54 protein-coding genes, 1 tRNA gene and 1 pseudogene (1 of these 56 only partly in view) are annotated in these 55,578 nt (G+C 72.7%); 29 read left to right on the forward strand and 27 right to left on the reverse strand.

What is annotated here, in order from left to right:
- Positions 1-99: 99 nt before the first annotated feature.
- Both ACWGB8_RS11035 and ACWGB8_RS11040 read right to left on the reverse strand, forming a co-directional pair.
- The gene (locus ACWGB8_RS11035; RefSeq protein WP_452212402.1) at positions 100-681 is read right to left on the reverse strand and encodes a dihydrofolate reductase family protein; all 582 of its coding nucleotides are present in this window, start codon (positions 679-681) and stop codon (positions 100-102) included.
- A 391-nt stretch (positions 682-1,072) separates the two neighbouring features.
- Positions 1,073-1,681, reverse strand: a complete 609-nt coding sequence (locus tag ACWGB8_RS11040) for a TetR/AcrR family transcriptional regulator (RefSeq protein ID WP_452212404.1) — start codon at positions 1,679-1,681, stop codon at positions 1,073-1,075.
- 248 nt (positions 1,682-1,929) lie between these two features.
- Here ACWGB8_RS11040 and ACWGB8_RS11045 point away from each other — a divergent pair, with 248 nt between their 5' ends.
- Positions 1,930-3,063: an FAD-dependent oxidoreductase gene (locus ACWGB8_RS11045; protein ID WP_452212405.1), complete on the forward strand. Its 1,134-nt coding sequence runs from the start codon at positions 1,930-1,932 to the stop codon at positions 3,061-3,063.
- Between the two features lie 486 nt (positions 3,064-3,549).
- On the opposite strand, the gene ACWGB8_RS11050 is transcribed toward ACWGB8_RS11045, so the two are convergent.
- Together ACWGB8_RS11050 and ACWGB8_RS11055 are read right to left on the reverse strand one after the other, a co-directional pair.
- Positions 3,550-3,942, reverse strand: coding sequence for a DUF4267 domain-containing protein (locus ACWGB8_RS11050; protein ID WP_452212406.1), 393 nt, complete (start codon positions 3,940-3,942; stop codon positions 3,550-3,552).
- A gap of 55 nt (positions 3,943-3,997) precedes the next feature.
- Complete coding sequence (locus ACWGB8_RS11055) at positions 3,998-4,663, reverse strand: hemerythrin domain-containing protein (protein WP_452212408.1); 666 nt, start codon at positions 4,661-4,663, stop codon at positions 3,998-4,000.
- 81 nt (positions 4,664-4,744) lie between these two features.
- Here ACWGB8_RS11055 and ACWGB8_RS11060 point away from each other — a divergent pair, with 81 nt between their 5' ends.
- Together ACWGB8_RS11060 and ACWGB8_RS11065 are read left to right on the forward strand one after the other, a co-directional pair.
- Positions 4,745-8,119 (forward strand): BTAD domain-containing putative transcriptional regulator, encoded by a 3,375-nt coding sequence (locus tag ACWGB8_RS11060; RefSeq protein ID WP_452212504.1) that lies wholly within the window; start codon positions 4,745-4,747, stop codon positions 8,117-8,119.
- Positions 8,083-8,529 carry a hypothetical protein gene (locus tag ACWGB8_RS11065; protein ID WP_452212410.1) on the forward strand — a complete coding sequence of 149 codons (447 nt, stop codon included), beginning with the start codon at positions 8,083-8,085 and terminating at the stop codon, positions 8,527-8,529. Before ACWGB8_RS11060 ends, ACWGB8_RS11065 begins: the two co-directional genes overlap by 37 nt.
- Positions 8,530-9,612: 1,083 nt before the next feature.
- On the opposite strand, the gene ACWGB8_RS11070 is transcribed toward ACWGB8_RS11065, so the two are convergent.
- Positions 9,613-9,756: a hypothetical protein gene (locus tag ACWGB8_RS11070; RefSeq protein WP_452212411.1), complete on the reverse strand. Its 144-nt coding sequence runs from the start codon at positions 9,754-9,756 to the stop codon at positions 9,613-9,615.
- A 267-nt stretch (positions 9,757-10,023) separates the two neighbouring features.
- Positions 10,024-11,982, reverse strand: coding sequence for a serine hydrolase domain-containing protein (locus ACWGB8_RS11075; protein WP_452212413.1), 1,959 nt, complete (start codon positions 11,980-11,982; stop codon positions 10,024-10,026).
- 95 nt (positions 11,983-12,077) lie between these two features.
- On the opposite strand from ACWGB8_RS11075, the gene ACWGB8_RS11080 reads away from it, so the two are divergent.
- Positions 12,078-13,796, forward strand: coding sequence for a sensor histidine kinase (locus ACWGB8_RS11080; RefSeq protein ID WP_452212414.1), 1,719 nt, complete (start codon positions 12,078-12,080; stop codon positions 13,794-13,796).
- On the opposite strand, the gene ACWGB8_RS11085 is transcribed toward ACWGB8_RS11080, so the two are convergent.
- The 3 genes from ACWGB8_RS11085 to ACWGB8_RS11095 all read right to left on the reverse strand — a co-directional run bounded on the left by ACWGB8_RS11085 (position 13,737) and on the right by ACWGB8_RS11095 (position 16,042).
- Positions 13,737-14,345 (reverse strand): response regulator transcription factor, encoded by a 609-nt coding sequence (locus ACWGB8_RS11085; RefSeq protein WP_452212416.1) that lies wholly within the window; start codon positions 14,343-14,345, stop codon positions 13,737-13,739. The two genes, ACWGB8_RS11080 and ACWGB8_RS11085, sit on opposite strands and share 60 nt — an antisense overlap.
- A gap of 269 nt (positions 14,346-14,614) precedes the next feature.
- Complete coding sequence (locus ACWGB8_RS11090; RefSeq protein ID WP_452212418.1) at positions 14,615-15,247, reverse strand: class I SAM-dependent methyltransferase; 633 nt, start codon at positions 15,245-15,247, stop codon at positions 14,615-14,617.
- A 216-nt stretch (positions 15,248-15,463) separates the two neighbouring features.
- Positions 15,464-16,042: a TetR/AcrR family transcriptional regulator gene (locus tag ACWGB8_RS11095; protein WP_452212419.1), complete on the reverse strand. Its 579-nt coding sequence runs from the start codon at positions 16,040-16,042 to the stop codon at positions 15,464-15,466.
- A 137-nt stretch (positions 16,043-16,179) separates the two neighbouring features.
- Between ACWGB8_RS11095 and ACWGB8_RS11100 the strand changes: the two genes are divergently transcribed.
- The gene (locus ACWGB8_RS11100) at positions 16,180-17,001 is read left to right on the forward strand and encodes an SDR family NAD(P)-dependent oxidoreductase (protein WP_452212421.1); all 822 of its coding nucleotides are present in this window, start codon (positions 16,180-16,182) and stop codon (positions 16,999-17,001) included.
- Positions 17,002-17,255: 254 nt separating this feature from the next.
- On the opposite strand, the gene ACWGB8_RS11105 is transcribed toward ACWGB8_RS11100, so the two are convergent.
- A complete protein-coding gene (locus ACWGB8_RS11105) occupies positions 17,256-18,476 on the reverse strand; it encodes an MFS transporter (protein WP_452212422.1) in 1,221 nt (406 codons plus the stop codon).
- A 454-nt stretch (positions 18,477-18,930) separates the two neighbouring features.
- On the opposite strand from ACWGB8_RS11105, the gene ACWGB8_RS11110 reads away from it, so the two are divergent.
- Positions 18,931-19,000: transfer RNA gene (locus tag ACWGB8_RS11110), tRNA-OTHER, on the forward strand.
- Between the two features lie 109 nt (positions 19,001-19,109).
- On the forward strand, positions 19,110-20,795 hold the full coding sequence (locus ACWGB8_RS11115; protein WP_452212424.1) for a TROVE domain-containing protein: 1,686 nt from the start codon (positions 19,110-19,112) through the stop codon (positions 20,793-20,795).
- 178 nt (positions 20,796-20,973) lie between these two features.
- On the opposite strand, the gene ACWGB8_RS11120 is transcribed toward ACWGB8_RS11115, so the two are convergent.
- Entirely contained in the window at positions 20,974-21,324 is a 351-nt protein-coding gene (locus tag ACWGB8_RS11120) for a winged helix-turn-helix transcriptional regulator (RefSeq protein ID WP_452212425.1), read from the reverse strand.
- A 34-nt stretch (positions 21,325-21,358) separates the two neighbouring features.
- Between ACWGB8_RS11120 and ACWGB8_RS11125 the strand changes: the two genes are divergently transcribed.
- Positions 21,359-22,246 carry an NAD(P)-dependent oxidoreductase gene (locus ACWGB8_RS11125; RefSeq protein WP_452212426.1) on the forward strand — a complete coding sequence of 296 codons (888 nt, stop codon included), beginning with the start codon at positions 21,359-21,361 and terminating at the stop codon, positions 22,244-22,246.
- 177 nt (positions 22,247-22,423) lie between these two features.
- On the opposite strand, the gene ACWGB8_RS11130 is transcribed toward ACWGB8_RS11125, so the two are convergent.
- On the reverse strand, positions 22,424-22,978 hold the full coding sequence (locus ACWGB8_RS11130; RefSeq protein ID WP_452212428.1) for a hypothetical protein: 555 nt from the start codon (positions 22,976-22,978) through the stop codon (positions 22,424-22,426).
- Positions 22,979-23,614: 636 nt separating this feature from the next.
- Between ACWGB8_RS11130 and ACWGB8_RS11135 the strand changes: the two genes are divergently transcribed.
- Positions 23,615-24,982: an FHA domain-containing protein gene (locus tag ACWGB8_RS11135; protein ID WP_452212430.1), complete on the forward strand. Its 1,368-nt coding sequence runs from the start codon at positions 23,615-23,617 to the stop codon at positions 24,980-24,982.
- 31 nt (positions 24,983-25,013) lie between these two features.
- Entirely contained in the window at positions 25,014-25,406 is a 393-nt protein-coding gene (locus ACWGB8_RS11140; RefSeq protein ID WP_452212431.1) for a hypothetical protein, read from the forward strand.
- 91 nt (positions 25,407-25,497) lie between these two features.
- Here ACWGB8_RS11140 and ACWGB8_RS11145 read toward each other — a convergent pair whose 3' ends face one another.
- The 3 genes from ACWGB8_RS11145 to ACWGB8_RS11155 form a co-directional block, all read right to left on the reverse strand.
- A complete protein-coding gene (locus tag ACWGB8_RS11145; protein WP_452212433.1) occupies positions 25,498-26,226 on the reverse strand; it encodes a hypothetical protein in 729 nt (242 codons plus the stop codon).
- 25 nt (positions 26,227-26,251) lie between these two features.
- Positions 26,252-27,481 (reverse strand): hypothetical protein, encoded by a 1,230-nt coding sequence (locus ACWGB8_RS11150; RefSeq protein WP_452212435.1) that lies wholly within the window; start codon positions 27,479-27,481, stop codon positions 26,252-26,254.
- A gap of 104 nt (positions 27,482-27,585) precedes the next feature.
- Positions 27,586-28,425 carry a glutamate racemase gene (locus ACWGB8_RS11155; protein WP_452212437.1) on the reverse strand — a complete coding sequence of 280 codons (840 nt, stop codon included), beginning with the start codon at positions 28,423-28,425 and terminating at the stop codon, positions 27,586-27,588.
- Positions 28,426-28,762: 337 nt separating this feature from the next.
- Between ACWGB8_RS11155 and ACWGB8_RS11160 the strand changes: the two genes are divergently transcribed.
- Positions 28,763-29,173, forward strand: coding sequence for a GNAT family N-acetyltransferase (locus ACWGB8_RS11160; protein WP_452212439.1), 411 nt, complete (start codon positions 28,763-28,765; stop codon positions 29,171-29,173).
- Positions 29,174-29,383: 210 nt separating this feature from the next.
- Positions 29,384-29,506, forward strand: a pseudogene (locus tag ACWGB8_RS11165) (RICIN domain-containing protein); the annotation flags it as partial.
- A gap of 123 nt (positions 29,507-29,629) precedes the next feature.
- Here the strand turns inward: ACWGB8_RS11165 and ACWGB8_RS11170 are convergent.
- Positions 29,630-30,175 (reverse strand): hypothetical protein, encoded by a 546-nt coding sequence (locus ACWGB8_RS11170; protein ID WP_452212441.1) that lies wholly within the window; start codon positions 30,173-30,175, stop codon positions 29,630-29,632.
- A gap of 532 nt (positions 30,176-30,707) precedes the next feature.
- On the opposite strand from ACWGB8_RS11170, the gene ACWGB8_RS11175 reads away from it, so the two are divergent.
- The 7 genes from ACWGB8_RS11175 to ACWGB8_RS11205 all read left to right on the forward strand — a co-directional run bounded on the left by ACWGB8_RS11175 (position 30,708) and on the right by ACWGB8_RS11205 (position 40,014).
- A complete protein-coding gene (locus ACWGB8_RS11175) occupies positions 30,708-32,354 on the forward strand; it encodes a hypothetical protein (RefSeq protein ID WP_452212442.1) in 1,647 nt (548 codons plus the stop codon).
- A 41-nt stretch (positions 32,355-32,395) separates the two neighbouring features.
- On the forward strand, positions 32,396-33,544 hold the full coding sequence (locus ACWGB8_RS11180; RefSeq protein ID WP_452212444.1) for a hypothetical protein: 1,149 nt from the start codon (positions 32,396-32,398) through the stop codon (positions 33,542-33,544).
- 246 nt (positions 33,545-33,790) lie between these two features.
- Positions 33,791-34,411, forward strand: a complete 621-nt coding sequence (locus ACWGB8_RS11185) for a LysE family translocator (protein ID WP_452212446.1) — start codon at positions 33,791-33,793, stop codon at positions 34,409-34,411.
- A gap of 192 nt (positions 34,412-34,603) precedes the next feature.
- Positions 34,604-36,082, forward strand: a complete 1,479-nt coding sequence (locus ACWGB8_RS11190) for a HEAT repeat domain-containing protein (protein ID WP_452212448.1) — start codon at positions 34,604-34,606, stop codon at positions 36,080-36,082.
- Entirely contained in the window at positions 36,058-37,779 is a 1,722-nt protein-coding gene (locus tag ACWGB8_RS11195; protein ID WP_452212450.1) for an amidohydrolase, read from the forward strand. Before ACWGB8_RS11190 ends, ACWGB8_RS11195 begins: the two co-directional genes overlap by 25 nt.
- Positions 37,780-38,300: 521 nt before the next feature.
- Entirely contained in the window at positions 38,301-38,444 is a 144-nt protein-coding gene (locus ACWGB8_RS11200; RefSeq protein ID WP_452212452.1) for a hypothetical protein, read from the forward strand.
- A 214-nt stretch (positions 38,445-38,658) separates the two neighbouring features.
- The gene (locus ACWGB8_RS11205) at positions 38,659-40,014 is read left to right on the forward strand and encodes an MATE family efflux transporter (protein WP_452212454.1); all 1,356 of its coding nucleotides are present in this window, start codon (positions 38,659-38,661) and stop codon (positions 40,012-40,014) included.
- Positions 40,015-40,053: 39 nt separating this feature from the next.
- Here ACWGB8_RS11205 and ACWGB8_RS11210 read toward each other — a convergent pair whose 3' ends face one another.
- The 3 genes from ACWGB8_RS11210 to ACWGB8_RS11220 form a co-directional block, all read right to left on the reverse strand.
- Positions 40,054-40,641 (reverse strand): DUF1707 SHOCT-like domain-containing protein, encoded by a 588-nt coding sequence (locus tag ACWGB8_RS11210; RefSeq protein ID WP_452212455.1) that lies wholly within the window; start codon positions 40,639-40,641, stop codon positions 40,054-40,056.
- A gap of 117 nt (positions 40,642-40,758) precedes the next feature.
- Complete coding sequence (locus tag ACWGB8_RS11215) at positions 40,759-41,427, reverse strand: adenylate kinase family protein (RefSeq protein ID WP_452212456.1); 669 nt, start codon at positions 41,425-41,427, stop codon at positions 40,759-40,761.
- Positions 41,428-41,849: 422 nt separating this feature from the next.
- Positions 41,850-42,443, reverse strand: coding sequence for a hypothetical protein (locus ACWGB8_RS11220; protein ID WP_452212458.1), 594 nt, complete (start codon positions 42,441-42,443; stop codon positions 41,850-41,852).
- 32 nt (positions 42,444-42,475) lie between these two features.
- Between ACWGB8_RS11220 and ACWGB8_RS11225 the strand changes: the two genes are divergently transcribed.
- Entirely contained in the window at positions 42,476-42,772 is a 297-nt protein-coding gene (locus tag ACWGB8_RS11225; RefSeq protein ID WP_452212460.1) for a hypothetical protein, read from the forward strand.
- Between the two features lie 84 nt (positions 42,773-42,856).
- Here ACWGB8_RS11225 and ACWGB8_RS11230 read toward each other — a convergent pair whose 3' ends face one another.
- A complete protein-coding gene (locus ACWGB8_RS11230; RefSeq protein ID WP_452212461.1) occupies positions 42,857-43,180 on the reverse strand; it encodes a plasmid stabilization protein in 324 nt (107 codons plus the stop codon).
- A 146-nt stretch (positions 43,181-43,326) separates the two neighbouring features.
- Between ACWGB8_RS11230 and ACWGB8_RS11235 the strand changes: the two genes are divergently transcribed.
- Positions 43,327-44,253 (forward strand): phosphotransferase family protein, encoded by a 927-nt coding sequence (locus ACWGB8_RS11235; RefSeq protein ID WP_452212463.1) that lies wholly within the window; start codon positions 43,327-43,329, stop codon positions 44,251-44,253.
- A gap of 102 nt (positions 44,254-44,355) precedes the next feature.
- Here ACWGB8_RS11235 and dacB read toward each other — a convergent pair whose 3' ends face one another.
- Positions 44,356-45,954: a D-alanyl-D-alanine carboxypeptidase/D-alanyl-D-alanine endopeptidase gene (gene dacB / locus ACWGB8_RS11240; protein WP_452212465.1), complete on the reverse strand. Its 1,599-nt coding sequence runs from the start codon at positions 45,952-45,954 to the stop codon at positions 44,356-44,358.
- A gap of 39 nt (positions 45,955-45,993) precedes the next feature.
- Positions 45,994-46,314, reverse strand: a complete 321-nt coding sequence (locus tag ACWGB8_RS11245) for a hypothetical protein (protein ID WP_452212467.1) — start codon at positions 46,312-46,314, stop codon at positions 45,994-45,996.
- 151 nt (positions 46,315-46,465) lie between these two features.
- On the opposite strand from ACWGB8_RS11245, the gene ACWGB8_RS11250 reads away from it, so the two are divergent.
- Together ACWGB8_RS11250 and ACWGB8_RS11255 are read left to right on the forward strand one after the other, a co-directional pair.
- Positions 46,466-46,969, forward strand: a complete 504-nt coding sequence (locus ACWGB8_RS11250) for a DinB family protein (protein ID WP_452212468.1) — start codon at positions 46,466-46,468, stop codon at positions 46,967-46,969.
- Positions 46,970-47,081: 112 nt separating this feature from the next.
- Positions 47,082-47,834, forward strand: coding sequence for an aminoglycoside adenylyltransferase family protein (locus tag ACWGB8_RS11255; RefSeq protein ID WP_452212470.1), 753 nt, complete (start codon positions 47,082-47,084; stop codon positions 47,832-47,834).
- Between the two features lie 74 nt (positions 47,835-47,908).
- Here the strand turns inward: ACWGB8_RS11255 and ACWGB8_RS11260 are convergent, their stop codons facing one another.
- The 4 genes from ACWGB8_RS11260 to ACWGB8_RS11275 form a co-directional block, all read right to left on the reverse strand.
- On the reverse strand, positions 47,909-48,142 hold the full coding sequence (locus ACWGB8_RS11260) for a hypothetical protein (protein WP_452212471.1): 234 nt from the start codon (positions 48,140-48,142) through the stop codon (positions 47,909-47,911).
- Between the two features lie 89 nt (positions 48,143-48,231).
- The gene (locus ACWGB8_RS11265) at positions 48,232-49,008 is read right to left on the reverse strand and encodes an alpha/beta fold hydrolase (protein ID WP_452212472.1); all 777 of its coding nucleotides are present in this window, start codon (positions 49,006-49,008) and stop codon (positions 48,232-48,234) included.
- Positions 49,009-49,233: 225 nt separating this feature from the next.
- On the reverse strand, positions 49,234-49,872 hold the full coding sequence (locus ACWGB8_RS11270; RefSeq protein ID WP_452212474.1) for a TetR/AcrR family transcriptional regulator: 639 nt from the start codon (positions 49,870-49,872) through the stop codon (positions 49,234-49,236).
- A 180-nt stretch (positions 49,873-50,052) separates the two neighbouring features.
- A complete protein-coding gene (locus ACWGB8_RS11275) occupies positions 50,053-50,304 on the reverse strand; it encodes a hypothetical protein (protein WP_452212475.1) in 252 nt (83 codons plus the stop codon).
- Between the two features lie 21 nt (positions 50,305-50,325).
- Between ACWGB8_RS11275 and ACWGB8_RS11280 the strand changes: the two genes are divergently transcribed.
- Positions 50,326-50,487: a hypothetical protein gene (locus ACWGB8_RS11280; protein WP_452212476.1), complete on the forward strand. Its 162-nt coding sequence runs from the start codon at positions 50,326-50,328 to the stop codon at positions 50,485-50,487.
- Between the two features lie 165 nt (positions 50,488-50,652).
- Complete coding sequence (locus ACWGB8_RS11285; protein WP_452212477.1) at positions 50,653-51,231, forward strand: hypothetical protein; 579 nt, start codon at positions 50,653-50,655, stop codon at positions 51,229-51,231.
- 118 nt (positions 51,232-51,349) lie between these two features.
- Here ACWGB8_RS11285 and ACWGB8_RS11290 read toward each other — a convergent pair whose 3' ends face one another.
- Positions 51,350-52,639, reverse strand: a complete 1,290-nt coding sequence (locus ACWGB8_RS11290; RefSeq protein WP_452212479.1) for an MFS transporter — start codon at positions 52,637-52,639, stop codon at positions 51,350-51,352.
- Between the two features lie 210 nt (positions 52,640-52,849).
- Between ACWGB8_RS11290 and ACWGB8_RS11295 the strand changes: the two genes are divergently transcribed.
- The 4 genes from ACWGB8_RS11295 to ACWGB8_RS11310 form a co-directional block, all read left to right on the forward strand.
- Entirely contained in the window at positions 52,850-53,218 is a 369-nt protein-coding gene (locus ACWGB8_RS11295) for a low affinity iron permease family protein (protein WP_452212480.1), read from the forward strand.
- Between the two features lie 517 nt (positions 53,219-53,735).
- Entirely contained in the window at positions 53,736-54,584 is an 849-nt protein-coding gene (locus tag ACWGB8_RS11300; RefSeq protein ID WP_452212481.1) for an acyl-CoA desaturase, read from the forward strand.
- A gap of 17 nt (positions 54,585-54,601) precedes the next feature.
- The gene (locus tag ACWGB8_RS11305) at positions 54,602-55,024 is read left to right on the forward strand and encodes an STAS domain-containing protein (RefSeq protein ID WP_452212483.1); all 423 of its coding nucleotides are present in this window, start codon (positions 54,602-54,604) and stop codon (positions 55,022-55,024) included.
- 6 nt (positions 55,025-55,030) lie between these two features.
- A protein-coding gene (locus tag ACWGB8_RS11310; RefSeq protein ID WP_452212484.1) for a GAF and ANTAR domain-containing protein crosses the window boundary here: on the forward strand, positions 55,031-55,578 show its 5' portion. Its footprint extends 148 nt past the window's final position; the window shows 548 of its 696 coding nt (coding positions 1-548); its start codon is at positions 55,031-55,033; its stop codon lies beyond the right edge, outside the window.

A 55,578-nucleotide genomic window follows, 5' to 3' on the forward strand; every position in this document is an offset into this window, starting at 1 on the left:
GTCACGCGGAGGCCGGGGTCCTGGTGCCGGCACAGGGCTGGATTCCGGGCCCCCCGGCACCCCGATGCGCGAGGTGCGGAGCTTCCTCGCGCAGATCGGTCAACGGCGCACCCGATAGCGCAGGTGAAGCACCCGGTTGCCCTGAATCACCACGTCAGGATCCTCCAACAGGTGCTGCGCGTGGACCGACCCGAAGTAGCGCTTGCCCGACCCGAACACGACGGGTACGACGTCCATGCGCACCTCGTCGATCAGGCCCGCGGCAAGCACCTGGCCACCGACGTCGCCGGCGGCGACCTCGACCGTGCGGTCACCCGCAAGCTCCTGCGCCTTGGCCATGGCCGCCTCGACGCCGTCGACGAAGTGAAACGGCGCGTCGGGGTCCCAGCCCTCGGGCTCCGGCCGGTGCGTCACGACGACCACGTGGTCGATCCCGCCCGGCGGCTTCCCGTCCCAGCCGTCCGTCAGGTCGAAGACGTGGCGGCCGACGATCGTGACTCCGATCTGGTCCCAGTACGGCCGGGTGTAGTCGTAGGACGTCTGCGACACCTTCAGCTCGCCGCTCTCGTCCAACGGGACGTCACCGCTGGACAACCAGTCGAACAGCGGTCCCGGCTGGTCGTTCTCGTCCGCGACGAAGCCGTCCACCGACACCGAGCTGTACATGACCACCTTGCCCACGGGGCTCTCCTCTGCTCCGGGGTGCCCCCAAATCAGCGTGTCGTGAGCTGTCGCTCGTCCCACTGCCCCGTTTGGGCTCACCTTGGCTTGGCCCCTGGATCCCCGCGGGTTCGCGGGAACTGAAGGTTCTTCAACGCGGACCCGGGGGTGCACTGCCCTGATTCTGGGGTGTGGGCCCGCGGGTTCGCGGTCAAGACACGGTGCCGGTCTCGGCGGCCCGGGGGACAGCAGGGCCTGGACGGAGTCCGCGGAGCGGATGGCGGTCTTCTCGTCCAGCCGAAGACCTCGCCGAGGTGGAGCGGGTCGGGGCCGTGAAGCGAGGGCTTTCGAGCCGGCGGTCCGTCGCGCTCGGCTGCGCGGGGACTGCACCTCCGGTCGCCGAGCCGCCGGGTCATCCCTGCGGGGTGATGTGCTGCCAGCCGTGTTCGAGGACGTCGAAGGCGCGGTTGATGGCTTCGGTGCTGTCGTGGTGTCGGCGGGCGGCGCGGGGTGCTTCGAGAGCGAAGTGGGCCAGTGCTGTGCAGGCCGGGTCGTCGGCGGGCAGGCCGCTCTCCTCGGCGATGACCTGTGCCAGGTCGGGGGTGCTCTCCAGCCATGCGGCGTGCTGGTAGTCGAGGAGGGCCGGGGTGCTGTTGACCAGCTCGACGAAGGCCGCGGCGCCGGGCTCGTCGTCGGGGCCGTTCCGGCGGTAGCGCAGGGCGTGTTCGCGCAGGGCGGCCGGGACGGACTGGCCCTGGGGGCGCTCGCGCACCGCGGCGAGCAGGCGAGTCCTCATCTCGTCCTGCCGATCGAAGACCAGGGCTTCCTTGCCGGAGAAGTGCTTGAACAGCGTGGTGGTGGACACGTCGGCGGCGTCCGCGATCTCGCGGATGCCGACGTCGTCGTAGCCGCGCTCCAGGAACAGGCGCAGGGCCGCGTCGGCGATGGCCTGGCGGGTGGCGGCCTTCTTGCGTTCGCGGCGGCCGACCGGTGCGGGGGCGGCCTCTGTGTCATCGGGCATAGCAGCAATCTACACCACTTGTTGAACCGAGCAAAAGATGGACTCGTTGCACTAATGGCTCGGTTGTGCTCTTCTGATGGGGCGGGCCTCCGGCGCGGTCCGCTCCCATCGATCACCGCGGGCTCTCCGGGAAGGAGTGATCAGTCGTGCCCGCCACCGCCACCGCCACCGCCACCGCCACCACCGCGTGACCCCCGACCCCACCCACATCCCCGGCCCCAGCCGGACGACAGGAACGGAGCACCACCATGACCACCACCACGCCCCGCATCGCCATCATCGGCGCCGGCCCCGGCGGCCTGACCTGCGCGCGCATCCTCCACCTGCACGGCATCACCGCCACCGTCTACGAACTCGCCCCCGGCCCCGACGCCCGCAACCAGGGCGGCACCCTGGACCTGCACCCGGACGACGGCCAGATCGCCCTGAAGGAAGCCGGGCTGCTGGAGGAGTTCCTCCGCCTCGCCCGCCCCGAGGGCCAGGAGATGCGGCAGTTCGACGCGACCGAAGGAACCCTCCGCTTCCACCACCGCCCCACCGAAGGACAGCTCTCCGCCCCCGAGATCGACCGCGGCCAGTTGCGCGACCTCCTCCTGAACTCCCTCGCCCCCGCAACCGTGCGCTGGGGCCACGCGCTGCAGCACGTCGAAGGACCCGCCGACGGCCCCCGCCGCCTGCACTTCGCCAACGGCACCACCGTCGAGGCCGACCTCGTCGTCGGCGCCGACGGCGCCTGGTCGAAGGTCCGCCGCCTCCTCTCCCCCGCCACCCCCCAGCACATCGGCATCAACTACCTCGAAGCCCGGTTCGACGACGTCGACAACCGGCACCCCGCCATCGCCGAACTCGTCGGCCATGGCAGCGCCATGGCGGCCGACGGCGAACGCTGCCTGTTCGCCCAGCGCAACAGCGGCGGCCACATCCGCGTCTACATCATCCAGGCCGACCGCGCCGACTGGCTCGCCCGCGCCGGCCTCACCGGCCGGGACACCAACCGGATCCGCACCCTGCTCCTGGAGCGCTACCGCACCTGGACGCCGGGCCTGCGCCGACTCCTCACCGACAACGACGGCCCCTACCTCGACCGCCCCCTCTACGCACTGCCCGTTCCCCACACCTGGGAGCCCGACCACGCCGTCACCCTGCTCGGAGACGCCGCCCACCTCATGCCCCCGCTGGGCGTCGGCGTCAACCTCGCCATGCTCGACGCGAGCGAACTCGCCCTCGCCGTCGCACGCCACGACACGATCGCCGACGCCGTCCGCGCCTACGAGAGCACCATGCTGCCCCGCTCGCACAAGATGCAGACCCTGCTCGACGGCGGCGCCGCCGGCCTGCTGTCCGACGAAACCTTCGACCCCAGCCACCTCGACGCTTCCTGAGCGTGCTCGCCCACCACGTGACCGTGGTCGCGCAGCGGCTCGGGGTCCAGCCACGGTCTGCCCCGCGCCACACCCAGCCCGCCGCCGTCACCCGACCGGATCGCCGACGCCGGCGCACCCGGCACCGACCAGGGCGCCCGCGCCCCGTACCGGCAAGCACGCCGCCGGGCCGGCCCGAGCCTGCAGCTGCGGCCCGCGAGAAGTCCCGGCGCCCGCACCGGCAAGCACGCCGCCGGGGAGGGCCGCGGTCACTTCGTCGAGTGCCGCCTCGCGTCGTCCCACGCGTGGGGGCTGCCGTAGTGGTTCCTGCGTCCTGCGGCAAGCACGGAGCGGAGCTCGGCGAGGTGCGGGGTGTCCGCCGGGAGCCGCAGTCGCGCGAGCAGACAGTCGACATACCGGGAAGGACCGCCGGCCGGTCCTCGGGGCGTGTGGCCCCCGGCCGGTCGTGGTCCTTCCCGGATGCATCTGCGTTGCGGGCCAGCCTGCTCAGGCTGCAGTCGGGGTGGGGCGTTCGCGCAGGAGGAGTGCGGCGTTCAGGGCGACTGCCGCGGCGGTGAGGCCGTGGACGCCGAATGCGGTGCCGGCCGACCCGTGGTTGCCCAGGACTGTCAGCATGTCGGTGACGGGCGCGAAGGTGAGCGCCAGCAGCAGCCAGCCGAGGGCCTTGCGCTGGCCGGTCAGCAGGAGCGCGAAGACGGCCAGGCCGCACGCGATGTCGCGCCCGCCCTTGACGGTGAGGAAGCCGGTGCCCTCGTGCTCGGGCCAGCTCGGCAGGCCGAATCCGGCTGCGGACGTCTGGGGATCCAGCAGATAGAGCAGGCCGATGTAGAGGAGGAACAGGCCGCTCAGGACGGTGAGGACGGTGGTGAAGCGCTTCATGGCTTTTCTGTCTTTCCGAGAGAAGGGGTGGTCGGGGCAGCGGCGGGCGGGGCGGTCAGCCCCGGACACGGCGGGTGGCGCGGGCGTACTGCGCGCGGCCGACGGTGTACCAGAGCAGTCGGGCGGGCAGCGGCAGGCCGCCGAGGATCGCCGCGCGTTCGACGGATTCGGCCTCCTCAAGGACCATGCCGAGGAAGAACAGCAGCTTGGATTTGGGCGTGTTGGCGAGGAAGTGCTCGCCCATCGCGTTCCACTCGTGCAGCCACAGGTGCTGTGCCGCGAGCGGGAGCAGTGAGGCCTCCTCCTCGTCGAGGTGCTCGACGAGGACCGCGCGGTGCTCGACCAGGGCAGCCGTGAGTGCGTCGCGTTCCGTCTCTCCGGCCCCCGACTCCCAGGCGGCCAGGGCGGATTCGGCGGTCGCGAGGGTGGCGGCGACGCGTTCGTGCTGGGCCTCCATCCGCAGGACGAGGTCGGCTTCGAGGTCGACCCTGGCCAGCAGGGGAGGCCAGAGATACGCGTCCTCGCCGTGGTGGTGGTTGCTCAGTCCGAGCCGGTAGTCGCGGAAGTGGTCCGCCAGGACGCGGGCGCGGCCGGTGTCCGCGGGGGCCACGGCGGCGATCAGCTCGATGAGCAGTCGCGACTCGCGGCGCATTCCGCGGTGGACGGCCACCATCTCCTGGGTGTTCGGACGGGTCTGTGCCGGTGCGTTCGTGGTGTCCATGCGAGAAGCCTCGCCCGCGGCTCCTGGAGGGCATTTGGAAGCGACTTGGAGAACATCGGACCGTCTACGATGTGCCTGGTGATGGTCTCCCTACGCGTGCTCGGCTCCTTCGCGGCCGAGGGGAACGGCGGGCCCGTCCCGCTCGGCGGCCGGCGCCAGCGCGCGGTCCTGGCCCGGCTGGCGGTGGCGCGCGGCGCGGTCGTCTCGCTCGACCGGATGGTCGAGGAGGTCTGGCAAGGGGCCCCGCCCGCACGGGCGGTGACGTCACTGCAGGCGTACGTGTCGAACCTGCGACGGCTGCTGGAGCCCGGCAGGGCGCCGCGCACTCCGGCCACCCTGCTGGTCAGCGCACCACCCGGCTATGCGCTGCGCCTGCCCGACGGCGCCGTCGACGCCTGGCGGTTCGAGCGGCTGCTGCGCGAGGCCCGTGACGTCGCGCAGCAGCAGCCGGACACTGCGCGGCGCCTGTTCGGCGAGGCGCTCTCGCTGTGGCAGGGCACCGCGTACGCCGAGTTCGTCGACGAGTCCTGGGCCCGTGCCGAGGTCGCCCGTCTGGACGAGCTGCGGCTGGTCGCGCGCGAGCTGAACGTGGTCGCCGCACTGAGGTCGGCGGATGCCGCCGTGGCCGTTCCCGAGGCCGAACTGCTCACACTCGACGAGCCGTTGCGGGAGGAAGGCTGGCGTCTGCACGCGCTGGCGCTGTGGGCGGCTGGCCGGCAGGCCGACGCGCTGGCGACGCTCCGCCGGGCCCGCGCCGTCCTGGCGACCGAGGCGGGCCTCGACCCTGGGCCCGCACTGAACGAGCTCGAAGCGGCCGTCCTGAGCGGTCGCACCGCGGTGCTGCAGGCCGCGACCCAGGTTCCGCAGCACCGGCCGCCGACCTCGCCCGAGGCCGGCAACGCCCGGAACGCCGCCGACGCCGCCGACACCGGAAGCGCCCCCGCACCACCGCGCCGGGACGCGACCGGCACGCGCCTGTTCGTCGGCCGCGACATCGAACTCGCCCGGCTGGTGGAGGCCGCCGACCGGGCGGCCACCGCAGGGCCCGGGGTCGCGCTGGTCACCGGCGAGGCAGGCCTGGGGAAGTCGGAACTGCTGGAACGGCTCTGCGAGCGGCTCCGCGCAGCCGGCTGGCTGGTCGCGGTCGGCCAGGCCACCGACGACGAGGGCGCGCCACCCGCCTGGCCCTGGGTGGCGGCCCTGCGGACCATCGCAGCCGCCGTACCGCCCCCGGCCGAGTCCGCCGAGATCCTGGCCCCGCTGCTCTCCGACCGCGCATCCGGCCAGGGCCCCGACGAGGACGTGGCCGCCGGCCGGTTCCGCCTGAACCGCGCGGTGTCGCAGTGGCTCGCGGCGGCGGCCCGCGAGCGGGCATTGGCCGTGCTGCTGGACGACCTGCACTGGGCCGACGCCCAGACGCTCGCCCTGCTGACCGGCCTGACCGACCTGCCCCCCGGCACACCGGTCCTGGTCGTCGCCGCGTACCGTCCGAACGAGATCGGAGGCCCGCTCGCGGACCAACTCGCCGTGCTCGCCGGGCGGTCGCCGCTGAGGCTGCCGCTGCCGGGACTGCCCGTGCCGGCCGTCGCCGAGGTGATCAAGGCAGCGGGCACCCGGCCGGTGGACACCGGAACGGTCGCCGCGCTCGCCGAACGCACCGGCGGAAACCCCTTCTACGTATGGGAGAGCGCCCGACTCCTCGGCAGCGAAGGCGCGTTGGTGGCCCTGTCCGAGGTGCCGCAGGGGGTACGGGACGTGGTGCGCCGCAGGCTCGGGCGCCTCCCCCAGGCGGCGGTGGCAGTGCTGCGGCTGGCCGCGGTCGTCGGGCGCGAGGCGGACGTCGACCTGCTGGTCGGCGCCGCGGACACCGACGAGGACGCGGTCCTGGGCGGCCTGGACACCGGCCTGGTCGCCGGACTGCTGACCGAACCCGCCCCCGGCCGCGTCCGGTTCACGCACGCCCTGGTACGCGACACCCTGCTCGCCGACCTGAGCGGCCTGCGGGCCAGACGCATGCACGGGCGGATCGCGGCCGGCCTGGAGCGGCTCGGTTCGAGCGACGTCTCCGCGCTGGCCCACCACTACACAAGGTCGGCGGCCACGGACACAGCCGCCCAGGGCCACCACTACTGCCTGCGCGCGGCCGACCTGGCAGCCGCCCGCTACGCCCACGACGCGGCGGCCGACCTGCTCGCAGCGGCACTCGACTGCTTCGACCGGACCCCGGACGAACCCTCGCAGGACCGGGAGGCGGAACGCGTCGACCTCCTGGGCAGGCTGCTGCGCGCCCAGGTGCGGGCCGGGGCGGTCATGTCCGCCCGCGCCACCCGGCAACGGGCGATCGACAGCGCGCTCGGCACCGGACGCAGCGAACTGCTCATCCGCGCACTCACCGCATGGTCCGAACCCACACCGTGGCAGACCCGGCCGTACGGCGCGATCGACGAGCCCCTCGTCGCACTGCTCACCCGGTCGCTCGACCTGCCGGACCTCGCACCCGCCGACCGGTGCGGACTGCTGCTCGCCCACTGCGCCGAACTGTCCGACGAACGGAACCCGCGCGCGCGGGCCGCCGCCGAGGAAGCCGTCCGACTCGCAACCGCCCTGGGGGAACCCGGCCTTCGCGCACGGGCACTCGCGGCGCTGCTCCGCGAACTCGACACCGGGCGCACGGAACGCGAGCTCGCACTGCGGAGTCGGGAACTCGTCCGACTCGGCACCGAGCACGACCTGCCGGCCTTCCGCTGGTTCGGCCTGCTCACCCTGTCGACCGCCGCCGCTGCCGACGGCGATGCCACCGGCGCCTACGGCCACATCGACACCTGCGTGGAACTGGCCCGCACCTACCGGATGCCGGGGCCCACCGTGGTCGGCCAGACCGCACTGGCGACGCGAGCACTGATCGAAGGGCGCAGCGAGGACGCCGAGGAACTGTACGCCGAAGCCACCGCCGCCATGGCCAGGCAGGGCTCGCCGCACGCCCACGGCTTCCTTCAGGTCGCGCTCGCGACGATCCGGGCCGCCCAGGGAAGGCTCGGCGAGTTCGTCCCGCAGGCCCGCCGGCTCACCGAGGAGTACGGCCCACTGCTGGCGGACCCGCTCGCGGCGGCCCTGTGCGCCGCCGGACAGCAGGACGAGGCCCGCGCCGTCCTCGCCCGGGCCAGGCCGCTGCGCACCGACTACCTCCTCACCGTCCTCGCCACCTTCCGCGCGATGGCCGCGGTGGCACTCGGAGAACAGGAACGCGCCGGCGAGCTGTACACCACCCTGCTCCCCTACCGCGACGCGCCACCGCCCTCCTCCGGCTTCACCCTGGCCATCCGCCCGGTCGCATACACCCTCGGCGAACTCGCCCACCTGCTCGGCCACGACACCGAGGCCGCCGCACACTTCGCCCACGCGGCCACCATCGCCGACCAGTGGAACACCACCCTGGGGCACGACGGCAGCCGCTGACCGGGGCCGCAGAATCCCACGGCCTCCACCCGCCGCCCGCCGCTGAGCGAACCTGGCGGGCGATCGGATACTTCATCAGCCGAATCTCGTTCGACGCCTTCACCGAGGAGGAGTCCCTGGAGATCACGCTCAGAGAAGGCCTTTCGAAGCCGGACATCGTGATCGCGCTCTCCAACCTCCACCACTTCTCGGTCGACAAGCCCCCGCAGATCGCCGGCAGCTTCATCGGCAAGATCTCCTTGATCCACCTGCCGAAGCTCCCACGCCCCTGGCCGGCGGGTGCCGCCGACCGCGTCCGGCGATTCGACGGACTCGACGAGCTCGCATGGCTGCAGATCATCGGACCGGCCCGGATCGACGCCGTCGCATCCACCGTCACCGTCTACACCGCGATGAGCGATGAGCGATGAGCAGCCTCGACGGACCAGCCGAGGCTGGAACATCCGGCCGGCCACCCCTGAGCCCCCGAACCCGCGCACTCGCTCGTGCGCGGTGCCGGCCACGGGGCCGCGCCGCGGCTGCGCAACCTGCTCCGCGGCCGTGCGTCGACCCCCTCGGTCGACCCTCGCGGACCGGCAAGTCGACCAACCGGGACCCATGCCATGCTGCCTGGCATGATCGACACTCCTGAGACGGGCGCCACGGGCGGGGTCTGGTCGTTCGCGACCGCGCGCGAGCCGGCCGAGTTCGCCGCTGTCGAGGTCGAGGGCGTGCCCGGGGTCGAGCACGCCGGGGGTAGGGGCCGTACCCTGTGCGGGATCCGCGGCCGGTACCTGAAGATCTTCCTGACCTCTTCCGCCCCCAGGGCCTGGCCTCGTGCCGCAGGTGCCGAGCGCTGGCCGAGGCCGCGCCGTCCCAACCGTGCGGGCAGGAACGCCTGCACGACCGGCTCCTGCGGGAGGCCGACGACGGGCCGCTGCGCACGGACCTGCTCGCCGCGCTGCGCCGAGGTGCGCGGATCGCGATCTGGACCACCGGCCCGGCGAAGGACCTCACCCGCTTCCACTCGCGGATCGAGCGGATGACGCAGGACGCCGGTCCGGTGGCCGAGGCGCTCGCAGCGGCCGGGGCGGCCGGGGATTCCATCACCCTGGCCCGCGTCGAGGACATGGGCTGGCAGTACCTCGTCGTCCTACCCGCCGACGGCCGGGCGCGTATCGCGCGCGGGCCTGCGGATGCCTCCCCTGCGGCTTCGCCCACTCGTCCTGTGGCTCCGCCTGCCCGTCGGGACGCTGGTCCACCGTCCGCTCCGCGTCCCTGATCCCCGGACGGTGCGGTGCGGCCCGAGATCGCCGGTGTAGCCGCCGTACTGCCGGGTGGGGCCGGCCACCGGGCGGCCACCCGACTGATCGGCTGCTCGGCGCCGGCGCACGCTCGATGATGTTCCGCCTCGGGCAGGTCGTCCGGCCCGGGCGACGACGCACTCCCGCGTTGGCCGACCGGATCGGGGAGAAGGCCAACGGCCGAGCCCCCCGGGGAACAGGGGCTCGGCCTCAGCGTCTGCCGCGGGCGGACCTGGCCGCCGCCAGACGGCGGCGCAGCACGGCAGCGCGCCACCGCTCCCACCAGCGCCACCGCGGCTCCTTCTCCCGGGCCCCTGCGAGTTCCACCACAGCCTCGACCAGCTCGCCATCCATCACCCGTCCACACAACCACCCCTGCCACCGGACCGGCGTGCCGGGCCCGGGCATGCCGTGCACGGGCATGCCGGCTCCGGGCGGGACCGACGCGGGGGAACGACGCCGGGGCCCCGCGCGGGCGGTACGGAACGGGTGGGTGCCGGGAGGGCCACCGGGCCGCAGCCGGGGCCTCCCGAGGGCGGCGAGGACCGGGACGGCCCGGGGGCAGCAGCCGCCCGGGCTGCCCTGCCGTCCGCGGCGCCCCAGGCCGGCGGGGCGTGCCGCTTACGGCAGGAGCACGAGGTGGTAGTCGACGGCCACGGTGAAGAAGGCGGCGGCGCCGAGGGTGAGGAGGGTGTAGGTGATCCGGCCGGTCCGGGTCCACCAGCCGCGTCGCCAGGCCGCGACGCAGGCGGGGGCCATGGGGGCGGCGAAGGCCAGTGCGGCCGTGGCCAGGACCGGAAGGGCCGCCAGCTCGGGCGCATTGAGGGGGACGGCTGCCATGAGGACGTTCGGGTCGGCGGTGAGGAGGGCGAGGCCGGTGAGGAGGGCGGTGGTCAGCGCGCAGGACGTCCAGGCGGTGAGCAGCGCGAGGCGGGCGGGCCGCGGTGAGGGCCGGCGCTTCCTGATCCGGCGGGCTGCGGCGGCGAGGGGGAGGCCGAGGGCGGCCAGGAGGAGGGCCGCGGAGCCGGTGGCGAACAGCGGGAGGTCCAGGGTGGGGCTGTCGTACCAGGAGAGCTTCTCGTAGACCTCGGAGGGGAGTTCGGAGGAGACCAGGACGCCGTCGCCGGTGAAGGCGATGCGGGCCTGGCCCTGGTGTTCCTGGAAGAGTCCGGGGGCGATCGGGGTCCAGTGCTGGGTGTGGCGCTGCGGGTCGGGTGACAGGCCGGTGGTGGTGAGGGTGGCGTCGGCGTTGGCCTTGACGGTGGGGACGGAGAACAGGGTGGAGAGCTTCATCAGGCTGGTGCGGCTGGTGCGGGCCGAGCGGTAGGACCCGGTGTAGCGGGAGGCGTCGGCCGCCGCCGTGCCCGGAACGGGGGCACCCGGTGCGGGGGCACCCGGCGCCGGGGCCTGCGGCGCAGTGGTCTGCGGTGCGGGGAAGCGGGTGTCGATGATCAGGTTCGCGGTCCTGCGGGCGTCCCAGGGTCCGACGGCCGCGAGGCCGTCGCCGTTGACGACCACGTACACGCCGAACCCCTGCTCGGGCATGAGTGCCATGGCGCTGTGGAAGCCGGGGACGTCGCCGTCCTTCCACAGGACCGGCCGGCCACCGCGGGGGCGGTGTTCGAGGACGTAGCCCATGCCGGGCATGCCCTCGTGCGCGGTGATGTGCGTCTGCTGCATCGCCCGGGCGACCGGGCCGCCCCTCAACTGGGCGGCCAGGTAGCGGCCCATGTCGTCGGGGGTGACGGCCGGCCCGGTGCCCGACGGCGTCCAGGGGGCGTACTGGCCCTTCTGCTCGACCTGGCCGGCGCCGTCGGGCCGGTAGCCGCGGGCGAGCCGCTCCCCGATCGGCGCCGGGTGGGGCAGTGCGGCGCTGGAGCCCGTCATGTCGTGGGCGGCGAACACGTGCTCGGCGACGTACTGTGCGAACGGCCGGCCCGAGACCTCCTCCACGAGGTGTCCGGCCAGCGCCATCCCGTAGTTGTCGTAGGCGATCCGGGTACCGGGCGGACGGACCCGGGGCGGCTGGCGGGCCTTGAGGCTGGCGGCGAGCGAGGGAAGGCCGGCCGGGTCCTTCTCGGCCAGTCCGACGATGTCCTCGTCGAAGCCGGCGGTGTAGGTGAGCAGGTTCTGCACCGTCACCGGGCGGCCCGGGTAGGTGTCCTCGATCGTGAACGCCGTCAGGTAGCGGTTGACGTCGGCGTGCAGGTCGATCCTGCCCTCGCCGACCAGCTGCAGCACGGCCTCGGCGGTGAAGACCTTGGCCAGGGAGCCGGTGAGGAACGGGGTCGCGCAGTCGACGGGACGGCCGCCGGTCACGTCCGCCATGCCGTAGCCCTTGCAGAACACCGTCCTGCCGCCCTCCACCACGACGACCGCCGCACCCGGAATCCTGTCGGCGGCGAGCAGTGCGGAGACCGCCCGGTCGACCACCGGGCCGAGTTCGGACGCGCCCGCCGGGTCGGTGACCGGACCGGCTGCGGGCGCGGCCGCCGAGTCGGCGCGGGCCGGAACCGGCGGGAGGGCGAGGACAAGGGCGGCAGCGGTGGCGGCGAGCGCGGTACGGATCGGCTTCTTCACAGCCGTCAGCCTGCCGCCCGCGCCGCCCCCGGCATCAGTGCCAGGCACCTCGAACGGGCATGTGAAATGCACGATCCGGACGTAGGGTGCCATTCGTGCTGATCGTCATACTGGTCCTGGCGGGGGTGGCCTTCGACCCCCTGCATCCGGTGCCGAGCGTCCCTGTGGCGCTGGTCCTCGCGCTGCAGGTGCTGCACTGCCTCACTCCCTGGCGCAACCGGTGGACACTCCTCGCCCAGGTCGTCCTGCTGCCCTGGGCCGGCCCCGCGGCGGCGGGACTGGTGGCCGCCTCCGTGCTGCTCCTCCTGCGCGGCCTCCCCCGCTGGGCATTGTTCGGGGCCGTCGTCGCGGGCGCGGCCCTGATGGTGCCCGCCGAACCGTTCGCCGTCGCCTTGGCCCTGCTCAACGCGCTGTGCCAGGGGCTGGTGCTGTTCGGGGTGACCCGGCTGGGCCACACCCGGGCCGCCGTGCACGCCGCACGGGCCGAACTCGCCGCCGCAGCGGTCAGCGACGAGCGTGCACGCGCCGCACGCGACCTCGACGACGCCCTCGGAACGGCCCTGTCGCGGATCACCGCACTCGCCACGCGCGGCGAACTCGCCGAAATCGCCCGGGTGTCACGCCGGGCCGCGGCGCTGGCCCGATCCGTCCCCGACCGGCCCGCGCCCCCGGGCCCTCCGGACGACCTCCTGCCACGGCTGGCCCTGCCGATCCTGCTCACCGTGCACGGCGGATTCCTGCTCACCGCGCTCATCTACCTCGACGGCCGCCCGGCGCCCGCCCTTCTCGCCGCCGCGATCCTCGCACTGCAGCTCCACCACGCACTGCCCAGGCCGCCCGACACCCTGCCTCCCGGTATCGTCTGGACGATGCCGGCGCTGGTCGCACTGACCGCGGCCGCGCTCCTGTTCCCGGGGCAGGCCTACCCCCAACTCGCAGGGTTCGCCGCAGCCGCCTTCCTGCTCCTGGACCGCGCGTGGCGCCTCGGCGCACCCGTCCTGATCGCCTGCCTCATCGCCGCCCTCGCCCTGCGCGGCTACCCCGCCGGGGAGATCGTGTACTGGACGTTCAACTCCGTGGCCGTCGCCGTGATGCTCCACGCACTCGCCGTCCAGACCCGGCTGGTCTACGAGGCACGGGAGGCGCGGATCACCCTCGCCCACATCGCCGCCACCCGCGAACGCCGGCGCATCTCCCGGGACGTCCACGACCTCCTCGGCCAGGGCCTCTCAACGATCACCATCCGCGCCGAACTCGCCCAACGCCTCCCCACCACCGACGGGGCACCGACTGCTGTCGGGTCGGCAGCGGACGAGGCCGGCGCACCGGCGCGAGCCGGGGCCGACGGACAGGTGGCGCAGGAGATCGCCGCCATCGCCCGCCGCTCGCTGACGGCGTTGCGCGCGATCGCGCTGGACGAGGAGCTCGACCTGTCGCTGGACGCCGAGGTCGTCTCGGCCCGCTCCGTCCTGGAGGCGGCGGGCGCGGAGGTGACGGTGCGCCGGCAATCCCCCCGGGAGGAGCGGCTGTTGGCGATCGTGCTGCGCGAGGCCGTGACGAACGTGCTGCGCCACAGCACCGCCACCCACTGCCTCATCGACATCGACGACACCGGGCTGCGGATCGTCAACGACGGGGTGAGCGGCACCGTCCGCGGCAGCGGGCGCGGCACGGCCAACCTCACCGAACGGGTCGTGGCGGCGGGCGGCACCCTGACGGCCGGGGCGCACGGCGGACGCTACGAACTGGCGGTGCTATATCCAGCCGTTGTCGACAGCGATACGGACGGCGTCCAGCCGGTTGCGCGCGTCTAGTTTCGTGACGACCGCCCCCAGGTAGTTGCGCACCGTCCCCCTGCTCAGGAAGCACGCGGCGGCGATCTCCGCCACGTCCGCGCCCTCGCCCGCCATCCGCAGCACGTCGGCCTCGCGCGCGGTCAACGGGTTCGGCCGCGCGGTGATCGCCGAGGCCGCCAACGCCGGATCGACGACCGTCTCCCCCGCCGCCACCCGGCGGATCGCCTCCGCCAGCCGGTCCGGCGGGGCGTCCTTCAGCACGAATCCGCGGGCACCGGCCGCCAGTGCCCTGCGCAGCATCTCCGCCCGGCCGTAGGACGTCAGCATGAGCAGGCCGCACTCCGGCGCCTCGGCGTGGATCTCCTCGGCCGCCGCGAGGCCGTCCAGTCGGCCGGGCATCTGGATGTCCAGAACCACGACATCGGGGCGCAGTTCACACGCCCGGGCGACCGCGTCCTCACCGGTGGAAACCTCCCCGACGACCTGCATGTCGTCCTCCATCCCGATCAGGGCCACCAGCGCACCCCTGATCAGATGCATGTCCTCCGCCAACAACACCCTGATCACGACCGAACCCCCGCTACTCGGCGACGCTGCACGCACCCCCACGCCAACCCCCGACCCCACCGACACCCCCCGACCGCACGGTCCGAACACACCGGTGCGGCCCGGCGAGAGCCGCTCGGTACCGGCGGGGCGGCGCGGCGCCCGGTGGGACGGCACACGACCCCGGCGCCGCCCCTACGGAACCATCCCCCAGCACGCCCCCCACCGCTGGAACATGCGGACCGGTCGCCGGCCGTGCGGGCCCGGCCACCGATCCACGCATCACCGGGTCAGCCCAGCCTGCGGGCCAGCACGTACGCGCGCTCGGTGTCCGCCTCACCCGGATACGGCCCCCGCATCAGCGTTGCCTCCACCGCAAACCCGGCAGCGGCAAGACCCGCGCTCACCTCCTCGGGGCGCAGGGCGAAGAAGTCGAGCGAGACCGGGCGGTCGAGCCAGGAGTCCAGCCGGCGAACCTCCTGGCCCGCATGGAACGCGGCCAGGAGAAGGCCCCCCGGCCGCAGCACCCGGGCGAACTCCGCATAGGCGAGCGGCCGTTCCTCGACCTGGAGGTGGATCAGCGAGTAGAACGCCACGGCGCCGGCCAACTCCCCGTCACCGAGTGGGAGGTCGAGCATCGATCCGACCCGCACGTCCAGCCCGGGCCGGCGCGCCCGGGCCACCTCCACCATGCCCGGCGACACGTCCAACCCCACAACCGGGACCCCCAGATCGGCCAGGAAGCACGCCACCTGGGCCGGACCGCATCCCACGTCGGCCACGAGGCCCTCGTGCGGGACCTGCTCGGCAAAGGCCGTCAGCATGGCCCGGTCCAAGGGCTTGGAGGTCAGATCGGCGGTGAAGCCCTGCGCGTACACGTCCGCGACCGCATCGTAGGAGTCCCGGATAGAGGTGCTGTCCATCCGGCCAGTATCCGACACCCGCCACCGTCCCGGGTCGGCAGCCCCCCGGAGCCGCAGCAGCCCGCTGCCGCCCTGGAATTGACCCCGGCCCAGCCGACGAGCCGGACGCGGGCCGCGAGCGGGCGAAGCAGCATCGAAGCGGCTCCGGCCGAGTTCCTCCTCGACACCGCCGACTCCTTCGTCCGGGACGGGGCCCTGCCTGCGCCGGGTTGCGGGTCAGGTGCGCGGGCCGGCGCCGTGCAGCAGGGTGTCGACGATGCGGGCGGCGAGGGTGTCCGGGTCGGTGCGCTCCGCGTTGCCGTGCAGGGATTCCCCGATGAGTGCGTAGTAGACCCGGCGCACCCAGTCGAGATCGGCTGCCGCGTCGATGAGCCCGTCGTCCTGGGCCCTCTTCAGGACGGTGGTGCAGCGGCGGGCGATGTCCTGGTGGAGGCCGGCAGCCTCGCTGTCCGGGTCCGCCGACAGCTCCAGGGCGAAGGCCCACGCGCTCTTCACCTGAAGCACGTTGGCCGTGATCCGGTGCATCGCCACCAGCGGCGGCGCGGTGTCCGGCCGGCCGTCGTCCACGGCCCGGGCGAGCTGGCGGGCCGCGGAGGAGGCCAGCGCGTCGATCAGCGCCTGTCGACTGGCGAACCGCCGGTGGATCGTGGTGCGGGCCACTCCCGCGGCCGCGGCGATCTGCTCCATGGAGGCTCCCGGCTCTTCGGCGAGCACCCGCTCGGCCGCCTCCAGGATCGCGCGCACGCTGCGCTCCGCGTCCGCCCGCAACGCTCGTGCCGCCGTCTCGGCCATCATGCCTCCTGCCCTCTCATCTGCCCGCGAACACACTACACCCCTGACGCCATCCAGGAGCTATCCGCATCAAGCCTGTTGCAGATAGGCCAGTTGCTGTTACATACTCCTCCCAGTTGACCTTGACCGAAGGAGAACTCGTGTACAGCACTGCCCTGATCACGGGAGCGTCGTCCGGCCTCGGCGCGGAGTTCGCCGCCCAGCTCGCCGCCCGCGGACACGACCTGGTCCTGGTGGCACGCTCCCGCGACCGGCTCACCGCCCTCGCCGAGCGCCTGACCGCCGAACACCGCATCCGCGCCCACGTGATCGTCCAGGACCTCGCCGAACCCGACGCGGCCCGCCGCATCGCCGACGAGCTCACCACCCGCGGGCTGACCGTCGACCTGCTGGTCAACAACGCCGGCTTCGGCACCTGCGGCCGCTTCGAGGAGATACCCGCAGCGCGCGACCACGACCAGCTGATGGTCAACGTCGTCGCACTCGTCGACCTCACCCACGCGCTGCTGCCCGGCATGCTGCAACGCGGAGCAGGGGCCGTCGTCAACGTCGCCTCCAACGCCGGCTTCCAGCCGGCCCCCTACTTCGCCGTCTACGGAGCCGCCAAGGCCTTCGTGCTGAACTTCGGCCTCGCCCTGCGCCAGGAGTACCGCCGGCGCGGCATCCGCGTCCTCACCCTGTGCCCCGGCCCGGTCGAGACCGCCTTCTTCGACACCATCGGCACCCGCCGGGCCGCCGTCACCGGCTCCATGACCACCCCCGAACCCGTCGTACGCGCCGCACTGCGCGCCCTGGAACGCGACCGCGGCTACACGGCCCCCGGATTCGGCAACGCCCTGACCGCGCACCTGACACCGCGCCGCCCCCGGACCCTGGTCGCCGCCATCTCCGAACGCATCACCCGCAAGGTCCTCACCCCCGAGCCCACCCCCGTGACGCTGCCGGAGCACAGCGCACGATGACGGGGGCGGGCGACCTGCGGCCCGCAGGGGGCGCGTACCCGGTTCGCCGGGCCCCGCCCGGTCGGGAGCCTTCGTGGTCCGCGGGCTGCCTGCCCGGCGGCTCCTACCGGACCGAGCGGAGCCACCCACGCCCACCCGCCGTAGCGCGCCTCAAGCCGATACCTTCCGTGCCGACAGGCCGACGGGCCGTCAAATGGCTGATGGGCGCCGGGGCAAGGGTCGGCGAGGCTCATGGGCGACGGGTGCTTCCCGGCTCAGGGCCGCTCGTTGCGGTCCGGCCCGGCGGGGCGCGGCCCTACTGCCACGGCCAGGACCACGAGTACGGCGGTGCAACCGCCCAGCAGCATGAGCGCGGACGGGGAGGTGCGGTCCAGGACGACGCCCCCTGCGAGTGCACCGATCGAGATCGTCGCCTGGAAGGAAGCGGTGAACAGGACCGTGGCCGCTTCCGGGGCGTGCGGTGCCGCCTTGGCGAACCAGGTCTGCGACGCCACCGGTACGGCGCCGTACGCGATGCCCCACACGATCAGCAGCAGCACCGCGCCGCCCTCCCCGTGGCCCACCACCGGAAGCAGGAACGTCACGGCGGCGATCAGGGCGGCCGCGAGCCCCAGGACGGTCCGCGGATACCGGGCCACCCGGGCGCCGCCCAGGAAGTTGCCGAGGATGCCCGCAGCGCCGTAGAGCAGCAGGAACGCAGTGATCGTACCGCCGTCGGCGTGGGTGACCTGTTCCAGGAACGGTGCCACGTACGTGTAGGTGCCGAAGTGGGCCAGTACGACGAGGAACGTCAGCAGGAGTGCGAAGCGGGTGGCGGTGCCGCGGAGCATGCCGGTGAGGACGCCCAGCCGGGTGGCCCGGACCGCAGGGAGCGGCGGCACGAACACGAGCAGCATCACCAGTACACCGACCGTCAGAACTCCCATGGCGGCGAAGGCCGTTCGCCATCCGGCGAGATCTCCGACGAGGGTGCCCGCCGGTACGCCGAGCACGGACCCCAGCGGAACGGCCGAGAAGATCACAGCAGTTGCCCTGCCGACCGAGGCCGGCGGCACCAGACGCTCTGCCAACCCGGCACCGATCGACCAGAAGCCGCCGATCGTGATCCCGACCAACACCCGCGAGACCAGCACCAGCCAGAAGCCGGGCGCCGCCGCGGCAAGGAAGTTCGCCAGTGCCAGCAGGAGCATGAACACGCACAGCATCAGCCGGCGGTCGAAGCGCGCCGTGGCCACGGTGACCAGAGGAGCGGCGATGGCCGCCAGGAAGCCCGGCACGGTCATGACCAGCCCGGCCGTCCCGTCCGAGACGGTGAATCCGGATCCGATCGAGGTCAGCAGGCCGATCGGAAGGATCTCGGTGGTGACGACGGCGAAGATCCCGAGCATCACCGAGACCACCGCCGGCCACCCCCTCAACGGTGAACGAGCGGGCGCGAGTTGGCCGATGCCTGAAGCCGTGGTGGTTGCCGACATGGAGTCCCGTCCTGTGAAGGGCAGTGCGTTGCGCAGCCAGTCCAACAGGCGTCGTCCGGAGACGGCTGGCAGATCTGCGACATCAACCCTGCCCGGGCGACGTGAACCGGCCGACCGGGGGTTCCGCACCCCGCACTTGGACTCGGCTGACGGCCCGTCCGGCCCGCGCATCAAAAGAGGATGACAAGTCGGCCCATGGGAGTAGAGTCGGCCTCCTGCACAGGTGCGCAGGACGGGGTTACTTCCCTCTGGAGGACGTGATCCGGGTTCGAATCCCGGCCCAGGCCTGGCCTGCGGTGGTGTAAGGGCAGCACGCGTAACGTCACCTCGACCGACTACGACCTCTGTGCAGGACAACTTCACATGCACCTCCCGGTGCGCAGGGCCGCGGCTACTTCTTCTGGTGAATCACGCCGCGGTCCGCATCGATCTCGGGAGGCACAGCATCCGGGGTGCCCGGTGCGAAGGACACGGCTACTTCTCCTGCAAAGAGGGAGACGCGGGTTCGAATCCCGCCGCCGGCCCCGTACGGCCGGTGTCGTCCAGCGGCCCAGGACACCTCGTCGCCGTATCCGCCCTCGATCTCGGGCACCCCGTTGCTGAAGCCTCCCCTCCACAGTGAGGGGTTCTGCTGTGTCCCGCTTCAACACCCGCACCACCCGGCCGGCCGGCACGTCGCCCGTGACCACCACCGGCGCCACGACCCGCACCGCCGAAGGAGCCACCGGCCACCTGCGCGACGAGAAGTCCGAGCTGTTCCTCCTCGCGATCGCCAACAAGGTCGGCACCGGCACGTTCTACGAGGGCGCCGAGCAGCGCGACGACCGCTACGAGCAGCTCGTCCGCCGCCTGGCCGTCGAGGACCCGGACTGGACCGCCGCGTTCCTGCACTGGCTGCGGACCGACGGCAACATGCGCACCGCCTCCCTGGTCGGCGCCGCCGAGTACGTCCACGCCCGCCTCGCCGCGGCCGGCAGCCGCGAGCCCGGCCGGCACGAGACGCACGACCCGGCGGGCCGGTGGGAGGGCGACGCCCTCGCGTCCCGCACCTCCACCAACCGGTCCGTCATCGCCTCCGTCCTGCAGCGCCCGGACGAGCCCGGTGAACTGCTCGCCTACTGGACCTCCCGCTTCGGCCGAAACATCCCCAAGCCCGTCAAGCGCGGCATCGAGGACGCCGTCGGCCGGCTGTACACCGAGCGCGCCCTCCTCAAGTACGACACCGCCTCCAAGGGCTACCGGTTCGCCGACGTCATCGAGCTCACCCACCCGAGCCCGAAGGCCGCCTGGCAGGGCGACCTGTTCAAGCACGCCATCGACCGGCGCCACAACCGCGACAACGCCATCCCCGAGAGCCTCGCCACGCTCCACGCCCGCGCGCGCCTCGACACCGTCCCCGTCCCCGAGCGCCGGGCCTATCTGCGGACGGCAGGGGCGCAGCTCGCCCTCCGGGACGCGGGCATGACGTGGGAGTCCCTCGCGGGCTGGATCCAGGGGCCGCTCGACGCCCCGGTGTGGGAGGCGATCATCCCGTCGATGGGCTACGCGGCGCTGCTGCGGAACCTGCGGAACTTCGACCAGGCCGGGGTGTCCGACGAGGTCGCCGCCACGGTGGCCGCGCGCATCGCCGATCCCGAGCAGGTCGCGCGCTCGCGCCAGTTCCCGTTCCGGTTCTGGGCCGCGCACAAGCACGTCCAGTCGCTGCGGTGGGGCCATGCCCTGGAGAAGGCCCTCGCCGCGTCCCTCTCCCAGGTGCCGGCCCTGCCCGGGCGGACGCTGATCCTCGTCGACCGGTCGCCCTCGATGTTCCCCGGCTACGGCTACTCGACGGCCAACTCCTCGGACATCACCCTGGCCGAGCAGGCGGCCCTGTTCGGGTCGGCCCTCGCCCTGCGCGCCGCCGGCCCGACGCTGGTGGAGTTCGGCGGCAAGAGCCGGGTGATCGACGTGCCGCGCGGCGGGAGCGTGCTGCGGCTCATGGAGGCGTTCGGACAGGACGGCGGCACGGACATCCCGGCGGCCGTCGCGCAGCACTACAGCGGGCACGACCGGGTGGTGATCGTCACCGACGAGCAGACCCGGCCGGGCTACCTGCCGTCCAACATGCTCGGCTACGGAGGCCGGCCGGAGACCGCGATCGACGACCTCATCCCGACGAACGTGCCGGTGTACATGTGGAACATGGCCGGCTACAAGGCGGGTGCGATGCGCTCGGGATCGGGCAACCGGCACACGCTGGGCGGCCTGACGGACTCGGCGTTCGCACTGATCCCGCTGCTCGACGCGGGCCGCAACGCCGACTGGCCCTGGGCGCAGTAGCAACCCGCCCGCCCCGAAGCCCCGCCCCACCGGGCGGGGCTTCGCCATTTCCAGGCCCCACGGCCGCCATGCGGTGCGGCGGCAGGTGTCCAGGGCGCCGGGTGGCACCCCCGCCCGGGACCCGACCACCCACCTGAAGGTGCGTACTTGATCAACAGGCCGCCGGCGCCGAAGCTGGTTACGGCGCGCCAAGCACCTTGTCCGACACCACCGATGACCGCTCGGCCAGATGGTCCTGTCCCCAGGAGTCCAGCTGTTCGAGCATCCCGTAAATGCGCTGTCCCTTCGACGTCAGCGAGTACTCGACCCGAAGCAACGCCTCGTCGTACGCCTCGCGGTGGACGAGCCCGTCCGCTTCGAGCTCGCGCAGTTGCTGGGTCAGCACCTTCTCACTGATACCGGTGACCAGCCGCCTGGTCTCGCCGAACCGGCGCGGCCGCTCGGCGAGCACCCAGAGGATGAACACCTTCCACTTCCCCTCGATCACCGAGATCGCGGCGCCCACCCCGCACACGTGCGGATCGATCACGAACGTACCCCTTTTCTCACTACTGGAGTTCCCGATGTCTTCTTCCTCCCCGCAATCCTCCCCCGCCGCCGTCACCGTGCTCGGCCTCGGCCCGATGGGTCAGTCCCTCGCGGGCGCGTTCCTGGCCGCCGGCCACCCCACCACCGTCTGGAACCGCTCCCCCGGCCGAGCGGGCGACCTGGTCGAACGCGGCGCGGTGGAGGCGGATTCGGTGACCGAGGCGATCGAGCGCAGCACGCTGGTCGTGGTGTGCGTGCTCGACTACGACGCCGTGGACGCGATCGTCCGACCGTACGCCCACTCCCTCAAGGGCCGCACCCTGGTCAACCTCACCGCGGACGCCCCGGGCCGGGCCCGCGCGACCGCGGAGTGGGCCGCCGCCAACGGGATCGGCTACCTCGACGGCGCGATCATGGTCCCGACCTACCTGATCGGCGGACCGTCGGCGCTGGTCCTGCACAGCGGCCCGCAGGAGCTGTACGACCGGCACCGGGACACCCTGGCGGCGATCGGCGGCACCGCCGTCCACCTGGGCAGCGACCCGGGCCGGGCCGCGAGCTACGACATCGCCCTGCTGGACGTGTTCTGGCACGCGATGACCGGCATCGTGCACGCCTTCGCGCTCGCCACGGCCGAGGGCGTCGAGGCCACCGCCCTCGCCCCGTACGCCAAGGGGATCGCCGACCTGCTGCCCGAGATCATCGACAGCTTCGCGGGCCAGGTCGACGCCGGCGACTTCCCCGCCGAGGGCTCGAACCTCCGCTCGGCGGAGGCCACCATCGCGCACATCCTGACCACCGCACGGGCCCGCGGCCTGGACGCCTCGGTGATCGAGGCCGCCCACGGCCTGGCCCGGCGCGGCCTGGACGCCGGGTACGCGGACCACTCGTACGCCCGGCTCGTCGAGGTCGTCCGCGGCTGACCCGCCACCACGATCCCGCCCACCCGAAGGCCGGGGCCCTCACACCCGTCGATGTGAGGGCCCCGCGGGCAGCGGTGCCGGCGGGCGCACACCCGCCGGCCGTGATGGCGGCTATCAGCCGTCCCGCGCGGACCTGGGGGTGCATGTGATCGGCTCCACCATCCGTGGCGACCTTCTTCAGTGCGGAAGGAAGCGGCGGGTCCAGGCGGTGAAGGGCCCGCCGAGGGCGGCGTGGGCGGCGGCGACCAGGGCGGCCGGGTCGGTGGAGGGTGCCAATCCGAAACGGGTGTGCAGCCAGTCGACCAGAGCCCGGTGGCCACTGCTGGGCTCGTAGTCCGCACGGCGGTGGATGTGGACGCCCTCCCGGTCGACGGCGATCTCGACATCGCAGGCGAGAAGCCGGAAGAACTCGGACAGGCTGCGGGCCACCACGAACTCACCGCCCTCGTCACCGAACACGACGACCGGCAGGGTGCCCGGATCGGGCCGGTCGTCCATCCACCACAGGGCGTACAGGGAACCGGAGAAGTTCGCCTGGGCGAAGGGGGTGAGGCGGTCCAGGAAGGCGCGGTCGGCAGACCGGCCGGCCGCCGGCACCGAGGTGTCGCCGGGGGCGGTCAGCTCGAAGCCGTCGGCGAGGAACGCGCCCGGGACGCTGTCCTGCAGGGCCCGCAGCTGCTCCAGCTCCGGCACCGGGGCGTGCGAGCGGAGCAGCGGGTGAGGGTCCGTCATCGGTCGGCCTGCCATCCGGTGGGGCGGGTAGGGGGAACGGCGCCAGCCTACGCGCGGCGGGGTTTCACCAGTGCATCAGGGCGGCCTCGCCGCTGCCCCAGACCGAGTTCAGCGCGACCATGTGGAAGCCGGCCGGGTAGCTGTCGGCGCCGCCGTCCTGTGCGGTGCCGGGTCGCACGGGACGGTTCCCGATCGTACGCCGCTGACGGAGAAGCCCACGCAGGATCGGCCGGCCCGTACTGCGCGGATGCCGAGAACCGCTGCGCCTACGCAGGATGGGCGGACGGACGGCCGCAGCCCGGGGAAGCGGCCGGGCTGCTCGCGGCGGGCCGGCGCCGGGGGCGACGGCCGACCGCCTGCCCTCGAAGACGCCTTGGCGGTGGACGGCGCGGGTCCGTACGGTGCGCACCCGGAACGCCCGCTTTCGCACACGGTCCGCGACCTCTCGTGCCGGACGGTGAAGGGAGCCCGACGTCATCGAAACGGGCTGAACCAGCAGGCAGGTCGGGGCTGTGCCTGCAGGGCGAAGTGGCATTTACTGGAAGGGAAGGCACCCGAGCCCGCGGGCGGCGAGACGTTTCACCGCCGCCGGACGGTTCACCGGTTCGCCCGTCGCACCCGGCAGGAGGTCGTGCCATGAACGCGCCTTCACAGGATCAGGCCTTACCGCGTCTCGTCGTCGACAGCCCCGACCGGATTCGCGGCCAAATCCACGTGCTCGACTTCGAGCCGCTGCTGGTCGGCCGGGACTCCGCCTGCCAGATCCAGCTGCTCCATCCGCAGATCAGCCGACGCCACGCGCTGGTGCGCTCGGCCGAAGGGCACACCACCGTGGAGGACCTCGCGTCCACCAACGGCACCCGGCTCAACGGCCACCTGGTATTGGGACAGCAGATACTGCACGACGGTGACGTCCTGGACTTCGGGCCACTGGAAGTGCACTACGAGGAACCCATCGAGGAGGCCGCCACCACGGTCGCCGAGCCACCGGCGCACCTTGCGGCACTACGGGCGGAGACCGTCGTCATCGGCGGCGCAGGCCCGCCGCGGCCCCTTCAGGAGGACGCCGAACCCGCGGCACCGCCAACCCAGGTGCTGCTCGAACGGCCGTCGGCCCGGCCGGTGTCGGTCCGGGACGCAACCGCCGAGGAAACATCGACCCAGGAGGAGGCCGAGGACGAGGCCCAGGAGGAAGCAGCGACCGAGGAGGACACCACCCCGGACGCACCGACGGAGGAGACACCGGGACCGGCCCCGGAGGACTCCGGCTGGCAGACGGCCGCCCAACGAATGGCCGCCCGGCCCACGGAACCAGGGCCAGTGGGACCAGGGACGACGGAACCAGGGCCGCCGGGCCCCCGGCCGACAGAGCCGCAGGAAACACCGCGGTGGGGACCGCCCGCACACGCCGTACCGCCGCAGCCGTCCGTGCCACCTGCCGTAGGACCGCCCACCTTCGCCGCGCCCACCTTCGGACCTCCCACCTTCGGGTCGGCTTCCGCAGGGCCGCACCCGGAGCACACGTCCCCACCGCAGCCGCACGTGCCCCCACCGGGCAGCACACCACCGGCCACGACACCCCGCCCCGGGACGGAGCGCCGCTTCGACGTGGCCGAGCAGCGGGCGGCAGGCAACCTCAGCAACATCGGCGGGAACCAGTACAACTACCTCCAACAGGACAACCGCATCCTGCTGGCCCGGCGTAAGGCCTACTTCCGCAAGCTCAAAGCCACCTGGAACACGGCCCGGCGCCTGGCACTGGTGGGACTGCTGCTCACCGTCGTCGGCTTCGCGTTCCGGGCGTGGCTGGACTCGGGGCAGGACACACTCGACTCGGAGGTCGGTGGTGTGGCGGTCGACATGATCGGCCTCGCCGTCGGGATGACCGGAATCGTGCTGCTGGTCGTCGGCGCCGTCCTGGCGGCCACAACCGTGTTCCGCCGGCGCCGCTACGAGCGCGAGGAGGAGCGCCGGCTGAATCCGAACCGGTCGCCGTCGCGGTGAGGCGGCACGGCTCCACAGCCAAGGAATCGCCATGGTCTTCAACATCGGAAGCCAACAGGGCGGCGTCGTCAACAACGTCGCCGGCAACCAGACCGTCCACGGCGGCCAATCCGGCCACCTCACCGCGGACGGGCAGGACGTGCGCCACCTGGTCGGCGACCTCCGCTCGGCCGTGGACCGGGCTCAGCTGCCACCGGCCGTCGCGCCCGCGGTCCGCTCCGAACTGGAATCCCTGGACACGGAGGTGGCCCAACCGGACCCCGACCGTGAGGAGGTCGCGGGACGGCTGACCCGAATCACCCGCCTGCTCGCCTCGGCCGGAGCCTTCGCCAGCGCAGGCACCGGCCTGATCCAACCGATCACGGCCCTGGCCGGCTGGCTCGGCACACTGGGCCAGCCGATCCTGCAAGCCCTCGGCGCCTGACCCCCGCCGGATCAGGTGGCAGGGCCACGGGCAGTTGACGGTGCCGGCCGGGACCACCGGGGTCCCGCCGCGCTTCCGAGGGCCCGCACGGTCAGACGGGCGGCAGCAGATCGCTCTCGCTGACGGTGTACGTCAGCAGGGGGTAGACGAAGTCCGTTTCGTTGTTCTCACGGCGCCGCAGTCGGTAGAACTCGCGCTGCTGCTCATCGTCGGCCGACGTGAGGCGCGTACCGTGCGGGAGATGAACCTCTCGGTCGCGAAACCGCACGACGGTCTTCGACGTTCGAAAGGTCACACCCAGCCATTGGTTCTCCGCCGCCTGGACGGGTGCGTCCAACACGATTCGGTGCCTGAGCCGCCGATTCGATGCTACCGAGAACGCGACGATACTGTGGTGGGCGAGGGGGATCTCGAACCTCTCGCCACCGGACTCCTTTGATTCGAAGATCAGCTTCCTCGGCGGGCTCACTTCGGGATGCCGGTAGCAGGAGAAGACGGCGATGAACGAATCGTCGGCCAGATCGAGGGCCTGGTCGGAATGGCTGCCCATGGTCCGGTACGTGTTCGTGTAGCTCTCGATGAGGGCGTTGTTGAAGCCGACCGGAAGCGCCGCACGTTCCTGAATCTGCTGCGCCAGCCGTTCGTCCACGGCGCGGAAGCGCTGTGCCGGGCTGGCGTAGCGGGTGGTGGTCCGCACAAGAGGCACCCCACCCGCCTCGTCGATCCTGGTGAGGACGGCGCCTCGCCGGCCCTTTCCCACGTCCTCCCAACGAGTCGACGCGGACAGCTCCGTGAAGAGATCCTCCTCGGTCGGCAACACGCACGCGAGTATCTCGTCCGAGATCCTAGGCTCGGGGGGCACGGTAGTCTCCCGAGTTCATGCTGAAGAGAAACCGGTCGCCGTAGTCGATGAAGGACGAGGTCCTGTTCTCCTCGGCGTACAGCCTGCGCAGCTCGTCCATGCCGGCCAGCGTGGGCGGCTCCAGCTCCACCAGACCTCGGGCCGATTTCAGGAACGTCCGGCCGTTCTTGTGAACGGATTCGGCGCTCGAACAGCGCACCACATAGCCCAGGCGGGTCGGCAGCAGCTCGGCGTCCAATGCCGAGGGCCGGATCTCATGCGTGTACAGGCGATTGGTGGACAGCGGCATGAAGAACACCGAGCCGGGGTGGAGAGTCACGGTGAACTGCGCGGGCAGCGCAACCCCGTCGCGTTCTTCGGCCGACTCCTTGAGGCGGAAGTGGAGCCTGGTCAGCCCGCTGACACCCTTCACGCCGTAGTCGAAGGCGTCTTCGGCCAGGGGCTGCAGCCTGTCGAGCCCGTCGTAGAAGGTACAGAAGGCCATGATGCCGTTGACGGGCATGTCCTTGGTCTTGTCGGCGTGGGACGAGATCCTGGCCTTGGACTGCTTGCGCTCGGCCGTGGCAAGGGTGTTGTGGTAGATCTGGGCGAGAACGTGATTCAGCGGAGCGTGGTTCCGGAAGACGGCGGCGGCCTCGCGGTTCAGATCCTCGACGATGCCGGTGTCGGTCGGGCGAAAGCTCTCGGTGGGCCCCGAGAGGTTCGTGGAGCACCGCAGCAGTCGGAAGTGCAGCTCGTCACCGACCTGCGTGACGGGCGTCAGGTAGATGCCGCTGCGATGGGCCGTTCCGGGCTTCGTGGACTCCGTCAGGGCCTGGAACGCGTGCTCCGTGCTGATCCGCCCGAAGTGACCGGCGTCGGGTCCGAAGTAGCGGCGGTAGTACACACCGACGCCGTGTACGCGGATGGGAACCCGGCCGACGTCGACGACGGTCCACGGTGTGTCGACGTCCTCGCGGTAGCCGTGCGACAGCTCCCGCACAACGAACACCCGCGCGGCCGAGCGCAGTTGGCGGCTGCTGATCCCGGATATGTCGCCACACAGGTAGACGGTCCGCCGGGCGAGGTCCGGCGAACCGGAGGCGAGGTCCTCCGGTGTGAGGACGGACCCGAAGAAGTCCCTGAGCAGGTCATGCCCTTGCAAGGCCGAAGGCGCAACCAGGGTGCTGCCCGCATCCTCGATCCAGGCTTCTGTCGGCTCTGTTGTGTTCATCGGACGGCACCCGCCATTTCGCAGATTCGTGGTGGATTGCTTGACAGCTCGTGCAGACAGGGCGTCGCAGACAGGTGTGCTGCGCGCAGGGACCAGGGGCTCGCTCAAACGACCGGAGCAGTCGCCGGGGCTCGGACGGTGGCGGATCGGGTCGTGGCGGTGATGAGGGCTTCCCGGGGTATTCGCGCTCCGGCGGCCAGGGCACGGCCCACCGGATAGGCGTGCGCGCCTGGCGGGAGGTGGCCGGGGCGACCGCTGAGTACCACGTCGACGGAGCCGAGGCCGCCGACTGCTTCCCCGGTGCGGTTCAATCGTCGCAGTACTTGCTGCGCGACTGCCTCCGCGCTGTCGTAGAGGACGGTCCCGGTGGGCAGGCTCTGCAGAATCTGCGGAGCCACCAGGGGGTAGTGCGTGCACCCCAGCACCACGGCGTCGCAGTCGGAAGGGGTCCGCTCGGCCGCATCGGCGATCGCTTCCGCCGCGGTAGCCATGTCACCGTGGTCGATCGCTTCGGCCAGGCCAGGACAAGCGACCCGCGCAACCGGTATGCCGTTCGCGAAGTCCGCGATCAGACGAGCCTGGTAGTCACTTTCGGTGGTGCGCACGGTCGCCCACACGGCGAGGTTCCGACCGGCTGCCGCGGCCGGCTTCACGGCGGGAACGGTTCCGATCACGGGAATGCGAGGCTCGAACCTCTCGCGCAGGACGTCGATCGCGGTGACGGTGGCGGTGTTGCAGGGGACCACGATGGCTTCCGCGCCCCGCTCCGCGGCCAGGTGGGCCGCAGAGAGCAGACGGTCCGTGACGAAGGAGGCGGTCCTGGGCCCCCAGGGGGCGCCCTCGGGATCCAGAAACAGCAGCAGATCGAGTTCCGGGGCGAGGTGCCGAAGCCAGCCGGCGGTAGGGAGAAGGCCGAATCCTGAGTCGATCAATGCCACCGTCATGGGGCTCAACGTACCAGTCGGTTCTCGCCCGGGGGCTGTTCCGAGCAGGTGCCCGGTCCCCTTCGGAAGGCCGGGCAGGACCGTCACGGCAGCGTCAACTGCCCTCGTGTGTCGAGCTTGTGCGCATACGTGCACGGCAGTGTGGCCGTGGGACGCTGCCGTCGCGGTAGGTGACGGTGGTGCGGGGCGCCCGCGGCGAACCGGGCCCACGAGGTCGCCCCACGGTCGCAGGCAGGGCGGAAAACCAGGTGCGGCCGCAGGACCGGTCTGGCAGAGTCCGCGCGTGCAGAATGATGATCTTCTCCTGAGGCGCGCGGACAGTACCGACGCCGCAGCCATGGCCGACGTGTGGCTCCGCTCCTTCGCCGCAGCGCTGCCGACCGTGCGCCGAGCGCACGACGACGACGCGGTACGGGCGTGGTTCACCCATGTGGTCGTGCCGCACTGCGAAGCCTGGGTGGCGGTCTCCGCCGGGTCGGAGGTCGTCGGGATGCTGGTCCTCGACGGCGAGGAGTTGGAGCAGCTCTACCTCGACCCGCAGTGGCGCGGGCGCGGCCTGGGCGACCGCCTCGTGGAGTTGGCCAAGCAGGAGCGGCCGACCGGCCTCGCCCTGTGGACGTTCGAGGTCAACGGCCCGGCCCAGCGGTTCTACGAGCGCCACGGCTTCGTCGAGACGGAACGCACCGACGGGCAGCGCAACGAGGAGAACGAACCGGACATCCGCTACGTCTGGCAACCCCGGGGGTAGGTCTCCTGGCACGTCACGAAACGGGCCGGGGCCTCGACTCCCCCACCCATGTGGCGGCGGGAGGTCCCGGGCACGGGCAGCGGACACCAGGAACACACCGGGCCACCCGACCCGGGCGCGGCCGGCCCGCCGCCCCCGGGCAGGTCGGCTGGTCGGCGGGGTCGGCAGCCTGGCAGCGGCGGGTGACCGCGCGGACGTACGCTCCACAACCCCGCCTCCAACACCTGCCTGGAACTGCCCGGTTGGGAAAGCGCCAACGGCACCGGCCTGGGCATCTGGCAGTGCTACGGCAACCCCAACCAGCGCTGGACCCTGACCCCCAACACCGCCTGACCGCCCCCGCTCCACCACCCGGGCCCGCGACGCACACCGCGTCGCGGGCCCGCGGCCGCTTCCGGGACCGCGCCGGGCGCCACGTCCGCTGCGCGAGCGGGTTGCGGGTCGGGGTGGCGGCGGCTACCTCTCGCGGGTCAGGGGGTAGAAGTCACCGTCGATCACCAGTCGGGTGAGGTCGGGATCCACCGTGAGAAGGAGCCAGTAACTGGACGGCGCCGCCTGCAGGAACGCAACGGCCGACTCGGCGAGCCGCACCCTTCCGTTGCCCAGATGGGTGATCCCCGGCGGCTGCTCGAAGTCGGCGAGCCACTGCGCCCGGGCGGTTCCCATGACGGCGGTGTAGGTGATGACCGTGCCGGACGACTGTTCCCTGTCCCGCAGGATGTCGTCGTAGGCGACCATGGTCAGGATGCTCTCGATCGCGGTGTCGAGATCGTGGATGTCGGCGTACTCACGCAGTCCGATGCCGGCGTCCTGCAGTCGCCTCCGCACGGTCACGGTCCACCCCCGCCCGTAGGGAGACCTCGTCGCGCGGGCGACCTCGATGCCTCCCCGACCGCCGGAGTCGAGGCAGACCACCACGCACCGTCCGCCGTCCAGGGTCTGCAGGGACAGCCTCCGGCGCTCCATCGCCTCCAGCCAGCGCCTGTCGATGCCGTGTGCCATCGGTAACTCCCTCCCCCGGGGCCACGCCGCCGACGCGGCCCAGCCGTGTCGCCGACTGTCGGTGCCCGTCAACGAACTTGACGGTCACTCAGGTCATACCAGCGTATGCGCTCGGTCGACGGCGGGGCAGTGGCTTGCGCATCTCGGACGCGCACACCGGTCGTACGGATCGCCCGGACACCCCGCCCGTACACCCCGCCCGAGCCCCGCGCCGACACCCGCGATCCCGTCGCAGCCGGGTCGGCGGGTGCGCGATGCGTCCGGCGAGTTCGACTTCGCCGTCGCGCCCCTTGCGCCGGCCGGCGCCCCGGGGCCGGTCGCCGCCACAGCGCCATCAGGCCCTCCACGTCATAGAACCGGATCGCCTCCTTCGTGCAGGGAGCACCGCTGCGGGACCCGGGGCCGGGCAGGCTTCTGGTGATCCGTCAAAGCGTCAGCGCCACCGCGTGTTGGCCGTGTCCGGGCCGGTGGGCTCTGCCATGCTGCTCCGGGAGACGGCCCGTGCGTGCGGTCGGGCCGGGAGAGGACGGCGATGTCCGAGGAACCGACCCGGCCCTGGCGGCGGGCGACCGCGTGGATGCGCCCCGCCCGGGTGGCGCAGGCGGGTCTCGAAGCGGGCCCCGAGGGCCCTGGGCCCGCCGCCGAGGCGGACGACGAACCCTGCGGCGCCGGGATCGGCGAGCTTCCGGCCGGTCTCTACCGCATGGTCTCCGGCGTGGACCGGGAGGCGGTGCCCGTTCCCGAGGAGCAGGCGGCCCGCCTCGGCGACCCGATGGCCACGCTGTTCCTGCGCCAGGGCCGGTTCCCGGTGACCGTGACGGAGCTGCTGGACGGACTGCCGCCCGGCCTGCCCGCGCCGCAGGTGTACCTGGTGGGCGAGGCCGGGCGGATCGACCCGGCCGAGGCGCCGGAGCTGCCGCGCGACCTGCGGTTCGCGATCGCCTGCAAGACCCGCGGCTCCGCCGTGGACCTGCTGGTCTCCACCGGGGCCGGCGGCGACCCGGCGCAGACCTTCCTCCAGGTCGCGGCCTGGGACCAGGCCGCCGGGCTGTTCAACTACTACCTGCGGATCGGCCCCGCCTGGATCTGGGCCGGCGACTCCTGGTCCGCACTGGAGGAGCCCTCGCGCGGCAAGGGCTGCTTCGACAGCCACGTCAACGGCAGCGTGGTGATGAAGGAGCTCAAGGCCCCCTGGGCCAACTGGCGGTCGATGGCCGCGGACATCCTGCTCGCCCCGGACGACCCGCTGCGCCGGGATCCGCTGTACCGGTCGTCGATCGGCGCCGAGACGCTGGAGCTGACGGTCCGGGCGCTGGTCAGCCGCTGGACGGCGGCCCGGGTGCGGAAGGTGTCGGAGGGCGGCACCGTGGACCACCCGGACCGCCTGCTGCGCCACCTGTTCACCAGCACCACGGTCAACCTCGCCTCCTCCGCCGTGGAGAGCGCCCAGGTCCGCCCGGGAGGCCCGCCGCTGACCCTGCCGGTCAGCTTCTGGCTGAACGCGGACGTGCTGCTGGACGTCCTCGGGCTGCCGCTCACCGTGCCGCTGCCGCAGGCACCGCCGGAGCTGTACCGGCGCGCGCTGGCAGAGTTCGGCTTCCGGCTGGCCGAGCGGTCCAGCGGCTTCTCCCGGCCGGGCGACACCTTCTTCGCCTTCCCCTACCCCGAACCGGCCCTGGAGGACAACGACGTCGTCCGCCACCTGCTGGCCCGCGGACTGGTCTCCGAACGGTTCGCCTCCTGCGCGCTGATGCTGGACTTCCCCAACCCGGTGTTCAGCGCCGACCGGGCCCGGCTGATGGCGTACGTGCCGGCCGGCCCGGTCCCGTCCGGCGAGCTGGGCGAGCGCACGGCCGCGGCGGTCGTCGCAGCGGCGGCCGGGCTGCCGACCGACAGCCCGGAGGCCCGGTTCGCCGCCGACTGGGCGCTGCCGGAGGACGAGCGGACGGCCCGGTTCGGCGCACGGCTGGACGCCTACCTGCAGAGGGTGACCGAACTGATCGCCACCGAGCAGGGCTTCTTCGACTACGTCCGCCTCGCCGAGTCCCGCCGCCGGAGCTTCCGCGCGCTGCGGCTCAACGAGTTCGAACTGACCCTGCCGGTCACCGACATCCCCGCCACCGACCCGCCGCGCCTGATGCGCGAGGACGGCACCGTCGTCGCCCAGGCGCAGCCGTAACCCCCTCGAAGCAACAGTACGAGCCGAAGGAGCACCCCGCCGTGACCAAGCTCAACTCCTACTCGCCGCCCGGCAACCTCACCGACCTCAGCGACGACGGCCGCAACGCCTGGCACATCTTCATCTCCGACAGCGTCGACGAGGCCGCCAAGGGGCCCGACCCGGCCCAGGTGCGCAACGACAGCCCGCGCCCGCAGTTCTTCAACCTGACCGCCGTGGACACCGCCGCGGACGCCACCACGGCGACGGTCACCTGGACGGCCTTCCCGCGGCAGGTCAAGATCATGTCCGCCGGGGACGTCCAGCGCTGGACCAGAGCCGATGCCAGCCGCTTCGTCCAGGACGAGTACTGCGAGTGGAGCATCACCCGCGACGACCAGGGCAAGATCACCCGGGTCGACTTCACCTGCGAGGGGCCCGAGTACTGGGACGTCCTGGCGCAGACCTCGCCGGACACCGTGGTGCAGCTCTACCGCAAGTTCATCAGCCCCGACGTCCGCCCGGAGCACCTGTTCAGCAACGGGCGCTACGAGCGGCGGAACATCTGGAACAACTCCACCACGCTCGGCGCGATGCACCTGATCCAGCCCGCCAACACCCTGGGCGCGGAGATCGAGCTGGCCGCCGCCGCCTCCATCCAGCGCGTCATCGACGGCCGGCCGCTGACCAGCGAACAGGAACTGATCGCCTGCGGCCAGTACGGGGCACCGGAACGCAACAGCGACCCGCACATCGGCGGCGCGGTCAACGAGGTGGCGCGCGCCAAGGCCTCGCTCTCCCTCGCCGACCCGGTCGGCCTCTACTTCGACGGCCTCGCCACCGACGGCTGGGAGACCCCGGACGGCTCCGACCCGCACAGCTACTGGCGCTACGAGCGCGGCGACGCCGACCACCCGGTCCGGGCCGTGTACGAGGTCCCCGAGGGGACCGGCTTCGCCGTCGGGGACATCACCATCAACGGGCGGCCGATCCGCTTCGGGGCGCAGATCGCCGACTTCATCACCATCAAGCTCACGGCCGTGGCCTGGGGCTTCGGGCAGAACGACGCCGCACCGCAGACCGCCTGCCGCCAGGACCTGCCCCAGCCGGTGGCGGGCCCCGAGCGGGCGTTCGCCGCCGCGGCGTTCTCCCCGCACGGCTACCTGGGCGCGGACCTTCAGCAGGCCTCCGTCACCACCCGCAGGTCCTGACGACCCCGCCGAACCAGCGGGCTTGAACAAGCGCCGTCGGTCGTCCGCACGGGGCTGAGGTGCATTGCGCGGTCAGCCGCCTGCACCGGCCCGGCGGGACCGCGGCACCGGCCCGGTCGGGGGACCTCCCCCGACCGGGCCGGTCCGTCGCGGCCACCACCCGCACGACCGGTGTTCCCTCCCGCCCACCGTGCTTCGGGCGGGGCCTATGGACATGATCGGCAGTGGGACCCGACGATGGGGCCCATGCTGAGCACCCTCCTCCCCTTCCTCGGCGCCTGCACGCTGATCGCGGCCTCGCCCGGACCGAGCACGATGCTGATCATCCGGCAGTCCCTGCGCAGCCGGCGTGCCGGCTTCCTCACCGTGCTGGGCAACGAGACCGGCGTCTTCGTCTGGGGTGTCCTGGCCGCCTTCGGGCTCACCGCGCTGCTCGCGGCCTCCCAACTGGCGTACGACATCATGCGGATCGCCGGCGCCGTGACGCTGGTCGCCTTCGGCATCAAGACGCTGCTGGACACCCGCGGCGGGCACGGACAGGAGGACGGCCAGGACGCACAGCCGGTGCGCTCGGGCTGGGCTTCGTACCGCTCGGGCCTGCTGCTGAACCTCGCCAACCCCAAGGCCGCGGTGTTCGCGATGTCGTTCCTGCCGCAGTTCGTCCCCGCAGGTGCCCCTCATCTGCCCACCATGATCGGCCTCGCGGCCGTCTGGGCCGTCTTCGAGGTCGGCTACTACGGACTGTACGTCTGGTTCGTCGGCCGCATGAAGAAGATCATCTCCCGGGCCGAGGTACGCCGGCGCCTCGAACGGGTCTCCGGCAGTGTGCTGGTCCTCCTCGGCATTCGGATGGCCATCGACAGCTGAGGCCGAGAACGGCCGACGCCGAATCCAGACCCGAGCCGGACACCGTCGCACGACCCGCCCAACCCGTTCGCACCGCACCCGAAAACAGCCCGCCCCGGCGCAGCGGCGGTGTGGCACAATCCTCGACGTGATCGCATCCTCTGCACGGAAGGGCGGCCTCCGCCCCTGCCGGTGAGGTGGCTGGACGCGGCCGTGGCCGACGGGAGCGCCACGACGCCCGGCCATCCCTCCCGCACCGCAATCCTCGACGCCGTCCACGCCGACCGCTCCGGCCCCGTGGCCGTTCGGCTTCTCCGACTGGCCCACGCCGACGAGCCGTTGGTCCGGCGCGAGGCCATGGATCTGCTCGACAGCGCGAATCCCTTCCACCGGCCGTGGCCCGAGGCCGTCGACGCCGCATGCGCCCGGCTCGGAGACCCCGACGGCGAAGTACGGCGCAGAGCCGCGCAGCTCGTCGGGTACTGCAGGAGGCCCGACCTCGCCCTCGCGCTCCTCGAACGCCCCAGCGATCCCGTGGTGCGCACCGTCCTGGCCCAGTCGCTCGGCCCCGCCGCCGCACCGCTGCACGGCGACCCGCTCGCCTCGGTGCGCTTCCTGGCCAACCTGGCGGCCCTGCACACCGCCGCCCCCGCGCAGTACCCCGCTCTGGACGCGGCGCTGCTCGCCGACGCCCGCGAGGCCGCGCTCCACCTGCCGGACCTCGGACGCCGCTGGGGCCGGGTGCTGTGCGAGGTGGGGCGCGAGCGGCACCTGTACTCCCTCGCGGCCCGGCTGCTCGCCGACCCCGCCACCCGGGACGCGGGTGCCGGCCTGGCCCGCGAGGCGTGCCACCACCGGCGGGCGGCCCCGGTGGTCCTGCTGCCGCTGCTCGCCCGCCACTACCGCAGGCATCCCGGCCCCGCACTCGCGGACGCCCTCACGACCGCCCTGATCTCCCGGGCCGCGCGGCGCACGCACGCCGTGATCGTCGCCGGACTCCCGTTCGCGCCTCCCCCGCCTCCGCCCCGGCCCCCGTTCGGCGATCAGCCCGCGTACGACAGTGACACCGCCGCCGCGCTCCTCGCGGCCAAGCCGGTGGGCATCGCCCGCCTGCGCCACGCCACCGCGGTCTTCACCGCCCTGCTCGACGCGGGCCCGCTGACCTTCCGCCAGGCCGCCCAGCTGTACGGCCTCACCTTCGACCGCCCCAGCCGCTGCCAGGCCGAATGCGCCCCGCTGTGGCTGCGCCACGCCGGCCCGACGGTGCTGCCCCGGCTGCTCGCCCTCATGACACCGCACCTGGACGACTACACGATCGGGGAGTACTACCTGGCGGGCCTCGCCCGGATGGGGCACCACGCGCGGCCCGCGCTACCGGCGGTGACCGCGATGATCGACCGTCCCACCCGCATCCCCGTCAACGACTCCACGGCCGACGGCGAGACGAGGCTCGACGAATGCCTTCTCGCCGCCGCACTCCACGCCCGCCACGCGATCCTCTCCGCCGCACACACCGACTGCCCGAGGAACACGCTCCCACTGCACCCCTGCCCGACCGCTGACGCTGTGACCCGTCCCAGTGAACTTTCGGCCGTTCTCGGGAAGTTCGGCCACGCCGCTCCTAGGCTCGGCCCCGGATTTCGTACCCCAGTGAACGGGAGACCCACATGGCCGAGCAGCAGGCCGACCTGATCCTCCACGGCGGCTCGATCGTCACCCTCGACGAGGGCGGCGGCGACGCGCCGGAGGCGGTGGCCGTCAAGGACGGCGTGATCGTGTTCGTCGGCGGCCGGCAGGAGGCACTGGAGCGCTGGAACGGCCCGCAGACCGCCGTGCGGGATCTCGGAGGACACGCCCTGCTGCCCGGGTTCATCGACGCGCACGGGCATCTCGGCGGCATCGGACTGCAGGCCGTCATCGCCAACCTGCTGGCCGCTCCCGACGGCGACGTCACCGACCTCGGCTCGCTGAAGGACAAGCTGCGTGCCTGGGCCGCGAGCCCGGTGGGGGCGGACTCCGAGTGGATCGTCGGGTTCGGGTACGACGACGCGATGCTCGCCGAGGGCCGCCACCCCACCCGGGACGACCTCGACGAGGTGTCGACGGACCGCCCGGTGCTGGCCATCCACCAGTCGTTCCACCTCGGCGCGGTGAACAGCCTCGGCCTGAAGCGGCTCCGCTACACAGCCGCCACGCCCGACCCCGAGGGCGGGGTGATCCGGCGACGCGAGCTCGCCGTCCCGCCCTCGTACGGCGAGCCCGACGGCGTGCTGGAGGAGAAGGCGTTCAACCCGGCCTCGGACCTGGCGCTCGCCGGGCTGCCGGAACGCGAACTGCGCGCGCTGTTCGTCACGGGCGCGGCCGCGGCGGCGGCCTTCGGCTTCACCACCGTCCAGGAGGGCGGCACCACCCTCGCGAACCTCAAGGCGCTGCGCGACACGGCCGCCGCCGTGCCGCTGCCGGTCGACGTGGTCGCGTACGTGAAGGCCGACGAGGCGACCTCCTCCGCGCTGGACGACCCGATCGGGGCGAGCGACGCGTACGTCAACGGCGTCCGCGCGGCCGGGGTGAAGCTGGTCCTGGACGGCTCGCCGCAGGGACGCACGGCATGGCTCACCAAGCCGTACCTGGAGCCGCCGGCCGGGCAGCCGCAGGACTACTGCGGGTATCCGGCGGTGCCGGACGACGCGGTCGTGGCCAAGCAGGTCGGCACGGCGGTCGAGCGGGGCTGGCAGGTGCTGGCGCACGTCAACGGCGACGCGGCGATCGACCAGTTCATCCGGGCGGTCGGTGCGGCCGGGCCGGGGCGGCGGCCGACCGTGGCCATCCACGCGCAGACCGCCCGCGAGGACCAGGTCGAGGCGTTCGCCCGGCTGGGGATCACGCCGTCCTTCTTCTCGATGCACACCTACTACTGGGGCGACTGGTACCGCGGGACCGTCCTCGGCGAGGAGCGGGCGGTGAACATCTCCCCCGCCCGGTGGGCGCTCGACCGGGGCCTGCGCTACACCTCGCACCACGACGCCCCGGTGGCGCTGCCGAACTCGATCGCCGTGCTGTCCAGCCAGGTGACCCGGCGCACCCGCGGTGGAGACGTCCTCGGACCCGACCAGCGGGTGTCCGCCCTGGATGCCGTCCGCGCGATCACCATCAACGCCGCCCACCAGTACGGCGAGGAGAGCCGCAAGGGCAGCATCGAGGTCGGCAAGCTCGCCGATCTGGTCGTCCTCAGCGCCGATCCGCTGGCGATCGACCCGGAGGAGATCCGCGGCATCACGGTGGTCGAGACCATCAAGGCCGGCACCACCGTCCACCCTCCGGCAGCCGCCGGCTCGGCCTCCGCGGCCCCCACGCCCGCACCCACCCCGCAGTGGGGCTGCTCCTGCTGAACCGGCGACACCCTGCCCCGCCCCCCACCACACAGTTCGCCGCGGGCCGGAGCCGCCGCGGCCGAAGGCGCAGCCGGGCGGCTTCCTGACCGACGGACCCGGACGCATCGCACGCATCGCAGCGGACGGCGACCGAGACCGGACGGGTGGTCTCAGTGGCCGGTGAAGCCGGTGAAGCCGGTGAAGCCGGTCGGTCGGCTCCCGATGGCGCCGGGCGGGCGGCGGCGGTGGCGACGGCCCGGGCCTCGTCGGCCCGGGCCGTGCCGTGTTTCAGGGCGTAGCCGCACACCGCGTCCCGGCCGGCGGGGCCCTCCAGACGCCGCAGTTCCCGGCGACAGGCGTCGGCCAGCGCGGGTGGGGCCGTCCGGCACCGTGATGCCGACGAACAGGTCGTCCATCCGCACGCCGTATGCGAAGGGCCGTTCGGCAGGCAGAATCTGACATAGCACAGGAAATCAACCAGCCATCAGATCTGTTGATTTCCAGTGCTTGAAGAGCAGAGCTCGATCTCGGGGGATCCCATGGCCCAGCCTCACCGCACCATCCACATCGACGACGAGGTGTTCGCCCTCCTTCAACGCCACAGCGAGCCGCTGGTCGAGGTCCACGGCCCCAGTGGTGCCATGCTCCCCGAGCTGCGCGGCCGGCTCGCCGGACCGTCCTGAACACACGCCGCGGATCGGACCGGACGGCGCCGCCGGAACACCGCCACCGCTGCTGCGACCGCGCGTCGGCCCGGCTCCGGCTGCCTCTCGGCGGCGGCGAGCTACTCGACCCGGCACACTCCGCCCGGCTCAGGGACCTGGGCATCCCCCGGGTGCTCACCCTGCACGGGCCGACCGAGGCCACCGACCGGCATCGAACGACAGGAGCAACCTGGTGACAACGAACGACGGACCGCCGACCACGACGGGGGCGAGGATCAGGGCGATCGCGGGCACCGCGCTGCCGCTGTACCTGTCCATGATCGCCGCCTCCGCCGGCGCCCTGGTCGACACCGCCGTCCTCGGCCACCACGGCACCGCCTCCCTCGCCGGCCTCGGAGTGACCCTGGCCGTCTTCGGCCCGGCCACCGCCGCGATCGCCGGCGCCCAGCGCGGGGTGATGCCCTTCGTGACGGAGCGCCAGGACGACCCCCGGCAACTGCTGTCCGTGCTGCGCAACGGCATGTGGCTGGCGGTGGCCACCGGCGGCCTCGGGGCGCTCGCCGTCGCCGCCGTCCCGCTGATCGCCCGGCTCGGCGGGGTGCCCGCGGAGACCGTCGACGGGCTCGGCGTGTTCCCGCTGCTGCTGGCCCTCGACACGCTGGCGGTCGCCCTGTCCACCACCGCGACCTCGGCACTGATCGGCCTCGGCCGCAGCCGGCTGGTGATGCGCTCCGGCCTCGCCGGCACCGGCACCGCGGTGGTGCTGTCACTGCTGCTGGTCGGCGGCCCCGGCCCACTGCCGGCCCTGGGCCTCACCGGCGCCGGCATCGCCATGCTCGCCTCCGGTCTGATCAGCGCCGTGGTCGCGCAGGTGGCGCTGCACCGGGTGCCGCAGCTCGCGGGACAGCCGCTGACGCTGGGACGGCCGCAGCCCGCCGAGGTGCTGGCGCTGGCCCGGATCGGGATACCGCTGGCCACGACCGTGCTGATCAAGTTCGCCGTACTCGGGGTCCTGGCCTTCTCCGCCGCCCGGATCGGCACCGAGGACGCGGCCGTGCACAGCGTCGCGGTGGCGCTGGTGAACCTGGTGTTCACGGCGGCCGTCGCGGTCGGCCAGGCGGTCGTGCCCGTGGTGGCCGAACGCCTCAAGGCGGAGGACCTGCCGGGCGTGCGGGCCGGAGTGGGCGCGGGCCTGGCCGTGGCGGCCGGGGCGGTCCTGCTCCTGGGCGCCGTTCTGGCGATGGCGCGCGGCCCGGTGCTGGACGTGTTCAGCACCGACCCGCAGGTCCGCGCGGGACTGGTGGACCTGCTCCCGCTGCTGCTGGCCGCGGTCGCGGCGGACGCGCTGCAGGCACTGTTCGGTTTCGGCCTGATCGGGCTGCGGCGGACGCTGCCCAGCATGCTCTGCTTCGCCGCCGGCTACGGCGTGCTCGCCCTCGCCGCCGCGCCGGCCGCCGCGTACGGCGGGCTCACCGCGCTGTGGGGCACCCTCGTGGCGGTCAACCTGGCCCTGGTTGCGGCACAGGGCTGGTGCTTCCGCCGGTACAGCGCGATCGCGGTGTCGGCGGCGCCGGCGGTGACCGCCTGACCCCGGACGCCCCGCGCGGCGCCTACTGCCCCCGCTCCATCAGCCTCGGCAGCGCTGCTTGATCTTGATCGGGCCCGACCGGGGGTGACCGATCACGACGATCGTCGGGGCGCCGGGCTCCGCCACCTCACTGGCCTTGTTGATGATGTGGCCGGTGTTGGTACTCGACCTGTCGATCCGTACCCCCCAGCCGCGCGGAACGATCAGCCGGATGTGGCCCAGGCCGGTCACTGCTTCGACGGTGACCTCCCGGTGGACGCACACGGCCTTGGTGAAGTCGATCGTGATGAGCGGCATCCGGCACTCGGCGACGATGCGCCGAGGAACGGTCCACCGGCCGCGCTGGGCGATGTTGTTCCTCCGGGTCCTGAGCACGAGGACATCGTCCTCGGGGCCCGCCCCGACCTCCCGTCCGCCCAGATCCGTTACCAGGACGTCGAGTTCGCGGAAGGTCCGTGCGGCGTAGGCGCGATCGAGCCGCTCTTCCAACTCCCCCAGGTCGATGCGGCCTTCACCGGCGGCGACCCGCAACTGCTCGGCCACCGCCTCCCGGTCGGCGTCCCCGGCGCGGACTTCCACCCCGGCCTCGGGCGCCGTACGTGCGGCTGGCAGTTCCTCGTTGACCATACGGCCTACTCTAGGTCCCAGGCGGACCGGACCGGCAGGCCGAGTGCCAACTCCCGCTCCCGCGCGGGCTTTGCGGCGTTGCGGCCTCTGGGCGGGAACCGCCGCCGCCCTCACCGTTCAACCGAGGTCCGCGGCCATGCCGGCGAGCGCAGCGAGCGCGCGCCCCGCGATCTCGTCGGGCGCGCCGACAGCGTCGACGGTGACGAGAAGGCCTTGCTCGGCGTAGTACCGGACGCTCGGCTCCACCATCGCTTCGTATCTGCTGAAGCGGCCACGAACGCCGGCTTCCTTGTCGTCCTCGCGCTGGAAGAGGTCACCGCCGCAGAGGTTGCAGAGGCCGTCGGCGACGGAGGTGTCGACTGCCGGCTCGAAGCGGTGGCTCGGATCGCTGCGGCAGAGGCGACCGGCCGTCCAATGGCGGACGCAGCGCTCCACCTCCTCCGGCAGGCGCAGATGCACCACACCGTGGAGGGGCGTGCCGAGATCCTGGAGCAGCCAGTCCAGAGCCTGGGCCTGGGGGGCGCTGAGCGGGTGCCGCTTGAGGACGAAGGCGCGGCTCTTCGTTCGGCGCAGGTGGTCGTGGACGATCGCAGTCACGATCTCGCCCGGGAACGGACTGCCCGACGCTATGACTGCGGCACATCGGACACCGAGTTCGGTGCCTTGACGGAGGTGAGCGCGTATGAGGTCGCCGAAGTCGATGCACGGAGCTGCCAAGGCACGAGCCAGCGGTGCGGACGGGGCTTCGTGGAGCCATGCCGGCGGTTCGAGAATGACAACACGCATCGCTCACCTGTCTGAATCGCTCGGCCCGGTTCCAGGACCAGTCTGCAGCCTGGATACAACGACTTGGGCACCGCCTTGAACCAGGGTGACGGGCCTGCCTGCCCGAATGAGTCGGTAGTTCGAGTCACGATCCGCAGGAACCGATCCTGGCATGCTGCAGGTCTCAGCCGTCGCCAGGCGCCGACCTTGCCGGTACCGGGTTGCGCCGGACGGGCCGCGTCCCCCTGTCGGAGTCAGCGGCGCAGATCCAGGCGCTGTTGCCCGCCCGGTGTCGACGGCACTCGCCGGTCGGGGCGGGTCACCACGACATGGCCGACCTCGTACGCAACCCGGTCGCCCGCGGCGACGAACACCGCTCCGAGACCCGCCGCAGCCGGCGGCTGACCGACGCCCACCGGGCTCCCGGCGCGTGCGCGGTGCGTTCAGGTGCGCGGCGGCGCGACCTCGATCACCGTGGCCGTGCCGACGGCGGGTCCGGTTTCGTGCATGGTGATCACGTCGCCGCGCTTCAGATGCCTCCACTGCTCGGGGCGCAGGGGTGCCAGCCGGACATCGGCGGTCTCGCCCGGGCCGAGCGTTTCGGCGTACTCCACCCACAGCCTTGCGATGCTCAGCTCTCGTTCTCCGTCGGCGGTGCGAGTGCCGATGTCCCACATCGGCCTGAGCCGGCCGTCCCCGGAGAAGGCGGCTCGACGTCCGCCCACCTCCGTGTCCAGCAGGCTCAGCGTTGCCCGAACGGTGCCGTGCCGGACTTCCCAGGCCCGCCACTGACACCCGCGGTGGCTGCGGTCCAGCATCATCTGTCGGGCGGCTTCGGCGAGAAGCTCCCAGAACTCCACGGACACCGGGTGAACGTCCCCGATCTCTTCGAGAACGCCGAGCACCGCCTCCCACTCCTGGCGTCCGATGTCCTCGCGCACATCCCCGGCCGTCCGGCCGTTCTCCGCCACGGCGTCCGCGGGCAGCAGATCGACGGCCTGCCGAAGGAGTGTGAACGCGTCATCCATGCGCAGCATTCTCCTCTTCCCCCGTGCGCCATACTGCCGGGGTGCTGTTGACCTGGATCGCCGAGGTGGCGGACGAGCCGCTCGTACTGGAACCGACCGACCGGCGGGTGGAGTGGGAGACCAACACCTGGTGGCTGAGCGCGAAGGAGGAGGACAGGCAGGCGTTGACCGTGCCCGAGGTCGCCGCGTTCGAGCGGACCGCCGAGGGCATCCGCCGCCGTATCCGCGGGACGGACTTCGCAGGTGTGGCGACCTTCTATGTCTGGCATGACGAGCAGGCCGGCCAGCTCCGCTGCTCGGAGCGGGCTCACGGGCGTTCGGTGACGAGCGGGGTGTGACGGCCTGACCCGGCCGGGCGGTGTCCGGGCCGGAGCAGCTGGTCGTTGCGCCGGCCCCACCGTCGCCGGTCGACGCGTTGGAGGTCAGTGGCCGAGGGCGTCGGCGAGCTGCTTCTTGTTCATCGACGAGCGGCCGTGGATGTTGCGCTGCTTCGCCTCGTTGTACAGCTGGTCGTAGGTGGGGCCCTGGGATCCCGAGTGGGAGCGCTGCCCGCCGCGTTTGCCGGAGGACATGTCGTGGGTGGAGGAGCGACTGGCGGTCTTGGACTCGCCGTGCCGGGCGCGTTCCTTGTTCACCGTGCGGGCGGCGATCTCCTTCGCCCGTTCCGTGCTCTCCCCGCGGTCGAGGGCGCTCTCCTTGATGTGATCGTACTGGCGTTCCCGCTTCTTGTTCGAACCGGCAGGCATCGCTCCTCCTCTGGTCTCCGATCGGCCGGGCGTCTACCCGGCGCGCTCCTTTCCACGCCTCGGGTGCGTCCGGTCGGACAACGAGGGCCGGGCCGTCGGCGGAAAACGCGTTGCCGGGTCCGCATCGTTCGCCTAGCGTGCCGATCATGCTGCCGCCCGTGGTGACCGACGAGGAATGGGACGCGATCGTCCCGGACGAGACCGTGATGAGGCCGGGTGCCGAGGACCTCCTCGCGCGACTGGGGCTCGGCGGTGCACCGTTGGAGCGGTTCGCCGGCGGCTCGCAGCCCGTGTACGCGGTGGGCGGGGAGCACGTGCTCAAGCTGTTCCCGGCGGCCTCCGCCGAGGACGGCATCGCCGAGGCCGCCGTGCTGGCGCATGTCCAGGGCCGCCTGCCCGTCCCCACGCCGGAGGTCCGGGAGTCCGGGCCGTACGTGAACGGCTGGCGGTACGTGCTGATGTCCAGGCTACGCGGGGACGAGTTGGCCGGCGTCTGGACGGAGCTCGCGCAGGCCGACCGGGAGCGGCTGGTCACCGAGGCCGGCGAGACCCTGGCGGCGCTGCACGCGCTGGACCCGGCCCCGGTCGCGGACGTGCTCGGTCCCGGCGACTGGAGTGCCTTCCTGGAGCGGCAGCGCGCCGGCGCGGTCGAACGGCAGCGGCAGCGCGACCTGCCGGACGAATGGCTGGAGCAGATCCCGGACTTCCTCGACTCCGTCGCCCTGCCCTCGACCCGGCACCGGGTGCTGCTGCACACCGAGTTCATGAACCAGCACCTGCTGGTCGCCCCGGACCGCTCCCGGCTCACCGGCCTCTTCGACTTCGAGCCGGCGATGATCGGCGACCCGGCGTACGACTTCGTCGGAGTCGGCCTGTTCGTCACCCGGGGCGATGCGGAGCTGCTGACCCGCCTGCTGAAGGCCTACGGGCGGAGCTTCGAGCCGCGCGAACTCCTCGCCCACACCCTGCTGCACGTGTACAGCAACCTGCCGTGGTACCTGCGCGAGCTGCCCGCCCCGCCCGAGCGCACCCTCGACGCACTCGCCGAGACCTGGTTCGGGCAGGGCGGCTGACGCGCCCGCCGGGTGCCCGTCGCGGAGCCGAGTCCGGACCCGCAGCGGGGCGGGCGGCTCCGGGAACGGCCCGCGGGCGCTTCGCAGGGGCGGGGGAGGCGGTCAGGACCGTGCGGCGGCCTGTTCCTGGAGCAGCCCGGCGATCCGGTTGAGGTCGTCGACGACGTCGAAGAAGGTGGTGATGTCGGGGGTGGAGGCGCCGTTCACGGCCAGGTAGAAGGTGTGCAGTCGGCCGTTGCCGGCGTCCAGGTAGCCGCCGAGGGTCTCGCCGCCGACGGCGAGCCGCTGGTTGACCGCGTCCAGGCCGATGACCGTACCGGGCTTGGCCCAGACCTTGCCCTTGCCCGGGCAGGTGGGGCATCCGTCGCAGGCACTGGCCAGTGAGCCGTCCACCCCCATGATCGGCAGTGCCTCCCGGAACCGGTCGGCCTCGGCGGTGCCCTGCCAGTAGTGCAGGATCTCGTTCTCGACGCCGGGCGTGACCCGGTCCACCGGGTTGCCGCCGCGCCCGTCGAGCAGTTGGACCTTGGTCGGATCGATGCCGGCCTGGCGCAGGAAGCCGTTGACGGGGGCGAAGCCGTCGGCGCACTGGTGGCTGCCGGTCGCGACGGCCATCAGACAGATCCCGAGGTTGGCTCCGAGGTTGTGGCTGACCTTCAGGATCAGCCGCGCGTACTCGGCGTAGACCGGGGAGACGTACGCGGCGACCCGCTGCGTGCCGTCGTAGGAGTTCGGCACCAGGCCCGCGGGGTTCGGTCCGGTCGGTGGGGCGGTGACGCTCACGCCCGCCCGGGCGAGTGCCTCGATCAGCGCGGTGCGGCCGAAGGCGTCCGGATCCTGGACCGGGGAGACGCGCAGCGCCGGCTGTGCGTCGGCCGCGATGGTGCCGGACAGGGTGATGCGGGTGCCGTCGGGGGACGCGGAGACGGTGATGTCGGTCGGGCCGCCGGCCGCGACGGTCCGGACGGTGGACTCCACCTGGTACGGGGCGACCTGCGGCCGCCAGTCCAGGCGGGCCGGCTGTCCGGGGCTGGTGGCGGTGGTCAGCAGGTCGATGAGGTTGTCGTTGATGATCAGCGGGGTGGGGCTCGGGTCGAGCTCGGGGAAGGAGGTGAAGAGCCGGGAGTCGATGGCGACGTCCCCGCGGACCTCGGTGATGCCCGAGTCGCGGACCTGGTGGGCGATCTCGTTCAGCCCGGCGAGCGGGTTCTCGGGGGTGAGGGTGGCGCCGGGGAGGTCGTTGGCGTAGGTGTGGTCGATCGGGGTGAACGCGACCGAGCCGTCCGGCTTGGTGCGTCCTCCCATGGTGAGGTCGCCCTGCGCGACCAGTACCAGCGAGCCGTCCAGCACCGGCCCGGAGCGGGCGCCGACCGCCTGCACGGGCGTGGTGAACCGGTGCTCGCCCCCCAGCGTGTGCCAGGTGCTGGAGACGCTGACCAGCTTGGCCGTCGAACCGGGGATGAAGAACTGGTCCGGGTACTGCGCGTGGATGACCTCGCCGGTCGTGTCGTCGATCTCCAGCAGCCCCCACTGCGCGTGCTCGTAGGCGGGCTTGGACATGATCGCCAGGATGTCCGGACTCAACCCGTCACCCTGTGCCCGCGCCTCCCCCGTCCCGCCGACGGTCATGAAGGCGGCCGCCATCGCGGTGACGACGGCGGCCGCCCTGCGCCGGCCCCGGGCAAACGCTCTCGAACTCATGGACCCACCATTTCCGGGCGCACACGGCCGCCCTGACGGCTACACAGCCCAGCACGCGTACCCGCGGCCCGCCCACCCGCCGAACACCACCGGGCCCCGTTCACCCGCACGCCCCGCAGGTCCACCCCGGCCGGCCCACCGGGACACCGGCCCGCCGAGCCGCGGGAGGGACGTGATCAGTGTCGGCTGCGCATGCATCGTCATGAACTCGACCGGCTGCCCGTCGCGCGCGGCCCGAAGGTCGGCCGGGTCGACGCCGGCCGCCGCGAGCGCAGCGGGGTCGAGCGCGCGGTGGCCCATCAGGTTCGCCAGCAGCGCGCCGAACTCCAGTACTCCTGTCGTTCCTGTCATTCCTGTCATTCCGTCAGCGTAGCGACCGACGTGGAGGCGGCAGCCGAACCCCGTGGCCGGGCTCCAGGGGTTCCGGCCCCCGGTTGCCTCGGGCGCGGGTCCGCCGTCCACTGCCCGGACGGGGTGGCACCCGGCACCGGCCTGCTGCCATGATCACCCGATGATTGATGACAAGCGCGTACACCCGTCCAAGGTGGCCGGTGACCGTGCGTCGCTGACCACGTTCCTCGACTACCAGCGCGCGACCCTCGCCATGAAGTGCCAGGGGCTCACCGGCGAACAGCTGAAGCAGCAGGCCGTACCGACCTCGGGCCTGACCCTGCTCGGCCTCGTCCGGCATGCGGCCGAGGTCGAGCAGGGCTGGTTCCGGTGGGTCCTGAACGGCGAGGACTGCCGGCCCCTCTGGCCCCGGACCAACGGTGAGCCCGCCGAGTTCCAGGTGGCCGACGCCGACGTGGACGAGGCGTTCGCGTTCTGGCACGCGGCGTGCGAGAACTCCCGCGCCGCCGCCGACGCCTTCGCGTCCCTCGACGACACGGTCGACTTCCGCGGCGAAGTCGTCTCGCTCCGCTACGTCCTCACCCACATGATCGAGGAGTACGCGCGCCACAACGGCCACGCCGACCTGCTCCGCGAGGCGATCGACGGCGAGGTCGGCGAGTAGGACGTCGGCCGGCCAGGCCCGGCGGGCCGCGCTCGCCCCGGGGTCGGGAGAAGGTTCCGCCAACGGCCGTCCCTGGGCGCGGGGATGTCCGACACTGGGGTGATGCATCAGCTTGAGCAGAACCGTCGACCTCCTCCGCGGAGTCGTCGGGCCGGAGCTCTTGGGGGCGTACCTCCACGGGTCCGCCGTGCTCGGAGGCCTCGCCCCGACCAGCGATCTGGACGTCCTGGCCGTCACGGGGCGCAGCCTCGACGAACACGAGCGGCGGGCGCTCGTCGCGGGCCTGTTGGAGATCTCCGGTCTCACGGCCACCGTCCGGCCGGTCGAACTCACCGTCGTCGTGCGGTCCGAGGTCCACCCCTGGCGCTTTCCGCCGATCGGGGACTTCCTCTACGGCGAGTGGCTGCGCGACGACCTCCGGGCGGGCGAGCCGCCGCGGCCCGGCCCGATGCCGGACCTCGCCGTAACCCTCACGGCGGTCCTGGCCGGTGACCACCCGCTCGTCGGACCGCCGCCCGGCGCACTCCTGGACCCGGTGCCGCACGCCGACCTCGTCCGGGCGAGCGCCGATGCGGTTCCGGAACTCCTGGCCGACCTGGAGGGTGACACCCGCAACGTCCTGCTGACCCTGGCCCGCGTCTGGACCACCCTCGCCACGGGCGGGATCACGACCAAGGACGCCGCCGCCGACTGGGCCCTGGCCCGGCTGCCCCCGGAACACCGCCCCGTCCTGGAGCACGCCCGGAACCTCTACCTCACCTGTCACTATCAGGACGAGGTCTGGAGCGAGGAGTTGAGGTGTCGGGTGCGCCCGCACGTGGACGCCGTGCTCTCCCGCATCGACCACCTGCGCCGGAAGGCCTGAACCGCTCCCGGGACCCACGCCTCCCACCGGCCGCGGGGCCGCGGCCTGGGCGGATCGGGCTTGGGCCGGTCGGGTCAGTCGGGCCCCGGGCCGGTGAGTGGGGAGTCGGCGACGACCCGGGTGGTGACCTCCTCGCAGTCGGGGATCACCCACGCGTGTTCCAGCGGTTCGCCCGGGTCCCGGCCGCTGACGAGTTGCAGGAAGTACGACTCGATGCCGATGTCGAGCACCAGATGGTGCCGATCCGGCAGGGCGTCCTCCTCCAGGACGTCGCCGACGCTGTAGTGGGGTGCGGCAGTGGTGCTCATCTCTCCATCGTCGCGCGCCCGGCCCGCCGCCGCCCGGTGCGGACGCTGTGCCCGCCCCGGGGCGGAGTGCGGCGGCAGCGGCCCTCGGCTCAGGACTCGGTGAGGAACGCGCGGACGGTCCGTACGAACGCCTCGGGCTCCTCGGCGATCACGACGTGGCCGGTGTCGAACTCGGCGTACCGGCTGCCGGCGAGAGCGGCGTGCAGCCGGCGGGTGCTGTCGACGGGGATGGTGGCGTCCTGGGCGCAGCCGATCACGAGGGCGGGGGCCTCGACCCGGGGAAGCAGGTCGGTGATGTCGAGGTGCAGGTTGAGGTCGATGTGCCGCAGGGTGCCGGGCAGCGGCTGCATGAAGGCGGCATTGGCCTCGACGGCCTCGTGGCCGATCCGGTTGAGGAAGCCGCGGCTGAAGGCGGTGATGGTGGCGTAGCGGGCGAACGCGGCCGGGTTGTCGGCGATGGAGTGCCAGACGGTCATCATGTTGCGCAGGTACTCGTCGTCCGCGTTGACCCAGCCGGCGGTGGCGACCAGGCGGCGTGCCAGGTCGGGGCGCCGGGCGGCAGCGGCGGTGGCGACGACGGCGCCGAGGGAGAAGCCGACCAGGTGGGCGCGGCCGACTCCGGCGTCCTCGATCACGGCGTTGACCTGGTCGGCGAGGGTCTCGATGGTGAGCCGGCCGCCGTCGTCCTCGGCGGCGGTGCTGCCGGAGAGGTCGGGGAGGATCACCGTCCACCGGTCGGTGAAGCCGTCGAGCAGGGCGTCCCACATGGCGGAGCCGGGGCCGGTGCCGTGGACGAGGACCAGGGCGGGGCCGCTGCCGAGGACGCGGTACGGGATGCGGGCGGTGCCGACGACTGCGGTGGGCATGGCGGTGGAGTCCTTTGTGCGGTGGGTGGCCGGCGGGTGCCGGTCGGGGCGGTGGCCCCTGACGTAAAAGTAAACTACACCGTGCAGGTTATGCATTCAACTGCACGGTGCAGTGTACTTTTGGCGCCTGCCGAAGGCCCGTGTCTGCCACTCCCCCGGCTGCCACTCCCCCGGCTTCCGAGCCGCCGCGAGCCCCGCAGCACGGCCCGCGGCGGCGGCGCCGCGTCAGCCGTACAGCCGCAGGAACGCCCGCACCCCGGCCGTGATGCCGTCCAACAACTCCTGCTCGGGGATCGGGATCGCCCCGAAGAAGGTGCGGTCCGCCGCACCGCTGAAGGTCAACAGGGTGAAGTGGGTCGCAGCCAGGGCGGTGTCGTCGAAGTGCAGCAGGCCCTGGTCGGCGAGCCGGTCGAAGTGACCCGCGATGTCGCGCTGGGAGGCGGCAGGGCCGGCATCCAGCCAGGCGTCGAGCACGTCGCGGGGAATGTTGCCGGCCTCGGCGCGGATGGTCCGGCCGAGCGCGTAGTGCTCGCCGGCGTCGATGACGGCCTTGGCCCGGTCGACGGCGAAGGCCGTGAGGTCGGCCTCCAGGTCGACGATCTTGTGCAGGTGGCGGTCGGCGAGCTGCGCGATCACCTCGGTCAGCTCACCGGCCGTCTCCAGAGCGACGGAGAGGAAGAGCTTCTCCTTGTCACCGAAGTGGTTGTAAACGGTGCGCTTCGACACCCCGGCCTCGGCGGCGATGGCATCGACGCTGGCCCGTGTGTAGCCCTCGCGGCCGAATACCGTACTGGCGGCCCGGGTGATGGCCCGGCGCTTCTCCGGCATCCGACGGGACCCGGGGGTGGTGGTCAGGGGTGTCACGCTGCTCCTCGGGGACGGGTCGACGCGGGTGCACTGCCCGGTGCAGTTTACGTCCGCCCCGGGGCCGCGGTGCGCGTGCGCGCCCGGTCACGTTCCTGATGGATGAGCGGCCGGGCGCGGCAGGCGCACCAGCGCCCCGACCCCGTCGCCGAGCGGGCGGCAGGCACACCCGCCCGGCGGTCAGATGGACGTGGCGAGTGCCACGTGGCGCCATCGGTCGAGTTCGCGCCGCACCAGGTCCAGCTTCGCCTCGACGCGCTCGACGGCGTCTGCGCCCAGTTGGAGGCGCAGCGGAGGATCGGCGGTCTCGGTGACGTCGACGATGGCTCTGGCGGCCTTCACCGGGTCGCCCGGCTGGTGGCCGTCGTAATCGAGCTGGCCCGCCAGGGTCCGGGCGATGAACACGAGCGGCTTGAGCTGCTGCGCCGTCATCAGGGCCACGTGGAGGCGCAGATGCGGGAGCTTCAGGGGGTTCTGGACGTGATGCGGCACAAGGTGCGGATCTACGAGGAGCATGTCGCCCGCGGCGAAGCCGACCGGCTCTGGAACCCGTCGCACCCGGAGCGCGGGCAGGATTCGGAACTCCCGGGCTCGGCCGACCAGGAGAGCACCTGACCGACCCGGTGGGCTCGACCCCACACCCGTCAAGGCCGGTGGGGCGGCAGGGCACACGCGTCACCGGTGCCGGAAGGGCCCGGGGGCCACGACCCACCTCCTGCGGTCGGCGTCCCGGTCCCGGGCTACGCTGCGATGTACCGGCCGACGCACCAGGGGGACACCGTGAGCCGACGACCGCTGCTGTTCCTGGACGTCGACGGTCCGCTGAACCCCTACGCGGCGCTGTCCGGCAGGTGTCCCGAGGACTACGTCACGGTCCACCTGCCGGACGAAGCGCGCCGGCCCTCCGCGGTCGGTAGCGCCCGGCCCTACCCCCGGTCCTATGTACGACCGGCGACGTTGTGGCTCAAGCCCCGCCATGGCGAGGCGCTGCTGGCCCTCGGGTTCGAGCTGTGCTGGGCCAGTGCCTGGATGGGCGACGCGAACCGGTGGATCGGCCCCGTCCTCGGCCTCCCGCCGCTGCCGTTCGTCGACTTCGGCGACGCCCTGATGCGCGAGCGTCCGGACGGAGTCCACTGGAAGTCCGCGCCGCTCGTCGCCCACGCCGGCGGCAGGCCCTTCGTCTGGGTGGACGACGAGCAGTCCGATGCGGACGGCATACACATCAGCACCACCCACCCCGGCCGGTCCGTGCTCCACCACGTCAACCCGCGCATCGGCCTTCAGGACGAGGACTTCACGGCTCTTGCCGGGTTCGTCGCCTCGCTCGACAGCTCCGCCCGCTCTGCTCGTACCGGGTGAGAACCGCGGATGCCGTGACGGCCGCGGGGCCGGACAGGCCGGTGGCTCGCATCCGGGTGTCCGTCGACGGGCCGACCGTGCGATCGGGGGGGGGGGCGGGCTCCCGTTCCCGCCCTGGCTAGGCGGTGCCGGGAAGCGGTGCCCCGTCGGGCCGGCCGTCCGTGGCGTCGGCCGTGTCGTGGTTCGGGCGGCGGGTGCGTTCCGCCCATGCGGCCACCGGCGGGCCCGCCGCTCCCAGTGCCGCGAAGAACACACCGAGCAGCAGCCAGCCGGCGTGTCCGAGTCCGAGGACCGCCGTCGTGAGGACCACCGGGGCCAGGGCCTGCCCGGCGTCGAAGCCGACGCCGAAGAAGCCCTGGTACTGCCCCTGGGCGTGGTCGGGTGCGAGTCCGAAGCCGAGCGCGAAGCCGCCCGAGGACTCCCAGACCTCGCCGAGGCTGTGCAGGACGACGGCGAGGACGGCGAGCCCCGGCGCGACCCAGGCCGGCACGTCCGCGGTCAGGGCCATCAGGGGGCAGCTGACCAGGAAGAGCAGCCCCGCGAGGCGGAACGCCCGGCCGCCCTGGCGCGGTGTCTCCACCCGGGAGCCGAACCTGCTCTGGAGCAGCACGCAGACTCCGCTGTTGACCGCGTAGACCGCCGCCACGGTCCAGCGGGGCGCGTCGGTGTGAGCGGAGAGCCAGATCGGCAGCAGCAGCGAGACGGTCTGGTACTGCAGGCCCATCGCGCCGTAGAGCGCGACGAAGGACACGTACGGCCGGTCGGACAGGACGGCCCAGCGGTGGTGCTCCGCGGGCCGGGGCAGGGGCCGGTAGTCGGGGACGCCGCCGAGGGCGATGAGGCCGGCGCAGGCGAAGCTGGCCGCGTTGGCGAGGATGAGGACCGTGTAGGCCGCGCGGGTGTCGACCGAGACGGCGACGGCGGCGCCGAGCGTGCCCAGGACCACACCGAGGTTGACGAAGGTGCGGAGTTTCGCCCGGAAGGCGGCCGGGCGTTCACCGCCGGCCCGGGCGATGAGCGCACCGCCGGCGGCGTTACCCGCCGTTGCTCCCAGCCGGTCCAGGGTGGCGATGAGCGTGAACGTGACCCAGTCGTGGATGAGGACGAAGGCGGCCATCGTGGCGGCCTGCATCGCGAGGGCCACCAGCCAGACCGTGCGCGGCCCGTACCGGTCGGCCAGGTTCCCGGCCGGAATTCCGGCGAGCAGCCCGACCAGCCCGGCGATCGTGAGGCCGACGCCCACCTGCGCCGCGGGCAGGTGCACCACCAGGGTGAAGTAGAGGACCGCGGCGGTGTTGAACAGCCCGTTGCCCACCCGGCTGACGAAGCTGGCGACGATGAGCGCGCGCTGAGGGCCCTTCGGCGCCGTCATGGTGGATATCCGAAGGCCGTCACTCGCCCCGATCATGCCAAGCAGGCTAGCAGCGGCCCCGCGGGCACCCGTCACACGCCCGGCGCCGGCCCTTCCACCCGTCAGCTCGCCGTCCGGCACGAGGCAGAGTCGGACGTGGCCAGTGCCGCCGGAAGCCCGCGGTCCTGCCGGCGTCGGAAGGGGGCGCCCCCTGTGTCTGCTGGACGTGGAGATGCGGTCCCGGGGTTTCTGGGGTACCCAGAAACCATGACCCTGGAGCATCCGTCCGAGCGGGGCAGCAAGGGGCGGGGCCCGTTCGAGAGCCTCGCGGAGCGGGCCTCGAACCTCACCAGCTCGCCGCTCTTCTTCACGTTCTGTCTGCTCCTCGTCGGCGCATTCATCGCCGTGCACGCGGCGGGCCTGCCGGTGAGCTGGCAGCTCCTGGCCGGGGATGCCATGGTGTCGGTGACCCTGTTGCTTCTGGCCCTACTCAAGAACGCCGAACGGCGGGCCGATCGCGCCATCCAGCGCAAACTCGACGCCATTGCGCGGGCGCTGCTGGACGAGCACATCCGTGCCACGGGCGAGGGATCCGAGTCTCTGGAGAAGGTCATCGGGATGGAGGAGGGCTCCTGAGGGCGAGCCGAGTGCCCCGTGGGTCCGGAATGCCGTTGCCGGGGGCCGATCCGCCCCCGTCCTGCTGGAGCGGGAGCAAGGTCGACGGCGGCCAGGGGCCGGGCAGGTGGCGATGGACCGGCCCAGGTCGGCCGAAGGCTCCGCTGCCTGCGCGACGGGGCCCGGGGCACCGACGTCCGCACGGGTGCGGGAGAGCAGACGGGTCGACTTCTTGGCGAGGGGCACCTGCGGGCGTACCGTAGAAGCAGGCCCGAACGAACGCCTGCGCCCTCCCGGGGCGCGGGAGTCCGCGGGCCCGATGTGCTGCCCCAGACCCCGGCCGCGTCGCACCGACGGCGAAGGAGCCGGGATGGCCACCACAGCCCACCGCCCCCCATCACTCTCCGGTGGCGGCATCCGCACGTCCGGGGGCAGCACCGTCCAGGAGCCCTATGACGGGGTCTCGCCGTTCCCGCGTGACGAATCCGCTGGTCGGCATTGCGTTCCCCGGTGGCAACTGGCCGTCACCGCGGTCGTGGTGGCATTTCCCTTCCTCGCTCTCGCGGCCGCGCTCGGGTTGCTGTGGGGCAGCCTCGTCGGCCCCACCGATGCGATCCTCGCCATCGTGCTGTACTGCGTCACGGGGCTGGGCGTGACGGTGGGCTTCCACCGCGGCCTCACCCACGGCAGCTTCACCCCGAACCGGCCGGTGAAGATCGCCATGGCCGTCGCCGGGTCGATGAGCTTCCAGGGCCCCGTGATCGGCTGGGTCGCCACCCATCGCCGCCACCACGCCTTCACCGACCGCCCCGGAGACCCGCATTCCCCCTTCCGCTTCGGCACCAGCCTCACCGCGGAACTCCGGGGTCTCGTCCACGCCCACGTCGGCTGGCTGTTCACCTCCGACATCACCCCACCCGCCCGCTACGCACCCGACCTGCTCGCCGACCCGGACCTGCGGGCCGTGTCCCGGGCCTTCCCCTGGCTGTGCGCCCTCTCCCTCGCGCTGCCCCTCGGGCTCGGCTGGGCCATCAGCGGGAGCTGGCACGGCGCCCTCACCGCCCTCGTGTGGGCCGGGCTCGTCCGGGTCGCCCTGCTGCAGCACGTGACGTGGAGCGTCAACTCGCTGTGCCACATGATCGGCCGGCGTCCCTTCCGCACCCGCCGCCACGACCGGGCGACCAACCTGTGGCCCCTCGCCCTGCTCTCCTTCGGAGAGAGCTGGCACAACTTCCACCACGCCGATCCCACCTGCGCCCGCCACGGCGTCGACCGCGGGCAGATCGACCCCACGGCCGCCGTCATCCGCCTGTTCGAACGATTCGGGTGGGTACGCAACGTCCGCTGGCCCGTTCCCGGCCGCCTCGACACCCGTCGGCAGTCCTGATCACCTGGAGCCACACCATGCCCACCCCCGCTCCGGCCCTGATCGTCACCGCCCTGCCTTCCGTACCCGCCCTGCTCGTCACCGTCCTGCCTTCCGTACCCGCCCGGCACGCCACCATCCACGTGGCCGGGGAGATGGACCTCGACTCCGTGGCACCACTGCGCCAGGCGCTCCGGCACTGCCTGCAGACGGGCATCCGCACCATCGACATCGACGCCAGGGGCGTCACCTTCTGCGACGTCTCCGGCCTCAACCTGCTACTGGCCGCAGCAAACCGGACGGCCTCGGCCGGGGGCGCGCTGACGGTTCGGTGCCCTTCCCCGTCGGTGGCCCGCCTCCTGGAGCTCACCGCCACCACCGCCTACCTGATCCCGGCGCCGGGCCCGCCCCCCGGCGCGGCCGGCCGGGCGCTGAGCTCCGCGGCCGGATACACGTCATGAATCGCCATGATCAGCGACCTGACGGCCCGAATCCTGCCCCGGCTCCGGAGACGAGCGGGCGGCCTGGAGCTCGACGCACTCCGCGAGGCGGGGCGGCGCGCGCTGGGCGTGGACGCGCTCGCCGTCTCGCTCCTGACCGACGGCGGCCGGCGTGAACTCGTGTGGTGCTCCGGTGCGCTGGGACGCCGCTTCGAGGACCTCGAATACGTGCTCGGCGAGGGCCCGAGCGGCGAGGCCGCCACCCGTGGCCGGCCCGTCCTGGTACCCGACCTGACCCGGATCCGCCCCGGGCGCTGGCCGGTGCTGGCCGCCGAGTCGGCGCAGCTCCCCGTCCTGGCGGTCTTCTGCTTCCCTCTCGGCGTCGGTGCCATCCGCCTCGGCACCCTCACCGCGGTGCGCCGCACCTGCGGACCGCTCACCGGGGCCCAGGCCGACGACGCGATCGTCCTCGCCTCGGCGATCACCTCGCTCTGTCTGGCAGTCCCGGCCTCCGGGGCCGCGGCGCCCCCGGAGGAGGACCCGTCGGACCTCCTGCGGGCCGTCGTCCACCAGGC

This window comes from Kitasatospora sp. NPDC054939 (assembly GCF_053610105.1).

Coding starts and splice junctions, on each gene's coding strand:
- dacB (WP_452212465.1), bottom strand. CDS start 45,954: ATGAGTTCGAGAGCGTTTGCCCGGGGCCGGCGCAGGGCGGCCGCCGTC.
- ACWGB8_RS11140 (WP_452212431.1), top strand. CDS start 25,014: ATGGTCTTCAACATCGGAAGCCAACAGGGCGGCGTCGTCAACAACGTC.
- ACWGB8_RS11200 (WP_452212452.1), top strand. CDS start 38,301: ATGGCCCAGCCTCACCGCACCATCCACATCGACGACGAGGTGTTCGCC.
- ACWGB8_RS11280 (WP_452212476.1), top strand. CDS start 50,326: ATGCGGGAGCTTCAGGGGGTTCTGGACGTGATGCGGCACAAGGTGCGG.
- ACWGB8_RS11185 (WP_452212446.1), top strand. CDS start 33,791: ATGCTGAGCACCCTCCTCCCCTTCCTCGGCGCCTGCACGCTGATCGCG.
- ACWGB8_RS11155 (WP_452212437.1), bottom strand. CDS start 28,425: ATGACGGTGGCATTGATCGACTCAGGATTCGGCCTTCTCCCTACCGCC.
- ACWGB8_RS11265 (WP_452212472.1), bottom strand. CDS start 49,008: ATGCCCACCGCAGTCGTCGGCACCGCCCGCATCCCGTACCGCGTCCTC.
- ACWGB8_RS11290 (WP_452212479.1), bottom strand. CDS start 52,639: ATGATCGGGGCGAGTGACGGCCTTCGGATATCCACCATGACGGCGCCG.
- ACWGB8_RS11170 (WP_452212441.1), bottom strand. CDS start 30,175: ATGGCACACGGCATCGACAGGCGCTGGCTGGAGGCGATGGAGCGCCGG.
- ACWGB8_RS11215 (WP_452212456.1), bottom strand. CDS start 41,427: ATGCGTGTTGTCATTCTCGAACCGCCGGCATGGCTCCACGAAGCCCCG.
- ACWGB8_RS11250 (WP_452212468.1), top strand. CDS start 46,466: ATGATTGATGACAAGCGCGTACACCCGTCCAAGGTGGCCGGTGACCGT.
- ACWGB8_RS11305 (WP_452212483.1), top strand. CDS start 54,602: ATGCCCACCCCCGCTCCGGCCCTGATCGTCACCGCCCTGCCTTCCGTA.
- ACWGB8_RS11060 (WP_452212504.1), top strand. CDS start 4,745: ATGGTCTCCCTACGCGTGCTCGGCTCCTTCGCGGCCGAGGGGAACGGC.
- ACWGB8_RS11210 (WP_452212455.1), bottom strand. CDS start 40,641: ATGGTCAACGAGGAACTGCCAGCCGCACGTACGGCGCCCGAGGCCGGG.
- ACWGB8_RS11090 (WP_452212418.1), bottom strand. CDS start 15,247: ATGGACAGCACCTCTATCCGGGACTCCTACGATGCGGTCGCGGACGTG.
- ACWGB8_RS11135 (WP_452212430.1), top strand. CDS start 23,615: ATGAACGCGCCTTCACAGGATCAGGCCTTACCGCGTCTCGTCGTCGAC.
- ACWGB8_RS11095 (WP_452212419.1), bottom strand. CDS start 16,042: ATGATGGCCGAGACGGCGGCACGAGCGTTGCGGGCGGACGCGGAGCGC.
- ACWGB8_RS11195 (WP_452212450.1), top strand. CDS start 36,058: ATGGCCGAGCAGCAGGCCGACCTGATCCTCCACGGCGGCTCGATCGTC.
- ACWGB8_RS11175 (WP_452212442.1), top strand. CDS start 30,708: ATGTCCGAGGAACCGACCCGGCCCTGGCGGCGGGCGACCGCGTGGATG.
- ACWGB8_RS11150 (WP_452212435.1), bottom strand. CDS start 27,481: ATGAACACAACAGAGCCGACAGAAGCCTGGATCGAGGATGCGGGCAGC.
- ACWGB8_RS11220 (WP_452212458.1), bottom strand. CDS start 42,443: ATGCTGCGCATGGATGACGCGTTCACACTCCTTCGGCAGGCCGTCGAT.
- ACWGB8_RS11230 (WP_452212461.1), bottom strand. CDS start 43,180: ATGCCTGCCGGTTCGAACAAGAAGCGGGAACGCCAGTACGATCACATC.
- ACWGB8_RS11245 (WP_452212467.1), bottom strand. CDS start 46,314: ATGACAGGAATGACAGGAACGACAGGAGTACTGGAGTTCGGCGCGCTG.
- ACWGB8_RS11040 (WP_452212404.1), bottom strand. CDS start 1,681: ATGCCCGATGACACAGAGGCCGCCCCCGCACCGGTCGGCCGCCGCGAA.
- ACWGB8_RS11105 (WP_452212422.1), bottom strand. CDS start 18,476: ATGTCGGCAACCACCACGGCTTCAGGCATCGGCCAACTCGCGCCCGCT.
- ACWGB8_RS11295 (WP_452212480.1), top strand. CDS start 52,850: ATGACCCTGGAGCATCCGTCCGAGCGGGGCAGCAAGGGGCGGGGCCCG.
- ACWGB8_RS11275 (WP_452212475.1), bottom strand. CDS start 50,304: ATGACGGCGCAGCAGCTCAAGCCGCTCGTGTTCATCGCCCGGACCCTG.
- ACWGB8_RS11125 (WP_452212426.1), top strand. CDS start 21,359: ATGTCTTCTTCCTCCCCGCAATCCTCCCCCGCCGCCGTCACCGTGCTC.
- ACWGB8_RS11260 (WP_452212471.1), bottom strand. CDS start 48,142: ATGAGCACCACTGCCGCACCCCACTACAGCGTCGGCGACGTCCTGGAG.
- ACWGB8_RS11050 (WP_452212406.1), bottom strand. CDS start 3,942: ATGAAGCGCTTCACCACCGTCCTCACCGTCCTGAGCGGCCTGTTCCTC.
- ACWGB8_RS11070 (WP_452212411.1), bottom strand. CDS start 9,756: ATGGATGGCGAGCTGGTCGAGGCTGTGGTGGAACTCGCAGGGGCCCGG.
- ACWGB8_RS11160 (WP_452212439.1), top strand. CDS start 28,763: ATGGCCGACGTGTGGCTCCGCTCCTTCGCCGCAGCGCTGCCGACCGTG.
- ACWGB8_RS11235 (WP_452212463.1), top strand. CDS start 43,327: ATGCTGCCGCCCGTGGTGACCGACGAGGAATGGGACGCGATCGTCCCG.
- ACWGB8_RS11045 (WP_452212405.1), top strand. CDS start 1,930: ATGACCACCACCACGCCCCGCATCGCCATCATCGGCGCCGGCCCCGGC.
- ACWGB8_RS11055 (WP_452212408.1), bottom strand. CDS start 4,663: ATGGACACCACGAACGCACCGGCACAGACCCGTCCGAACACCCAGGAG.
- ACWGB8_RS11130 (WP_452212428.1), bottom strand. CDS start 22,978: ATGACGGACCCTCACCCGCTGCTCCGCTCGCACGCCCCGGTGCCGGAG.